The sequence below is a fragment of the Bacillus cereus group sp. Bc031 genome (assembly GCF_027716265.1).
GTDB classification, from domain to species: domain Bacteria; phylum Bacillota; class Bacilli; order Bacillales; family Bacillaceae_G; genus Bacillus_A; species Bacillus_A paranthracis.
Genome location: NZ_JAQFUL010000005.1, coordinates 1 through 57,671, shown reverse-complemented (window position 1 = coordinate 57,671; position 57,671 = coordinate 1). Strand labels below are relative to the sequence as shown.

Below are 57,671 nucleotides of genomic sequence, written 5' to 3'. Positions count from 1 at the left end.
AGCTCTTATCAAAGCTGACATTGCTAAAGATTCTTTTACTTTATTTTTTAATAAAGGTATAGCTTTTCTCATATGGTCTATAAAAAAATTATCTGCATCATTAAAGTAGAGCCCTTTAAACTTTTCACTCACAAAATAATCCATTTCCACTTTAGCATTTAATAATTTATCGATATCCTTATCTGAAAGTATTGTCTCATTGTTTTCTACTAACGCTTTTGTAAAAGTTGAAGAGAGCGCCATATAGTCGTTACTAAATACTTGTTTCCCTTGACTTTTAAACATATATGAAACAATTCCACTACCGGAAAACAAATCCGTAACACTTTCAAATTCAAATTGTGAAGCTATAGACCAAATTCTTTCAATTAAGTTTTTTTTACTACCCATGTAACGTGTAGGAGGATATTTTTCAACTTGATTTGGTAGGTCAACAACTTTAGGAGTAAGAGAAAGTTTCTTTGGCTCTACTTTGACTAGTACATCCTCTCCTTGACGTTTAGCCCCATTACTGTTGACGTTTCTTTTCGTCTGATGCACACTGATTTCAAAATCCGAATATAAATCATGAACTAAAGGGTGATTAGAATTAGTTAATAAGACATAACATCCTAACTGGTGTAGACGTTTTACTTCGTTTGCTAACTCTATTTGGTCCTCTTCATAAAATTGCTCTTTGGTGTACCTTTTGAAATCCGAGTATTCACTGATAGGTAGATATGGTGGATCCAAAAAGATAAAATCTCCGGGTTCAGCATATTTTCTTAAAATTTCTTTATAATCACCATGCACAATATGCGCCTTTTTAAGTAATTTACTAGCAGCATTTAAGTTTTTTTCATCACATATATTTGGATTTTTATAGTTAGCGAAAGGTGTATTAAATTTCCCTTGCTTATTTACCCTATATAAGCCATTAAAGCATGTCTTATTAAGATATATTGTTCGTGCTGCTACTTCTACATTTGATAAAGTATTTGTCTCCTGTGCTCTTGTTTTTAAAAAGAAATCTTTATCATTCGGCATATTTTTCAATTTACTTATTAATTCATTAGGTTTATCACTTACAACGTTATATAAGTTAACTAATTCCTCATTTAAATCGGAAATTATGGCATGTTGTGGCTGTAATGAATAAAATAAAGCGCCCCCTCCAAAAAAAGGTTCAATATATTTATTGAATTTTTTTGGAGCATTCTCTAATAGAATATCAAGCATTTGGGTTTTACCCCCTGCCCATTTCAATACGGGGCGCGCTTTTATTTGTATGTCTTCTTCAAATTCAAACTCTAGATTTTCTGTTTTCACGTCAAAACCCCTCTATCTATAACAATTACTCTAATTATAACAAGCAATGAAACAAAACAACATACGTTCGAAAAAAAGAGCATTAGATTTAAATCCAATGCTTCTAAATATGTTTATCTTTTGCTATTTTCTCTAGGAAACGCTGTATAATATTTCTGAGAGAAATCTGATATACTATCTGATAATCTCATGATACCCAAGACAAGTCTTATTTGAGAATCAAGCTCTACTAGTCCAACCTCTTTATTTAAGAAGCGATAATACTTTATTTTATATTGCTTATTATCTTTAGAAGTTACTCGACTTTTTTCCTTCATAAAGGCTTGGACATTTGTTGGAAATTGACCGTAAATAAATTCATTAGTAAATTTCCCTATAATTTGTGGTCGTTTATAATCATTAGGGTCTAATTGAGTCCAATCATATAGACGATATAATTCTCTATAAAACTCAATAGGAAAGCGCTTTTCATAGCTCATTAACCCTTTGGCTATGTAGTTATTTAATATTTTCGCTAAAGCGCCACTCTCTCTGTCTAGTTCAAAACCTGTGGCTTCGTCAATTAAAGCTGTAATGGCTGTCTCAGCAAGTGCATCTAAAAGCAATTCTGCTCTATCTGCAACACTTTCTTGATGCTTAACTAAAACTCCTTTTCTTCTTGCATCTCTGTAAATCATGCAAACTTTGGGTAGTAGTTTAGCATCGTATCCGTTAACTACTCGTTCACTACCAGATTTTTTGTAGCGATAAGGAATACACAATTCTTTAACCTCATCTGTAATAAATTCCGATAAATTTTTTCCACCAATAACAGGAGGCAATCCATCAACTTTTCTTCCATGATAAGTTCTATCAAATGCTGTAAATAATCCTTTTACTTGGAAGACTCGTACACCGTTTTCCAAAACAGCACACTCTACTGCTGCATCAGCAATATTGAATTCTCCATAATGCATGGCTTCTAAAACAACTTCCTTCATGCTTTCCAACTCCTAAATGATGATAATTTATATGATAATGCAACTCACTAGCACAATCATCAGGTAAATCCAGGAAACAAAAAAATCTTCTTGGATTTACCAATTTTAAAATTATGCATCGCCTTGAAGCATAAAGGAATTAAATATATTTGTAATTAAATTATTCTTATATTAACAAGTTTTTACTTCCTCTAACGGCGCTAGAACTAGTTATGCTCCTTCACCTATTATTTCTTGAGATTTAAGCATGGCTTTAGCTTTTTTGGTGTTTTTATAAATAACGAAAATCTTCAGAAGAAACTTCAAATCATATCCTTTTACTGTGTTACCTCTGAAAGTTTAATAATAGTATGGTTTACATAATTCAACAACTTATCCAGTAATCAATGGTAATAAATTTTCCACACTAATAGTTCCTAGAAAGTCATTTTTTGCTCTGCAATGGTTGGTCTCATATCAAATACCTCAACTAAATTTATAGGTGCAATAATTTAGAAATTATTACTTAACATTGTATAATATGTGATTGTAAATTCTTAATTGTCTTACTCCAAGGATTTCAAATATAGAGTCCCTAACAAATAATTCCTTTCCTATCATAGTTTGTTTCTTTCAACAAAAATACAGGTAAATCCAGGAATTCATTTCTCTTACCTGGATTTACCTGTATTTTATAAATTAATTTTCTGTTTAACATTTAATTATTGTATATTAATAAAATAGGAAAAAACGCTATAAAGATTTTATCTAGGGGGGATAACATGATTAAAGTTACTTACCGTTTATTAATTGAAGGTCCTAATGATGAAGATATTACACTAGGGTTAGCAAGGGACGCAAAGCGTAATTTACCTGATGGTAGGTTCTGTATTAAAGATTGTATTTTTTATGGTTACAATTGGGACGACGAAAGAGTTAAATTATATCTAGATGTCTTTTTACCTTCATCTACTAGCGAAGAAAACATATCTGCAGAATCAGGGCAAAAAGCTTGGGATGCTATAACTATATTTAGCTTTTTATATGGTTATAGAGTAATAACAGATTATCCTTTTCCAATAAAAATTGAAAAAGAGGCAACCCCTTTTCATATAGCAGTTAAATCTAAAAATGCTAATATAAATAAGATACATAGATTCTTAGGAGGTATTGAAAAGCAACTAAATTTGGAGACAGGAAAAAAAAGAAACAGTCTCGAGAAAGTTTATTTTACTAGTATGACCTTTTATGTCAGGCACCTAGATGCTTTATACGCAGAATTATACGAAGAAGCCTTGCTTAATATATATAAGATTTTTGAATTATTATGTAGGGACTACTACAATAAGGCTCACCTAGCTCGAAAAGTTAAAGATGCATTCAAAGCTTCTTTCATTACTTTCTTACAAGAAGCTTATAATGAAAAATATGACCAAAATAGACATTCACAATTAATAAAAAAAATAGAAGATGTTACTCTACTTGAAAGCCTAAAGGACTCAAGGAAAATTATAATAGTAGCAACTGAATTAAATTTTAAACAAACTGAATTAGATACTCTAACAAAGCTCTGTAAACTCCGAAACAGCATTGCACATGGGAATACGGAGGATGTGGATGCGATATTTGACTTAGTTTCTGCTGGTTCCATTTTAGCAAGAAAAATGCTAGCTAAATTGGTACTAAATGATACCTATTCAAACACTTATCCATTTGCTAAAATAAATCACTATTCACAAACATAAAAGAAGCTCTTTATTGAGCTTCTATATTTATATATTGACTAATTATTAAGTTATCTAAAGTAAATTCTTTTTTCTGCTTTACCATCACTTGTGATACGGTTCACCGTATAGCACATAAACACATAGTTCAATTTGAGAAAAAAATTTACATTAATATATAAAAATAAAACCACTCCCTTTTACATAGGAAGTGGTTTTGACCTTCAATTCAATGATTAAAGGTATTATCCCTGAAAAGTAAATAAGAAAGAACCTTTCCCTAAAAAATTATACTAACCCATATACTCAGTTAAAAATGCAAGTGCCTTATATTTTTCTCTAAATTGAGCCTCAATTCTGTCACCATTATTATACCTTATTATAATTTCATACTTTACCAATGGTGCCTTTGTGGCTTTCTCATCATAAGAAATAATGTAATCATATGCTTCTTTAACAGAATTAAGCAATTTACTCATACCATGAAGCGAGAAGACACTAACAGATTCAATTTCTCTCAATAAAGATTCATCCAGCTTTTGAATAAATCTTTCCAGCTCCATTTTATTTTGTTCAATTAGGGAATCAATTACTTTCTCTATATCTCTCTTAGAAAGGTTTTCATATTGGGCTACCTTTTCAGAAAGTTCACCTTCGGTAGTATCTTCTCCCCAATAAACATCAATTCCAACCAAATTAAAAGCTTTTATAATGGTGCTATACTCAAAATAAACTATCTTAAATCCCTCTGATTCCATTTGTGCAATTGAAGGTGCAGTAAATTCACCTGCTAAAACAGCACCATAAAAAGGAGCGTATTTATTGTACTTAGCTATTAGGGGGAGAATCGCCCCCTGCATTTCTTGGGCCTTATTTTTCGAGTGTTTTGTATATCTTCTCCATGCCATTTCAACAAAGGCCAAAGGTTGCCCAAGAACTTGTTCACTACCGTTTTTTTCAAAAACAATATCTAGTTTATGTTTGTTTCCGTTTATATCTTTCCAAACAACCTCCTTTTTTCCTCCTCTAGCATCCCTACGATGTTTATAATCAAGATATAAACTATGTTTTCTTGCAATTGGACCGAGGTACTTTAACATGGTTACTTCTAACAAATCCCCTATTATTTGTCCAAACTTATGTGAAGCTGACTTTGCCATATGAACACTATCCTCTCACCCATAGAAAACCTTCTTTTAAAGGTACATCATGCTTTCTATTTTTCCACTTGGTATTTCTGTCTCTTTCCTTTTCAAAATAAAACTCTTTAAACCCTGCTGAAATTGCTAGTTTCCCTAGCCATTCATCAACTGGTACATATACACCATAAGGAGCAGAATCTCCAATTACAAAGCAAACCGTAGACCCTTCTTTACAAATTCTTCTCAGTTCAAGCCAAACCTTGGCCATGTCTAGAAAATAAGTTGCTATCATAGTATGATAATTCTTCTTTCCCCCATGATTCTCCCTTTCTAATTCAAGTTCTTTACATGTACCATATATTTCATTATAAATAGGTTCTAGTAAGCTGTCCTGCAAAATATCAAAAGTTTCATTTTTTAATTTTGAAACATGTTGAGTACATGCTCTTATAAGATTGGGTCTTACTTTTTCTTGTAAATCTCCCCATCCACTTATTTCATTAAAAAATGACATCTCTAACCTAGTTGCATCTGCGTAGTCATAGTTATTTGCGTAAGGGGGAGAAGTTATTATAAGGTCTGCCCAATTTTCCTCAATAGATGGACAATTTCTAGCATCTTCTTTATAGAAAAGAGCACGGGATTCTCCAACCTCATTTTGATATAACAACATATCATCAATCATTATGCTAATTTGATTTTTATATGTCTCAAAAGGTATTTTAGCTTTTGTCTTCTTGCTTGGTTGAATATACTGCCACTGTGCAGTACCAGCTGTTGAACATGCACGTAGAATAGGTACCAAGGCTAACCATGACAATTGATATAAATTACTTTCCTTATCCTCTTCTAGCATTAATGCCTTTTTAATGGCTTGTAATTGTAATAATATTTCTTCTGGATAGCATTTATATATTAAATCTGGATAAGAATCGAGTTTATCATTTTTGAGAAATTCTGCCTTTGCGAGTATTTTAGCTGTATAATTTCTCAAATCTAGTGTATCGGTTTCCCATAACAACTTCGCTTTTGTCATACGAGAGACAAATGGATGAGAATCGACCCCTGCACCAATAACATTAGACTTATCGCTTGCAATAAGAACTGTACCTGACCCAGCAAATGGGTCAAACACCTGAAAATCTTCTCTATTAGTATGATTATATTTTTGAATAATGGACTCAGCCCACTCAGCTGAAAATCCAGCTGAATACCTAAACCAGCGGTGAATTGGGAGAGACATATTATTTGTAAAAGTTGTTTTATTACTTTTCTTTCCTTTCCTTTTTTGTTCTTGTTTTTGTTCTTGTTTATTTTCAAATAATGTCATTTGTTCTAATTTCATCTATTCCACTCTTTCCACTAATAAGTATCATTTAAGTTTAAAATTTTCATTATCTTATTATAGCTTAAAAGAAATACTACAAATAGCTTGTAGCAAATTATCCTATTTTTGTTAGTTTCTTTGATAATTTATTCACTTTTCAATCTGAGCTCTTAACTTTTTGCTTCCTTTTCTTAATTTCTCGATATAATGTAGCTTTTGATACACTGGTCATATCTTCTATTTCTCTTACAGTGTACTGTTCTGTTTCATATAATTTCAAAGCCCTCTCTACTTGCTTATTATCCTTCTTAGGTCTACCACCATTTCTTCCCCTAGCTCTTGCTGATTCTAGTCCCGCCTTTGTTCTTTCAGATATTAAATCTCTTTCCATTTCAGCTAGAACTGCTAACATTTTAAACATCGCCTTCCCTACTGCTGTCGTTGTATCAATGCTATCCCTTATGCTAACTAGTTCAATTCCCTTTTTCTCGAGTTCTTCCGACAATTCAATTAATCTCTTTGTGGAACGTCCAAGCCTATCAAGTTTGTACACTACTAATACATCACCTTCTCTAGCGTACTCGATTAATTGATTAAGCTGGGGCCTATCATTTTTCATTCCGCTCATTTTCTCTTGGTAAACTTTTTCACACTGAGCCTTCTCTAAAGCATCTAATTGCATATCTAAGGATTGTTCATATGTACTAACCCTTGCATATCCTATCTTCATACGTATCACCTACAAAATATAATCTGTTACTCACATTGTATCAAAAACGTTTTTGTTAGTAAATAAAGATACTTTGATTTTGATACGAGTTTAAACACTCTATTTTGGATGTGGATTTATTTTTTTTTATGTTTCTAAGCCTGTATCATAAACATTCGTTTTTGATACAAAAAAGAACCTTCATTAAAAAGGCTCTTACACTTTTGTATTCTTATGATTTTTTATAAAGAAACTAAGTAATTTAACACATATTTTTTATTTAGAGTGGAGGGATAGATGTGCTTACACATTATTCCTTATAAGAAAACCTTTAAAAGGTGATAAGTCCCCCCACATTCGTTTTTTATTTTAATTTGAGGAAGATAGGAATTTATTAAATCAATATCTTCAACTGAAAACTAATGATACTTCTTTTCCAAGTATCTACTCATAAAAAAACAGGGTATGTTATCCTGTCCTACACCAAAACTTATGTTCATTCACATTCTAACCATAATTAATATCCCTATTGTTTCTGCTCTTCTTGATATATAGTAACAGTTTTATCTACTTTTTCTAACGTCTTATTAAAATGAGCTAAATCTCCTATTCTTAAAATGTTATATAAATTTAAAAATCGCACGGTAATTCACTGAAAAAACCGTCAATTGAGGGGTTTTTCAGTGAAATCACACGCAACACATTTTTATAATGAGTAAGAGTGCTGTACATAAAAACTTTCTTTTATCTTAATAATTTTTTCAGATTAAATAATATATAATATTATTCACTAAAATTCCGCTTAATTTTTTAGGACTTTTTTGCTTGAATAATAACTGATATTCATACGTGGAATTATGTTATTAGAGGAATTAATCTTGATGTTCACATGTGGCATATTTTTAACAAATGTACGTTGTTATTTAACTATGTTGTTAGGCTTTAATCTATTGCTTTAATAAAATCATGCTTTTATGTATTTCCTATTAATCAAGCGTGATATATAGCTGTGGCTGTTTGATACCTTTTTGATTTATATTTTTATCATACTCTTCTTTTAAAATTTTTCTATTCCTAAGAGTTCCTTCTTTATAATAACCTTTTTCTAAAAGCATTTTTTCCCCAATACACTCTACTAACACTTTATAACCCATTATCTTTTCTATATCTGCTATCTTCATTACGTCTAAGACCTGAAAAAGCTCTATATCCGCTTTTTCATCTTGATATATGAGTAAATCATTGATTCTAAACTTCTCAATTATGTATGTGAAAAATTCCTTACTGATGAGTTCTAAAGCACTCCTATTAGAAGAATACTCTTTTAAGTGATACGAAGCTGGTCTTATCTCAAGTCTTAATATCCCTTTTGCCTGTTCAATTACTTCTTTTGATTCTTTCTTATAAATACATTCCTTTTCCTTATCATAAAAACAGATTGAGCTACTTTTATTCTTAAATATAACTGTCTCATTTCTGTTGTACGTTATTTTTGTTCTTCTTGAAATATCCTTCTTACTTATTTCAGCAATCCACATTCTCACATTATCTACCTTGAAGTTATATGAAATATCTACACGCTTAACTTTCCATTGTTCCGTGTCTATGGAAATGCCCAAGTCCTGACGTAATATATTGTGCAGTTGAATCCAAAAGCCCTGAATATCAGATTCCTTAATCATTTTAATATTTGTTCCATACATTAGTTTTGGTATAGATAGTTCAATCTCAAGTATTTGTTTCTGCAAATAATACTTATAGCTAATTCTTCCCTTTTTTAATGATATTTTAGTTATGTATTCCCCCTCATCATTAATATAAGTAAATGATTTAGCTTCTTCTAATTGTTCAGGATGTAATTCAATTCCAAATGCTATGAGTGTAACTGTATCAAACATTTCTTTTCCTCCCCATATTTTAATATTTTGAGGTCTTTTTGCACGTGTTACTAGAGATAGTAGCTTTTTTCATAAATACTACTCTATGCTACTTTTCAAAAGACCATGCCATACATACTATCAAGCCATATTAGTACAATTATTGATAGCAACATTTTCAAGCTCTTCTATAACAGTATCAAGAATAATAGATGCAACTTTTTCTATAAATAAATCAATTAATTCATTTTCAGTATTAATGACAGTCATTTTTCATCACCCCCTTCCTCGAAATAAATAGTAGCATATTTATGCTACCTTTGTCAAATTTATATGCTACTATATATTGACTTCTATGCTACTAAATGCTACGATGATGTTACTTTAAATTCAAAGGAGCAATTAAAATGAGTGGAATTAGCTTTGGTAATGAACTGAAAAAAATAAGAAAATCAGCAGGTATGTCCTCTAAGATACTTTCACAAAAGGTGAATAAAGCCGTTACTTATGTATCTCAGCTAGAAAGAGGATTGATTAAAAAACCTGATTTTGACACTTGTAAAAAAATTCTTCTAGAACTTGGTTTTGATGAAATAGAAGCAATTAAAACCCTTAATTACTTTGATATTAAATCCCCCGAACAAGAAAAAGCCGAATTAGATTGGACAATAAAACAAGCAGAAAAAGCGTATGAAGAGGAGGAATCCAGATACAAGACAGGCTTTTATACAAAAAAGATTGAAAAAATATCTAGTGGAAATGAGTTAGTTCTTACACAACTTAGAAAGAATCTAGATGCATTTGTGACACATGACCTTTCAAGAGCGGAAAAAGTTGTTTCCAATCTTAATTCCATTTTTAAAGATGAAGAGAAATTTGATTTCTTTTGTTCTGTATTTGAAAATGACTTTTCTAATTTATCTTCTTTAGAAAGGAATAGAGTGCTTTCAATGATAACGAACTACGTTAGAAAGACAAATACGGATAGAATTATAAATTCTGAAGAATATACTGAGGAGGAATAAATATGAAGGTTGCATTATATGTACGAGTTTCAACGGAAGAACAGGCAGAAGAAGGTTTTTCTATCAACGGTCAAATTAAGTTACTAGAAGAATTTTGTGAAAAAAACAGCTATCAAATTGTAAAAATATACAAAGATGAGGGGATTAGTGGAAAATCCCTTGATAGACCCTCTCTTCAAAAACTACTTAAAGGATGTGAAAGTAAGCAATTTGATATGATTATGGTATGGAAAATAAGCAGGTTATCCCGAAAACAACTAGATTTTCTTACTATTGTCGAACACTTAGAGAGACATGATGTTAGTATTTTTAGTTATAGTGAAAATATAGATGCTTCAACTCCTGCTGGCAAAGCTATGCTTCAAATGATGGGAAGCTTTGCTGAGTTAGAAAGAAACATGATTGTAGAAAATGTAAAAATGGGAATGAATCAAAGGGCAAAAGAAGGGGAATGGAATGGCGGAAGCGTATTAGGGTACTCTTCTAAGGATAAGAAATTAGTTATCAAAGAAAGTGAAGCCAGGCTTGTGAGATATATTTTTGATTTATATATTAGTGGAAAAGGTTATAAAGCAATAGCTAATCAATTAAATCATGAAGGATATAAAACAAAACGTAATGCTAATTTTTCCATTACTTCTATAAGAACGATTCTTAAAAATCCTATATATGCTGGTTTTATCCGCTTTAACCAATTTGAAAATTGGAGCGAAAAAAGAAGAACAGGCAAGAAGAGTAACATCATTTGTGAAAAAGGTAAACATGAACCAATAATCAGTATGGAAATATGGAATAAATCTCAAAAAATTTTGGAACAAAAGTCACACAAACCTATCAAAACATTTACTGGGCATTTCCCTCTTACAACTCTTTTACGCTGTCCAAGATGTGGACATGGTATGATTGGCCATAAAATTAAAAAGAGCAGAAACAGCAAAGAATACTTACGATATTACCAATGTGGAAATTATCGTAACAAAGGAAGTGCAGTTTGCAATTCTAATTTAATAAAAGCTGATGCAGTTGAGCAATTTGTTTTCCAAAGACTTGTAGAAATAACCTCTAAACCAACTGTGCTGAAATCTATAGTTGAAAAAATAAACGAGAAAATCGGAGTTTTAAAAGAGCCAATAAGCAACAGACTTAAGTACATATTAGAACAATATAACCATGCAGAAAAAAATATTAACAAGTACCTTTCGATTATTGAAAAATCACCAAATCCCCCTGAATCAATAATAAATAGGATTACAGACCTTGATGAAGAAAAGAAAGCACTACTTGAGCAAAAAGAACAATTAGAACATGAGCTAAGTAAACCTACTATAAAAGAAGTTTCATTAGAGCAATTGCAAAATGTATTAAGCACTTTTGCAAAAATACTCCCTCAAGTTGCTCCTGAAAAACAAAAGGATTTACTTCATACAATAATTAATAAAATAACCGTTAATGAAGGAAATTCACCAACTGAAAGAAGCGTCAAAGACATTGAATTGTACTTTGACGCTTCAAAAAATAATAACTATGTGCTTACTTATGATACGGTTCTCCCCTCTTTACTAACTAGTAAAGCGTCATCTTGCCCATTATCACAATCAAACCAATAAGTTATTCCTTTTATTTCTTTACGATTAGGTTGAACCTCTATTTTCTTGATTATTGCTCGCAATAGGGACTTTTTTTGTTCATAAGTAGCATTTTCATATAGATTAGTGAAATTTTCAAGTGCCTTTATAACCATTTCTTTCGTAATAGGTATTTCCGAACTCTCAATTTTCCTATCTAATTTACTTTTTTCCCTTTCTAGTTCAACTATCTCTTCTCTTAAGGGCTCAGATAATTCCGTATATGTTTCTACTCGAATTTTCTCATCAAAATAATCCTTATTAAGTTTTTGTATAAATTGCTTCTTTCTTTTTAATTCTTCATTTATATATGATAAATCATTTTTTATTCTTTCTATTCCTCTTTCTTTTTTCTCTTGGATACGTTCAAACGTTTTATCAACAATTGAAGGTATTAAAATAATTTTATTAATACATTGCAATACTTTTTCCTCGATATCTTCCTTACGGATAAGATTAGATTTACAAGCCAACTTCCCCTTACTATGAAACGCTTGGCACATATAGTATAAATGATACCCTGATTTATCTCGTTTTTTAATTTTAGACATTACCATCCCTGCTCCACAAGATGGGCAACGTAAAATACCAGATAGTACAAATTCCCCATTAAAATTACGATTTTTAGAAATACTTTTCTTGTGGGCATAATTCACACCTTGGACTCTTTTCCATAACTCTTCAGATACAATAGGTTCATGTCTACCTTTAACAAATTTATATTCGTCCGTTTTTCCTTTTCTTCTTTCTACGTTCCAATTCTTATATCGCCCCCATCTACAGTATCCGATATATAGTGGATTCTCTAAAATTGTTTTAATTGTACCTATACTAAACAATCGCCCTCTCTTCGTTTTAAAACCTTGTTGATTTAAAATAATAGCAATGGATTTATACCCTTTTCCTTCAGCCCTTAAATCAAATACCTTCCGTATAATCTCAGCTTCTTCTTTATTAATTTTTAGCTCCTTATTCTTAACGTCATATCCAAGTACATGCCCTCCATTCCAGTAACCTAACTCTGCCCGCTTAGACATACCAGATTTTACCCTTTGTACAATCATTGAACGCTCATATTCAGCAAATGTAGCCAATAGTTGGATAAATGCAGTCCCTCCAGTCGTAGAACTATCTAAGTTATTATCACTTACTAACACACAACATTTTCTTGGAGCAAGGACATCATCTATTAACTTAGTAACATCACTTACTCTTCTTGATATTCGGTCAACAGATTTAACTAATATCCCCGTAAATTTCTCTTGATAAAGGTCTTTAAATAAACGCTGTATTTCAGGTCGATTATAATCCTTTCCCGAATAGCCATCATCAACATATATATCGTATACCTCATAACCTTTAGTGTTAGCATATTGTTTTAAATAATCTTCTTGTGCTCCTAGAGAGAATCCCTCATTCGCTTGCTCTTCGGTCGATACCCTAATATAAATAGCTACTTTACGCTTACTATGATTCATGTTCCTTCCCCCGATTAATTAGTAATGTCTTTTAGTTCTATATTTTCAATTACAATCCACCCTAATATTTCTATTAATTGATTCCATTTTGTCTCTTCCACACTTGGAATAATCATATTTTCTAACTCCTGCTGACTACGAATAAAGTTCATTTCTTCCTTTTCCAATTTCCTCACCCTTTTAATTTCTAAATAATAGGCTTATGCTTACCCTCTACATGTATATTTCCATAGCTATACATTCCTTGATAAAAAGATTTTCTATCCAGAATCCTTTTAACTTGTACTTTCGTAAATTTTTTCCCTTTTGCAGTAGTAAACCCTTCGATATTCAATTGCTCAGCTAAATTCGATAGTGACCACTTAGGATAGAGTGCCCTTAAGGTAAATACACGCTTTACAGCTTCTGCTTCTTTAACATTGACCTCAATATGCTTTTGACCTTTTCTAGCTTTATAACCATAAGCCACTCTTCCGCCTGCATATCCACCTTCCTGGGCTTTTTTATTACGTCCACGTCCTAACTTAAGAGCGATTTCTAAACGTTGATATTGATCCAATAACTCCATCAATCCATTAATTAAAAAGTCATTTGGATCTTTCTTATAAATACTGTAGTTCGGCTGTTCAATACTTTTCACATCAACTTGATACTTATTAAATTCTCGATGTATCAACACTTTTACAATATCCGAGCGCCATAAACGGTTTGTATTTAAAACAACTACATAATCTATATCTTTCATCCGAAGTCTGGATAGCATATTTTGAAATCCCTCTCGTTCTACTTCAAGTGCTTCTTCATCTACTTTCGCTCCACTAATACCAAGGTCACTGTATATATCAATCAACCTCCAATTGTTATCCTTACAGAGTTTTCTAATCTCATCTTGTTGATATAAAGCACTATAACCTTCCTTAGCTTGTCCTTGAGTTGATACCCTAACATAGCCAATCACGTTCACAAAAAATCCCCCTAGCGTAACGATATTTAAAATTAACGTAACGTTCCGAATAAAAATGTAAAATATTAACATTTTAAATCATATTAATTTTGCACTCCAATTCCAACCCTTTATTTAAAATTAATTTTTATCTCTTACTTTTAAAGGCGTACCCTGTTCAAAAGATACCTTTAAATATCTTGTAGCTAGTGGGAATCAAACAATTATTTAAAATTAATCTGTTTTAAAACTATTTTCTTAAGAACCTTTTTTCTTATAAATAGTTACCTTTACATCGCCCCGATACTCATTTTTATACCCTTTCTCATCTATAGCTTCCAAATTTATCAATTCAAGGCATTTCATAAATTCATCATAGTTACCAGTTCTAACCTGAGGTTTTTTTAAATTTTTACTAAATGTGTAAGCTTGTTTTCCATATCCTCTTTCATCTTTCTTAAACTTCTGCATATTATCTACTAAATATTGAGATAGTTTGGATTGAGAATAAACAACATTTACATCGTATATCTTCGTTATATTTACTCCTCCATGTCCCCATATATTTTCAAATTCCTTATTGCGTAACATTTCAAGTGGAATCCTTGGAATATTAACCAATACATGATAATGAATTGTTCCACGCTTTTGAAAAGAACGGACAGCTAAATATTTAAAATCTCCAAATTTGGAGCGCATACGTTTTATCCATCTCTCAAAATCTTTACATGCTTTCTCTACAGCTGTATTTTCCTTATAAGTTAAAGTAATTAATTGATCTCTATAATTCTTAAAATTAAGGTATAAAAGGTAGTGAAAATCATCAATTTCCTTATTTTTTAATCCCCTTATTTTTGTTTCTTTTTTCATTCCTTCACTCACGAAATTTAATTTATTTCGTTTCTTTAATGGCCTATTATAACGTTTATTTATCCCTGTTTTAACTTCCCTTTCATATTCAACTACCTTTAAAAACCTCCCCAAATCTACAAATTTGTAATTATAACCAGGCATATCCTGTTCCTCCTTTTTATTTCTCGTCTAAAGAAACAGAACAGATGCAAAACATTCTCCCGGTTTCACATGTTTTTTCTAAACTTTTTTAAAAAATGTGTCTAAAATGTGAAAAAACCGCCATTTTTATGGACGGTTCCTTCTTTGAGTTATATAATAATATATTTTAAAGTTAATAATCCTCTTCAACCTCTAAAATATTGGCTAGATTTGAACGAGCTTCATTAATTTTCTCCTCTAATATATTTCTATCCCCCGATTGTTTTAACAATCCTACGCTTGTAATTAGCCCCCTAAAATGAATTAATATCACCCTTTCCTTTTCGCTATAATCATTCGGGTAATTTTCCATTGCACGCATATGATCAGCTACCCACTTAGTCACTTTTTTATCAGGAAATTCATTATCCTCAATTGCTACATTTAGTTCGTGAAAACTATAAAGGGAACTTTTATAAAAATCTTCTTCTATTCCGCTTGGCGTATCAACTGAACCACCTAAATTAGAAATAATAAAAAGACTTAAAATAATACCTAAAATCCAAAATCTTTTCTTTTTCCAAATAGGTCTCTTTACTTCTTTATGTACTACTACGTCCTCTTTCAAATTTCTCATCTTCCCTTCCTTAAATTAAATCACTTTGAATAAATTGAATTTTCTCTCTTCAATTTTTATACTTCCTTACCTTCTTCTACTACGTAGAGGGAGACTTCGTCTCTTTAGTTATAAAAGTATAATATTTCTCTTTTGGTAGTAACGAGAGACCTATATATACTTATTAAATAAAAGGAATAGAATGGTACGTAAAAGCGTACCACTTTAAGGAAAATTATATGGTATCTTTCTCCATAAAGTCAACTGATAAAAGTTGGGTAGGGATAAAGATGAGCAAAAAAGTTATAGTAAAAATACATGAACTAACTAAGAAAAAAGGAATATCCTTAAGAGAATTATCAAGATTAACAGATATTCGACACGCAGCTTTAAGTGAATTAGCTAATCAAAAAAGGCAAAATATTAACTTTAAACATATAGAGAAGATTGCGGAAACTTTTAATATTGAGGATATTAGAGAGATTATTGACTTTGATAAAAATAATTAATAAAAAGCACCCACAGTTAAATGGGTGCTTTCCTAATTTTAATACTTAAATTTATTCTTCCATGTCATCTTCTTCGCTAACATCAAATATATCTAAATATTCTTCTTCCTGTAATTCATCATTATCCTCTATAATTTCAATTTGCAATCTATTTAACTCTGCATCTACTTGGTCCTTTATTTCGTTCCCCAAACTCTGTAAGAATTCCACCTTTAACTGCGGTGACCATACCCCTCGAGCAATATTTTCCCGATAACTATCAATCAAGTTAGGTATTATTACCACAAAGCAATACATTGCTAAAATGTTAGTTAGCCTATTACCCCCATGCATTAACCATCTACCCTGGTATTCTTCCTCCCAAATTCTGCATGTACCTGTCAAACTAACCTCAATTAACATTACTTCTCCGTCATATTGAAGTTGTGGTCGAACAGCCTTTAAATTCTCATTATTAAATAAAAATGCAAGAGTCCCTAGAATAGTAGAAATACGATTTCCCATTCCCCTCATAGCATTAACATTATCTCTTGTTTTTCCTGCATAACTTTTTAAAGCTGTAACATACATATTATGTTGGGGTGAAAGCGGACTTTGTCTTAAATCAATATACCTTTTAAAAATCCAATATAATAAATCTTCTGTTACAGGTAATTGGGCTACGTCTCTTTCTCCCCATCTATCTATTGGCAAGCAATCTGTTAGAATGGTTTTTGCTAGAGTAACGCCCTTAAATACAATACACTTCACTTCATTATTATATTCAAATAATAACACCTCAGCTTGATATGAATTAACCCTCTCTTCCCTAGGTTTGAGTAATCCTTCAAATCCATACCAATACTCTTCTTTTCTAGCTCGTTCTGTCGAACAGTTAAAAAAGAGATATTTTACTTCCCTACCACTAAATTCAATTACTTCAGGATTAGCTAAATTAAAATTGGGTATTTCAGTGATAGACGAACTAAGTGGCCTATCATTCCAATTAATATTATTCTCCATATAGCGATTATTTCCAATAAGTCCTTGAGCAGCTTCTATATTTTGCACCCCTGGAAATTCAAACATAGAAAAAGTTTTCATTAGGTGTATTCCCCTCTCTCTTATCCCCTTGAAGAAATTAATTTATGTTTATTTGATCCTAATTCGAAAAAGAATAATATCAAGAAATAACAACATACTTTAGGTATTAACTTAGTAGTAGCAGGTCTAATTTGTGAAGTTATATTCCCTTCTATTAAAGAAGTTGCATTTGATAAAATTAGAGCGTTTAAATGTATATCTCCTTCAATTTCCTTATGTCCAATTGCCTTTTCTAAAGATACGGATATATATTTGATATTAGTAGTATCAATAGTTTCTTTTTCAAAATTCTCTTGATTGCTTATTGCCATAGACACCCAGTGAGGTATCCAGATATAAAGATTTAATCCACCTAATTTTTCAAAAAAGAATTTGAACACTTCATTCCTATAATTCACTTTAACTTCCATAAAGAGTTTTTTCTGTTTTTGTGCCGTTCCTAAAGGTAAATAAGTGGTATCTTTTCTATCATTATTTACAATTTTCACACCAAAGTTACCCAGATGTCTAAAAAATTCCATAAATGCATTTATCAAAAATGTGATAAATGCTTGATTAACCACAAACTCAGTCTTGCTTTGTTTTATATTATCGAAAAACTCAGGGTTTAATACCCCTTTAAAATAGTTTAAAGGCTGAAATCCAAAAATATAAATCATTACTATAGCTAAAAGTGGACTACCAAGAGTAACCCACTTTACAAAACCTTTTCTAATTTTAAATATAACATCCATATATTATACACCATCACTAATTAATATAAGTTATCAGCTTTTGCACTTGATCGAGTATAGAAATATCATCAGCCAATAATACCCCATTATTATAAAGTTCTAAATCATATTTTATTGGTGAATCACTTCCTTGACAGCTTATACTAACAGACTTTATGTCTATACTCTCATCAAAAGCAAGCCATTCAAGTTCCTTAAATAATTTATCTAAAGTGTGATATTTTTCTTTACTATCTATAGGTCTATTCAACCTTTGGGTATAATCTTTTATAAATTCTTGCTCTTCTCCAGGAATTGAATCTATAAATGTTATATTATTGATATGACAACTATTGATTATAGCAAATTCTAACATTTTAAGGAAGTTTATGGGTGTTATTATTGATTGCTTAACTGGTAACTCCCTTACACCTTCCAAAACATATTTATAACCTCTTTTTCCATAATCATAGGGAATGGCCACCAGGTTGTCATTGAAAATAAGAATTTCTTTACCAAACTTCTGTATCAAACAATTTACTGTTTGTTGCTTATCAAAGATATGAAAAATCTTATATTGTAGCATAGCCATCCCTCCCTATCAAAATCAATAATAATTCTAATCCTATTCTACACATTATGTACCTAAATGTCATCTTCCAATACGGAATATCTTTACAATCATTCATTTTTATAGCAATATGCTGATTATCAATGTCGTCTTAAACTATTGTTCCTAATATTATCTATACTAATCCTATGTTAAGATTATTTCTATTATTTTAATCTCAATATCGCTTTTCCTTCAAATAATTTTTATCAATCTTTTATTTCAATGATAAGTATCCGTTTAGGAAGTATATCTATTTCCTTATTATAAAATTCAGGATTAATTACATAATTGCTTTTTATGTCACTTAAGTTTATCTCATATGGTTTTACACTTTTATATCCAGCACTCGCTAAAAAGTTTGGTTCACCATTACGATACAATTCGTTAAATCTAGGACATTTAACTAAACATCTCCAAGGGAGACATCTTCTATCCTTATGCAAAGCAAAAAAACTCTTATTTGCTCCTTTTTGAAAAGCTTCCCTTACAATATCTAAAGGGACAACCGTACACCCCAGTTGTTTTTTCTCATATTCATCTACACAATGCCAATACTTATCTAAGTTCTCTTCTTCAATGTGATTATAAAAACAATACAGAGGAATACAATTATTGGCTTTTGAATATCTCTCTAATATATTAATTTGATATTCATCTTTTACTTTATGCCTTAGCTTGGCATACTTCCCCTCTGGTGATATCTTTTTTGCTTGAATAGCATATCTCCACCACCCTTTTGAATTGGAACCTATCCACCATTCCCAATCTAAACCTGTAAATTTTTCATTACCTTTATTGGCTTTTGATACAACTACATTTTTTAATTCGGCACGCATTATATCCAATAAATTAATATCTGTTATAGTTTCTTCAGACTGCCTACAATTTAAATTTTCTCCATATTTAATTCTTTCCCATGTATCCTCCGCCAATTTTTCGAAAAGTTGAATAGTATTATTACTCATTTTTCTCCCCGCTCCCCCATAAAACCTCTTATAAAAATTGAATAATATAATAAAAATATACACCTAAAAAAAAGAACAATCTATAATAAAATTGTTCCCTTTTTAAAAATTATATTTACAAATGTCCATGATTCATTTCAAGAGTACTCTCCCAAAACACAAGTTCAATTTTCCGCTTTACTATCACTTGTGATACGGTTCCCCTCGATTAATCCGAAACGCCCTATACACTTGCTCAAGCAATACTAATCGCATTAATTGGTGTGGTAACGTCATCTTTGAAAAAGAAAGAGATTCATTTGAACGCTTCATTACTTCTGAACTTAGTCCAAGTGATCCGCCAATTACAAAGGCAACTTTACTCTTCCCATATGTAGCAAGACGATCTAAGCTTACTGCAAATTCTTCTGATGATTTTTGCTTTCCTTCTATCGCTAACGCAATGACATGCGTATCATCAGAAATTTTATCTAGTATACGTATACCTTCTTTTTCTTTTACAATTAACATTTCTGCTTCACTTAAATTTTCTGGTGCCTTTTCATCTGGCAATTCAATTACTTCTACTTTTGCGTATGCAGATAATCGTTTTAAGTATTCTGCTATACCTTGTTTTAAATATTTTTCTTTTAATTTCCCAATTGAAATAATCGAGATATTCACACGTATTCCCCACCTTACAAACATGTTATCCACATAACTTATCCACATATCCACAATTGTTACCCACATATTGTGGGAGAATCTGCGTTCGATACAACATATGTCGCCTCATTTTGACAAAATTCACATGTTTTTTTCTCTTTTTCTGAGTTATCCACATTGTTAATAACTGGCGCGACTTCGCACTCATCCACAATAATATCTAAAGCTAATTCAACATGTTCTAAACAACAAGGTAAGTTCATATTCTTCACCTCACTTTTCTACAATAGAAAACAGGAGGTAGGCCCTCCTGTTTTTAATACTTTTGAATGCCTAGTTTAACCGTTGTTGTTGCTCGTTTTGTACCACGATAAAACGTAAGAGTCATTTTATCATTAATTTTTTTATCATATAAGGCCGTACGGAATCCGATAATATCGCGAACTGGTTTCCCATCTACTGCTACAATCACATCGTATTCTCGCAAACCAGCATCTGTACCTGGCGAAGGGCTTTTCACATCTAAAATGCAAACTCCCTCTGTTACATTGCCTGGTAAATGCAATGTTTTTGACCAATGGTAGTTTGGAATTTCATTTAATGATCTCAGTTCAATTCCAACATACGGTCTTCTTACTTTTCCGTACTTCTCTAATTCATTCATAATTGGAACAGCTCTAGTAACAGGAATAGCTAGCCCAATTCCTTCTACTTCTTTTGCCGCAATTTTCATTGAGTTAATACCAATTAATTGACCTGCTGCGTTTACAAGCGCACCACCACTATTACCCGGATTAATTGCTGCGTCTGTTTGCAATACTTCTACTTGCCAATCATAATGTCCATCTTGATCTAAATCTACAGGGACAATACGCTCATTAGCCGAGATAATACCTTGTGTGACAGTTCCAGAAAATTGTAGCCCGAGCGGGTTTCCAATCGCAATGACTGGTTCTCCTCTACGAACAGTATTAGAATCGCCAATCTCAATTACTTTTTTCACATACTTTGCATCTATTTCTAGTACAGCCAAATCTGTGACTACATCAGTTCCTAATACTTTTCCTGGAACTTTCTTACCGTCACTTAAACTTACTTCAATACGATTTGCCCCAGCAACAACATGATTATTCGTTACAATGTAAGCTTGGCCATCTGTCTTTTTATAAATTACACCCGATCCTGTACCAGCTTCTGAATCTACCTCTGAAAAATTATCTCGCTGAATATTAATAACGCCAACAACAGCTTCAGATGCACGATCAACAGCATCGACAAAGCTAATCTGTTTAATTCCTTGCGCTTGGGCCATATTACTTCCACTTGCTTCTGCTTGTGGAAACGCGCCTGCATCATTTGAAAACAAAGGAGCTCCAAATGCAAATAACGAAGCTCCTACAATTGTTCCAGCTATACTAGAAATAACAATACCTTTATGCTTCTTTTTTCTTGCACGTTTCATACGATAATTTTCTTCATCAATAAAGGACATATTTGTTCACCTATCTTCCTGAAAACAACTATATTCACCTTTATTGTTTACTAAAATGAAGAATTATACGTATTGAATTTTTGTCGGCATTTTTGGATCTGTATCGTGAATTTCAAAGGCTTCTCCCACTCCAAATCCCTTTTCCTCTAATACTTGTGATACTGACATACGTGCTAGTTCTTTCATGTTATTATCTAAGCTTAAATGGGCTAAATAAATATGCTTTGTCTCATCTGTAATTACATCCGCCATCGCTAATGCAGCATCTTCATTACAAACGTGCCCCACATCGCTTAAAATACGTCGCTTAATACTCCATGGATAGCGTCCCATACGAAGCATTTCCACGTCATGATTGCTTTCAAACACGAAAGCATTAGCCCCCTTAATAACACCTTTCATACGGTCACTCACGTATCCTGTATCTGTAATAAGAGCCAACTTTCTATTATTGTTATGAAAAGCATAGAACATTGGCTCTGCCGCATCATGTGAAACTCCAAATGACTCGACCTCAATATCACCGAATGTTTTTACATCCCCAACTGAGAAAATAAACTTTTGCTCAGTTGGGATATTCCCTATTAAGTGTTCCATTGCATTCCATGTTTTCTCATTTGCATAAACAGGTAAATCATATTTACGTGCCAATACACCTAAGCCTTTAATATGGTCACTATGTTCATGTGTTACAAGAATACCCGATACATCATTTATATTTAATTCTGCCTGTTTAAATAAAGCCTCTGTTGCTTTACCACTTAAACCTGCATCGACAAGTAACTTCTTTTCATCTGTTCCTACATATAGCATATTCCCTGTACTTCCACTTGCAAGTACGCTAAAATGCAAACCCATTCTTTCTCACTCCAGTATGTTCATCAACCACTTGATTTTCCTTTTCCCCTAATTCCATAACTTGTCCTTCAATTGCATTTACAAAGAAGTCCTGCTTCTGCTCCGTCTTTAAGTTCCACGTTGGAGCAAGTACTTGGTTATTAGAAGTAGATGCGGTAAGGTTGGCATAACCAATTTGCGCTTCTTTTACATGTGTATTCCCATGAATTTTATTTTTTAAATACAGATTTTCTAAAGCCGTTTGGGCAGTAATAATTTCTTGCTGTTTCGTTTTTTCACTTTCGCCCATTTCTTTTAAATCTGTTAACATCGTCTGCGTGTACGACACAAGTTCATTTTTTTCATTTAATTCCACAACAATCATTGCCTGATCGTTATAGAAAATAGGCTTATCTTTATATTTTTGGAAAAAGTAAATTTTAGAGTCTTTCATCGCTCCAAACTCATACTTTTGTCCATCTAATACATAGTTCTTCAAAAAATCATTATACTTATCTTTGGATAAAGATTTTGTATTTAAAAAGGGCTCTTTTAGCTTACTTTCTATCTTGTACATATTTTGTATATGCGCCGTTTGATTTTTTAAAGACTGTATGTCTTCTTCTTTAAATGCCTTGTTTTCAGCCCTAATAAATGACTCTTTTTTCGGTTCTTTAGGGAAATTACCCATAGTAATTTTGTTTGCTTTTAATTCTTGATCTATCTTCGTTTCTGCAATAAGCTCCAATTGATTACTATCTTGCTTTTGAATGAATTGAAAAATGAGAAAGAGGTCCAAAACAAAAAAGGTCACAATAAATATGGTTTTAATCCGATCCCAATCCATTTAGTCCCCCCTCATTCCACTCATATATTTTTTGTTTGCCAGCTTCATCTTCAACAAACTTTACATACCAAATTGGCTGTAGTCGCGCTACTTGCCCATCTAGTGATAATTTGTATCCAATCCCAATGTCTTTAATAGATCTTTTATCTACCGCGGCATTATTTTCTAAGGATGCTATTACAACATGACCTGACGGAAGAGTAACCTTCTGCTCTATACCTTTCGTATTTAAAGAAAGCAACGGTCTTTCATATTCCATTACTTCTTCTGATCCCCATACTTGTCTCAATTCAGCTAATCCATCAGTATTGAATACGGGATATCCATCTTCCTGTAAGCGGAATACTGTCTGTCCTTTATTCATATAGTCCAAACGATATGAATCCAAACTCCCACTGTGACCATTTACAAAATCAAAACTTTTTTGTAAAAGCATTAAATTATCTGGCTTTTTCTCACTTAAAACAGAAGAATTTTTATACTTTAGCATATGCTGATCATTTTCAATCTCCATAGACCTAATACCATCTGTAAATATTTCTTTCGATCCCTCGATAATAGGGCTTAAATAACGTGGGTCACTAAAAAGAGCATTCTTAAATGTATCAACCGCCAAATTAGATGAAATATATGTTATATTACTTAATTCTGTCGTTCCATCTGGTAAAAATAGCTTTTTCATATCATTAATTTGATAGTCAAAATAAGGTTTCGCTGATACTATAAATTGATTTTGTGCATTTACAACATCTTTTAAATACACACCACTTAATTTTGCTTCATATATTCTATAGTTATCACCATCGGAAACAAAATTAATTTTAATTTCTTGATCCCTACTTCTAGAAGGGTCAAGAATAATTCGATTAAAGTGTTTAGGCTTATCTATACTTTTTTCTTTCATACTAAACATAGATTTAACTGCATCAAATGGGATGTTGGTAGGGAAAATAAGTTCAATTTTCCCTTCACCATGCACATAAGAAAGAAAGTCAGCCTTAGCAATCGATATCTCTTTGAACTCATTTAATTCCCCTGCTTCCAAAGTTCTATAGATTGATTCTATATCTCCCTCTCTTTTGCTCCCGTAATGATTTTTATCTTTATGCACAATGATAGAAGTAGGGCGGACAACATCAGCGATTTTCGTTTGAGTATTTCCCTCATTCCCCTGTACAAATTTTGCGTTTTGCATAGATGTGGAATCTGGCACATACGTCCATAAGTTAAAAGTAAGAAATAGACTAATTACAACTAAATTAATTAAAACTATCGTTTTAACATTCTCCATACTCATTCCCATTCGTCCTCTTCATCTGCTGCCATAGGCAATGTGAAATAAATCGTTGTCCCTTTTCCTTCCTCACTCTTTGCCCAAATCGAGCCACCATGTGCCTCAATCATTTCTTTCGCAATTGCTAATCCAAGTCCTGTACCGCCCATTTGTCTTGAACGTGCTTTATCTACGCGATAAAAACGTTCAAAGATTTTATCGACGTTTTCTTTCGGAATACCCATTCCTTGATCACTTACACTAATCTCCAATAATTCTCCGCGATCACGTAAACGATATGTTACTGTTCCACCTTCTGGCGAATACTTTAATGCATTCGAAATAATGTTATACAATACTTGCGTAATTTTGTCCGTATCCATATCAATAAATCGAGATTTTTTAGAGAAGGATCGTTTGAAGCTTACGTTTTGCTCTTTAGACATTTCAAAACGATCAATAATGTTATTAAAGAAGTCAGTAAAGTCGACCCATTCTTTCATTAAACGATGTTCTGTACTATTGAGTTTAGATAGTTGCAATAACGCATTTACAAGTCTAATCATTCTTTCTGTTTCTTCTTGTGTAACTGTTAAAAATTGTGGTGCAATATTTGGATCTTGCCACGCACCGTCTGTAAGTGCCTCTAAGTAACTGCGCATTGTCGTTAATGGCGTTCTTAATTCATGAGAGACGTTTGCTACAAACTCGCGGCGTTCTCTTTCTATACGCTCCTGCTCAGTCACATCATATAATACGGCAATTAAACCATTTGCTTTCCCTGTCTCTTTTTGAATAACAGAGAAACTAGCGCGTAAAATATATGGCTCATTTCTCGTACTAAAATCTAATAAAACAGAATCCGGCTCTTCGTATAAATGATCGAGCGTAAATTCTTCTTGTATTCCCAATACTTCTAAAACAGATTGATCAAGCGCCGTTTCACGCGAAACATTTAGCATCTTTTCCGCAGGATCATTTAATAAAATAATGTCCCCTTTTCGGTCAGTAGCAATTACTCCATCTGTCATATGTGATAATACGGATGACAATTTACGTCTTTCACTTTCTGTTGAAGAACGAGCTTGTTGTAATTTTTTTGATAAATTATTGAAAGATAATGCTAATTGTCCAATTTCATCATGGCTATGCACTTTTACTTTTCTTGAATAGTTTCCTTTTGCCATTTCAATCGCTTGTCTTCGCATATCAGAAATTGGCCTCGTAATCGTTTGAGCTAACAAAATTCCAAGTACAGCTGTTACGAGTAATGCAATAACTGTTCCGGTCGCAAAGATTTGATTAATATCCTTCATCTGCTTATAAACATCTTCCATAGATGCAACAACGTAAATGACACCAAGGGCATCTTTGTTGTTATCATCCATAATAGGAGTAATCATAACTTGTACACGGTGACCTGTACGACTATCCTTCTCAATTTTCACTTCTGATTTTTTTTGTACCAATACCCGCTGAACAGCTATATTAGTTGATGTTCTATTTACCTTGTTTTGCTTTGACTCATCTGAAATAGCGAGCAGCTTTCTATTCGCATCAAATACACTTACCTCTTGAATATCTTTCTTTCGATCAGAGGCAAATTTTCGAATGGAAGTTTTAATCGTTTCATCTGTTGACTCTGTCTCTGCTTTTGTATAACTTTTTTTAAACTCTTGTTTCAAGTTATACGATAATAAGTTCGTTTGTTGCGTTAAAGAATCTCTAAAGCCTTGTACAAGACTCTTTTCTAACTCTCTTACGAAATATACTCCAATAACTTGCATAGCTATCAATATTAATAGCATATATATGAGTACAAATTTTAAATGAATAGATTGAAAAAAACCGACTTTCTTCATATACTATTCCTGCTCTGGGTCACGCAAGTAATACCCTACTCCACGTCTAGTGACAATTAATGTAGGATGACTTGGATTATCTTCAATTTTTTCACGTAGACGACGTACTGTTACATCCACTGTACGTACATCTCCAAAATAGTCATAACCCCAAACTGTTTGCAATAAATGTTCACGTGTCATAACTTGACCTAAATGTTTTGCTAAATAATGTAATAGCTCAAATTCACGGTGTGTAAGCTCAATATTTTCCTCACGTTTCGTTACACTATACGCATTTGGATTGATAACAATTGGTCCAATAACCATTTCCGTATTTTCTTCTTTTTCTGCAGCACCACCTTGTTGATGGCGACGTAAATTCGCCTTCACGCGAGCAAGTAATTCTCTCGTACTAAATGGCTTCGTTACATAATCATCTGCCCCAAGCTCCAGACCTAATACTTTATCGATTTCAGAGTCTTTCGCTGTAAGCATAATAATTGGCATTTCTGAGCCTTTACGTATTTCACGGCAAACCTCTAAGCCATCCTTACCTGGTAGCATAATATCTAATAAAACCATATCTGGCTGTTCTTCAGTCGCTTTTTCAATCGCTTCATCACCATCATGCGCCATTACAATTTCAAAACCCTCTTTTTCTAGGTTGAACTTCAAAATATCTGCAATCGGCTTTTCATCATCAACTACTAAAATTTTCTTGCCCATCATCGTTTATTTCCTCCTTATAAAGTGAAGCTTTAATCAGCCCTCACCAATTGGGCTTTCACGGGCAGCCCTCCCTCCACCTAACTTCTTTGCTTTCGCTGAATTTTAAAGTGGAGGCCTTACTGCCCATTAAATAGCGGGGTACAAATATGGTCAATATCCCTAAACACATTGATGTCTACATAGTATGTCCCTATATGACCGCATCTTTTGCTTAAGTACTTTCTCCTCTATTCTCACAGACTCATGTATGATCCACTTTTACACGGAATCCTATACAATCTATAGAAAAACCTCTAGCTTCAACTGCTAGAGGCTCCTTATTCTATTTTAAAATAACTACTCAATTTTGTAAAATTACACAAATAAAAAGGATATTAAGTGGGCCCACTTAATATCCTGAGAGTGGCTCGGGACGGAATCGAACCGCCGACACGAGGATTTTCAGTCCTCTGCTCTACCGACTGAGCTACCGAGCCAAAACTATATATAAAACCACTAATGGTGGTATAAACAAAAGTGGCGGTCCCGACCGGGGTCGAACCGGCGATCTCCTGCGTGACAGGCAGGCATGTTAACCACTACACCACGGGACCAAAAATGAACATAAAAAAACATGACCCGTACGGGATTCGAACCCGTGTTACCGCCGTGAAAGGGCGGTGTCTTAACCACTTGACCAACGGGCCACGAAAAATAAAATGGTGAGCCATGAAGGACTCGAACCTTCGACCCTCTGATTAAAAGTCAGATGCTCTACCAACTGAGCTAATGGCTCATACTCACCAACGTCATATTTTCGTGACGACAAGATGTATCATAACATGTTTTATTTATTTTTTGCAATACCTTTTTTATTTTTTATAAAAAACAAGAAAAAACTCATGCGGACATGAGTTTTTTCTTAAAAATATCAATTAAGCTTCGTATACGTTACGAACGATATTCGTTTGATTACGATCTGGTCCAACTGAGAACATAGATAATTGAATTCCTGTTAACTCAGAAACACGTTCTACGTATTTTCTTGCATTCTCAGGAAGTTCGTCTAATGATCTTACACCAGTAATATCTTCTGTCCAACCTGGAAGCTCTTCGTATACAGGCTCACATTTCGCTAAAATGTTTAAGTTTGCTGGAACTTCATCGATAACTTCGCCATTGTATTTGTAAGCAACACAAATTTTAAGAGTTGGAATACCAGTTAGAACGTCGATAGAGTTTAATGATAAATCTGTTAAACCACTAACACGACGCGCATGTCTTACAACAACGCTATCAAACCAACCTACGCGGCGTGGACGACCAGTTGTCGTTCCATACTCACGACCAACTTCACGAATTTGATGACCAATTTCGTCATGAAGCTCAGTAGGGAACGGACCATCACCTACGCGGCTTGTATATGCTTTACATACACCTACGACGCGAGTAACTTTTGCAGGGCCAACTCCAGTTCCAACTGTTACACCACCAGCAATTGGGTTAGAAGATGTAACGAACGGATACGTACCGTGGTCGATATCAAGCATAACACCTTGTGCACCTTCAAATAATACACGGTGATTATTATCTAATGCATCATTTAATACAACAGACGTATCACACACATATTGCGCGATTTGTTGTCCGTACTCGAAGTACTCTTCGAAGATTTCTTCTACACTGAAACCTTCTGTATCGTACATTTTTTCAAACAAACGATTTTTTTGTGCTAAATTGCGCTCAAGCTTCTCTTTAAATGCTTCACGGTCTAAAAGATCAGCCATACGAATACCGATACGAGCAGCTTTGTCCATGTATGCAGGACCGATACCTTTTTTCGTTGTACCGATTTTGTTATCACCTTTACTTGCTTCTTCTAACTCATCTTGTTTTAAGTGATAAGGCAAAATAACGTGCGCACGGTTACTTACGCGTAAATTATCAGTACTTACACCACGATCGTGTAAGTATTTTAACTCTTCAAGTAATGCTTTCGGATCTACTACTAAGCCGTTTCCGATTACACAAATTTTCTCTTTATAGAAAATACCAGATGGAATTAAGTGTAATTTATATTTAACTCCGCCAAAAACAATTGTATGTCCTGCGTTATTTCCACCTTGATATCTTGCAACTACTTCCGCATGCTCAGAAAGAAAATCAGTGATTTTACCTTTTCCTTCGTCGCCCCATTGTGTTCCTACAACTACTACTGAAGACATTATTAAAGCACCTCCGCAATTTTCAAACGATCTATTCAAACAATATAATTGTACCAAAACCGAAAAAGAAGTCAACCAAAAAGCGAACATTTTTTTATCAAAAAACTTTTTCGTTCGTAAGAATTATATTTTCACACTATGAAAGCCTTATCTTTTCTATAAAAAAAAAGAAACACATCTTATTATAAGAAATGCGTTTCTTTTTTATACTATCGTTATGCCGGCGGCGCATGTCCATCTTCGAAACGACGTTCTAAGTTAACGAACTTATTGAACTCTTTAACGAATGCGAGCTCGACTGAGCCTACTGGACCATTACGCTGCTTTGCAATAATAATTTCAATCGTATTTTTATTTTCCGTTTCTCGGTCATAGTAATCTTCACGATATAGGAAAGCTACGATATCGGCATCCTGCTCGATACTTCCCGATTCACGAATATCAGACATCATCGGACGTTTATCTTGACGAGATTCTACACCACGAGATAACTGTGACAAGGCAATAACAGGAACTTGTAATTCACGCGCAATCCCTTTTAGTGTACGAGAAATCTCAGATACTTCCTGCTGACGGTTCTCTCCTGGTTTCCCACTTCCCTGAATAAGCTGTAAGTAGTCAATCAAGATCATACCAAGACCCTGTTCTTGTTTTAATCTACGACATTTTGCTCGAATCTCATTTACTTTAATCCCCGGCGTATCATCAATATAAATACCAGCATTAGAAAGGCTACCCATTGCCATCGTTAATTTCGCCCAATCATCAGAAGTTAACGATCCGGTACGAAGTCTTTGTGCATCAATATTCCCTTCTGCACAAAGCATACGCATAACAAGCTGATCAGCACCCATCTCTAGACTAAAAATCGCTACATTTTCATCCGTTTTCGTCGCTACGTTTTGTGCGATATTTAATGAAAATGCCGTTTTACCTACCGAAGGACGTGCCGCCACGATGATTAAATCATTTCGCTGGAACCCTGCCGTCATCTTATCTAATTCAGTAAATCCAGTTGGTATCCCGGTCACTTCACCTTTTTGATTATGCAAAAGTTCGATTTTATCGTAAGCTTCTACAAGAACGTCTTTAATATTTTGGAATGCTTTCGCATTCGTCTGATGAGATACTTCTAATATTTTTTTCTCAGCCTCATTTAAAAGACCATCCACATCATCTTCTCTCTCATATCCATCAGACACAATATGAGTCGCCGTTCGAATTAAACGACGTAACAGTGCTTTTTCAGCGATGATTCTTGCATAATACTCTACGTTAGCAGCAGTCGGAACAACTTCTGCTAATTCTGCTAAGTAAGAAACCCCACCAACTTCTTCTAGTAATCCTTGATCAGCCATTGCTGACGTCATCATTACTAAGTCAATTGGCTCCCCCTTATCAGATAAACCAAGCATGACTTCAAAAATCTTTTGATGTTTCGTTCGATAAAATGAGTCAGGTACTAATAGTTCCGATGCTGATGTTAACGCATCCTGATCAATCAATATAGCACCTAAGACTGCCTGCTCAGCTTCTATATTATGCGGAGGGGTACGATCAGCCATTACATCACTCATACGCAATCCTCCTTGCTTAACTTAGTTTTATTGTTCACTAACATGAACTTTTACTGTTGCTGTTACTTGCGGATGCAATTTCACAGTAACGTTTGTATAGCCTAATGCACGAATTGCATCATCCATTTCAAATTTACGCTTATCAAGTTTAATATTGTGAGATTTTTGCATTGCATCTACGATTTGTTTACTTGTGATTGAACCGAATAGACGGCCGCCTTCTCCAGATTTAGCCTTTAATTCTACAGTTAATTTCTCTAACGTTTCTTTTAATTGTTTTGCATTTTCAAGCTCTGCTGCTGCATCTTTTTCTTCTTTGCGCTTTTGAGCTTCTAAAGTTTTCATACTGCTATTCGTCGCTTCAGCAGCTAATCCTTGTTTTAGTAAGAAGTTATTTGCATAACCATCTGGTACGTTTTTTACTTCTCCTTTTTTCCCTTTACCTTTTACGTCTTTTAGAAAAATTACTTTCATGATTGTGTGCCTCCCTGTAAATAGTCATCAATAACAAATCGAAGCTTCTCCTCAGCTTCATCTACTGTAACATTTTTCATTTGTGTGGCTGCATTCGTTAAATGCCCGCCACCACCTAAGTTTTCCATAATTAGCTGCACATTCACTTCACCTAAAGACCTGCCGCTAATTCCAATGAAATTCTCGCCACGTTTTGCAATAACAAATGATGCAATAATTCCTGTCATTGTTAATAATGTGTCCGCTGATTGCGCAATAAGCACTTGATCGTAGTAATCATCGCTATCAACTTTTGCAATCGCAATTCCATTTTTATAAATGTACGCATTTTTAATAGCTTTTGCAACCCGTAAATACTGATCCATATCTTCTTTTAAAAGCTCTTGTACAAGTACAGTATCTGCACCATGTGAGCGTAAATAAGAAGCAGCATCAAACGTACGAGCACCTGTCCGGAATGTAAAGCTTTTCGTATCAACAATAATACCTGCTAATAATGCTGTTGCTTCTAAAATTGTCATTTTTAAATTTTTCGGTTGGTATTCAAGTAATTCCGTAACAAGTTCCGCCGTGGAAGAAGCGTATGGCTCCATGTAAACAAGCAATGGATCTTCAATAAAATCTTCTCCTCGGCGATGATGGTCAATAACAACTACATTTTCAATTTTGCGTAACAGCTTTTCTTCCATCACCATTGAAGGCTTATGCGTATCAACAACAACAAGTAATGAATCATCATTTGCAAATTCCATCGCTTGTTCTGGTGTAATAAAGTGAGACCATAACTCTTCATTTTGTTTCACTTTATCCATTAAACGCTTAATTCCCTTATCAGAATCATTTTCATCGAGCACAATATATCCTTTGCGCTCATTTAATTGCGCTACCTTTAAAATACCAATCGCAGCACCAATTGCGTCCATATCAGGAGCCCTATGCCCCATTATAATGACATTGCTACTTTCTAATACTAAATCCTTTAATGCATGCGAAATCACTCTGGCACGTACACGAGTACGTTTTTCCACCGGATTTGTCTTACCACCATAAAACTTAACTTTACCTGTCGCTTGTTTAATAGCTACTTGATCTCCACCACGCCCAAGCGCAAGGTCTAGACCTGATTGAGCCATCGCCCCAAGCTCGGATAAAGGTAAATCACCTGATCCAACACCTACACTTAATGTAAGTGGTATATTTCTTTTGGATGTTTCTTCACGTACTTGGTCTAAAATACTAAATTTCCCTTTCTCCATCTGCGCTAAAATACTTTCATTTAGTACAACGAAGAATCTTTCCGAAGATGCACGTTTTAAATATGCCCCATACTTAACGGCCCATTCATTTAGACGGGATGTCACAAGACTTGTTATATTCGTACGTAATTGATCATCTAATCCTTGTGTAACTTCATCATAATTATCTAAATAAATGACAGCTAAAACAGTACGTTGATCCTCGTACATCTTTTCAATCTCTGTTTGTTCTGTTACATCAAAGAAATAAATTAACTTTTCTTCTTTCCTTACAAAGACACGAAACTTTCGATTATTTAAAGAGACTATATCATCGGATGTTTCTCCCTTAATAAAAAGAAGTAACGTTTCTGATACATCATAAAGGTGCCATCCAGCTAATGCATGCTGCCCCAGACATGAAGATAAATAAGGATTTGCCCAATCAATCCCATAATCCTTATTGTATAACAAAATACCAATCGGCATCTGGTTAAATGCCTCATTACTCACTTTCTTTACCCTTGTAATCATATCTGTCGTATGTTTTTCAAAATTCTTTTGGAAAGTAAGTTCAAATCGTACAACAACAAAAAGAACGATACAAAAAATAAAGAAGGAGACTATCCCCATTAGTAAATGAAAATAACAGAGGATCGAAATGAGCACAAACACAAAAAATGCCAATACGTAAACAGGATATAAAAACCACTGTTTCTTATAAAATTCAGGCATGTATACAACTCCTATAAAGTAAAACTAACTTATCTTCCAGTTAGTAATACAGATTAAAATAGTATAAGGAATATTATTTTATCCTCCTATTTTAGAACGCAATGAAATCCCTAAATCAATTATACCTAAGATTGTCACAAGAGGAAACAGCATCGGGATAAACATGCAGGCGATAAAACTAATAATAGGAACCCCTTTCGTAAAACCTTTGCTATGCGCTAAAAAAGTGATAAACGTCAGGCCTTGCAGCACTAGTAATAAAGCAAATATGACATATAGGTTAGAAAATACCATATGTAAATATGATGTCGGTTCTACTTTTATAAAAGTTGATAGCAAAATAAATATAACGTAATACCAAACAATACTCTTTGGTAATTGTATATCTTTGAACTTAGGCCAAGGTATAACATCATGCTTTAGCTTTCTTAAAGTACTACCTGATATTATTATGGTAATCCAAGAAAGACATACAGAAACCATCACAAGTATACTCGGGAATACCGCTTGTAATATATCATTCATTTGTACAAATAACTCTTTTTGCTCTTTACTAATCGGCATACCAGCAACACTTGCTATCTTTTCACTTTGCACTATGCTTTTATTAAACATATTTTGTATTTGCTTTATAAAATCTATGTTAAAAAACTTTATACTGGCAACATAAATGAGCATAATACTGATTAAGTATGCAAGTGAACCGGTTATTAAAATCTCCAATGGCTTTCTTTGTTTTTTATACATGCACCCTAAAACAATACCCATCAACCCAAATACGACCGTCTTTACTAGACCTATCGGCTGACTTACAAAAACAGCAATTAAAAATGCAGCCGTAAAAATTACAAATACATTCGATAATTTATATCTTATCGTTAACAATATAAATGGCAACGGCAACGCAAACGTTACAACTGTACCTAAAATCGGAACATACATAGATATAAACAATAACATTACATATATAGCCAACAACGCGGCTCCTTCAGTAATAAATCTCACTTGCTTCACATTTTAACCTCTCTTTCAAAAAAGAAAAGCATAGCAAAATGCACAGTAGAGTCCGACTCTACTGTGCATTTCATACGCTATTATTCACCAACATATGGTAAAAGTGCCATTTGACGAGCACGTTTAATTGCAACTGTAAGTTTGCGTTGGTATTTTGCGCTTGTTCCTGTTACACGACGAGGTAAAATTTTACCACGCTCAGAAACGAAACGTTTTAATAAATCAACATCTTTATAATCGATGCGAGTGATGCCGTTAGCTGTGAAGAAACACACCTTACGACGTTTCGCACGTCCACCTTTGCGTCCTGCCATGTCTATTTCCCTCCATTCTTTGTTAAAACTAACAAATTTACTGTATTAGAACGGTAAATCGTCGTCGGAAATGTCGATCGGTTGACCTACATTTGAAAATGGATCGTCATTCTTCGTAAATCCAGAGTTACCTTGGTTACCTTGGTTGCCTGAATTCCTAGATTGACCAAATGGGTTAGAGCTTTGGTTACCGAAACCAGCTCCTGATGGTTGCTGATTAAATGAACCACGTTGCTCCCCACCGCCATTACGCGGCTCTAAAAATTGTACGCTTTCCGCAAGAACTTCTGTTACGTATACACGTTTACCATCTTGTCCCTCGTAATTACGAGTTTGAAGACGTCCATCTACGCCTGCTAAGCTACCTTTTTTCAAATAATTTGCTACGTTTTCTGCTTGTTTACGCCATATTACACAATTAATAAAGTCAGCTTCACGCTCACCTTGTTGATTCGCAAATGCGCGATTCACAGCTAACGTAAAAGTAGCTACTGCAACACCATTGGGCGTGTAACGTAAGTCAGGGTCCTTAGTTAAACGACCAACGAGGATAACACGATTCATCAATCGAACCACTCTCCCTTATATATCAATTATTTTTCTTCTTCTTTAACAACGATATGACGAAGGATATCTTCGTTGATCTTAGCTAAACGATCGAATTCGTTAATCGCTTCTGCGTTAGCATTCACGTTTAAGATCATGTAGAAACCTTCACGTAAGTCGTTGATTTCGTAAGCTAAACGACGCTTACCCCACTCTTTCGTGTTAATGATTTCTGCACCATTGTTTGTTAAAACACCTGCAAAACGTTCAACTAAAGCTTTTTGAGCTTCTTCTTCAACGCCAGGACGAATGATGTACATAATTTCGTACTTTCTCATTACACTTTCACCTCCTTTTGGTCTAAACGGCCCGTAATGGGCAAGGAGCAATTAATTTATAGTAATTACTCACGAGTTTAGATTATATCATAGTAAGTTAGATGAATCAACTCACCCATACATAAAAAACTTGGCAAACACATAATATATTTGCCAAGTTCATATCTTTATTTTTTCCTAGGAAATATTAAATTAAACGTTGAAACGGAAATGCATAACGTCTCCGTCTTTTACGATATACTCTTTTCCTTCTAAACGAACTTTACCAGCTTCTTTTGCAGCTGTCATAGAACCGTTTGTCATTAAGTCTTCGTAAGAAACTGTTTCTGCACGAATAAATCCACGCTCAAAGTCTGTATGAATTACGCCGGCACATTGTGGTGCTTTCATACCTTGTTTGAACGTCCATGCACGTACTTCTTGCACACCTGCTGTGAAGTAAGTAGCAAGTCCTAATAAATCATATGCAGCACGAATTAATTGATCTAAACCAGATTCCTCAATGCCCAGTTCTTCAAGGAAGACTTTTTTCTCTTCCTCGTCTAGCTCAGCAATTTCTGATTCGATTTTTGCACATACAACGATTACTTGAGAATTTTCATTTGCAGCAAATTCTTTTACCATTTGTACGTATTTGTTTTCAGAAGGATCGATAACATCGTCCTCGCTTACGTTTGCTACGTATAACATTTCTTTCGTTGTCAGTAAATGAAGACCTTTAACAATCTTCATTTGCTCTTCTGTAAATTCAACAGTACGAGCTGGTTTACCCTCTTCAAAAGCTTCTTTTAAACGTACTAAAATTTCATGCTCATATACTGCTTCTTTATCCTTTTGTCTTGCTAATTTCGCAACACGTTCGATACGTTTATCAACAGATTCTAAGTCTGCTAAGATTAGCTCTAAGTTGATTGTTTCAATATCATCAATTGGGTCTACTTTACCTGAAACATGCGTAATATTTTCGTCTTCAAAACAACGAACAACTTGGCAAATTGCATCTACTTGGCGAATGTGAGATAAGAATTTATTTCCTAAACCTTCACCTTTACTCGCACCTTTTACGATACCTGCAATATCAGTAAACTCAAATACAGTCGGAACAGTTTTTTTCGGTTCTACTAATTCCGTTAATTTATTTAAACGCTCATCTGGTACTTCTACAATTCCTACGTTTGGATCAATTGTACAGAATGGATAGTTTGCAGATTCTGCTCCTGCTTGTGTAATTGCATTAAATAAAGTGGACTTTCCTACGTTAGGTAATCCAACAATCCCAGCCGTTAATCCCATATTTTTCACTCCTATGTCTCAATCTTTCATCATTATAGATAGTAACGAAAAAAATGACAAGTTTCCTCCAAACGAAAAAAAGTAACAGCTACCCACTGTAACTGTTACTTTCTCTCTATTCTTCGTGCTTCACAAGTATTTTTTTCACCTTACGATCAAACTCTCTTCGAGGAATCATTACTGAATGGTCACATCCCTCGCACTTAATGCGGATATCCATTCCCATACGAATAATCTTCCAACGATTCTCCCCACATGGGTGGGCTTTCTTCATTTCCACAACATCGTACAAGTTATACTGCTTTTGCTCCATTCTCCAAACCCCTCTCCATATTAAATTGCTTTTCCACTCACTAACTCTTCACGATTATATAAAACCATACGTGGATATGGAATTTCAATACCATGTAAATCTAGACGATTTTTAATTTCTTTACGAAGTGCCCTTGCAATAACTGCATGTTGCATCGGCTCTACTTCTGCAATAACACGTAATATAACTTCTGATGCAGCTAATGTTTGCACGCCTAATAACTGAGGCGTTGTTACCATTTGCTCATATTGTGCAGGTAATTCTTCTAATAATTCTTCAATGACTTGCTCTGCTTTTGCTATATCAGCCTCATACGAAATAGATACGTCAACAAATGCTACACTATTACTAACTGAATAGTTGGTAACCTGAACAATACTTCCGTTTGGTAAAGTATGAATTTCACCTGTCCAACTTTTCACTTTCGTTGTACGAAGTCCAATTTCTAAAACGACACCTTCAAACTGACCAATTTTCACATAGTCACCAACTGAAAATTGATCTTCTAACAAGATAAATAACCCTGTAATAACATCTTTCACTAAACTTTGAGCACCAAATCCGACTGCTAAACCAATTACCCCAGCACCGGCTAATAAACCTGATGCATTAATATTAAACACACCTAAAATCGCAATTAACATAATGAACATAACAACGTATGCCACAATATTTTCAAGTAACTTCGCTACTGTAACTGTACGACGTTCTGAAATTTGAATTGGAGAACGACTTCCCATACGAAACGCATTTCGTACAACCGCTCTTGCAATTCGCACTACAATTGCACCAATTGTTAAAATGATACATATTTTTAATGTCGCAATTCCAATATGAGCCCAACGATCAGCATCTAGTAAATACTGTTTCGTAGCATTAAACCACTTCGTTAATACATCCATGTACCTCTACCTCTCCAGCCAAAATTTCTTTTTAGTTATCCTTCTTATTGTATCAGAAGTCTCCTAATTGCTGAAAAAATTTTATGACTTTAATTCCATTTGTTAACCTCCATGCAGGTATAAAATGGAACGAATATATATATACTAGTACTATTATTTCCGTTCTCACTTAAATTTTACAGCAAGTACGCACTTATAGTTTTCCATTTTACTCACCATATAACATATTTTGAAAATTTATTAAAAGGATGGGTGCTTCATGAATATTGGAAGTTTTCGCTTACCTTTTTTCGAAAAAGAAACTCAAAATGTTATGCACCAAGATTTAGAAGCCTCCGAGACAATTAGTAACTTCTTACTTTCCCATATCCCTATTAAAACTCATATACCAATCATTCTCGTTTGTATCGGAACAGATCGTTCCACAGGAGATGCACTCGGTCCGTTAGTCGGTACGAAACTAGAACAAGTAGGAATTACAAACTTCCAAGTTTTCGGCACACTAGATGAACCAGTACATGCGCTAAATTTAGAAGAAAAAATTCAGAATATACAGAAAGATAATCCTACTTCATTTATCATTGCGGTTGATGCTTGTTTAGGAAAATCTCAAAGTATCGGTTCCATCACTACCGGAATGGGGCCTAGTAAACCCGGAGCTGCGATGAACAAGAAATTACCAGCAGTTGGTGATTTACATATTCATGGCATCGTAAATCTAAATGGTTTTATGGAGTTTTTCGTTCTGCAAAATACAAGATTAAGTTTAGTTATGAAAATGGCTGATGTAATTGCACAAAGCATAAAAGAAACAGACCAAAAATTATCTGTATTAAAAAAAGCAAACCATCTATAAATAATAAGATGGTTTGCTTTTTAGTTTTGCTGCGCTAATAATTCTAAAATGCGATTTAAATCTTCTTTATTGAAAAATTCAATTTCGATTTTACCTTTTTCCTTTTTTGTTTCTTTAATTTTTACCTCTGTGCCAAACTTTTCTCTTAAGAACGTTTCGCGTTCTACGAAAAATATGTTTCTCTCTTTTTTTACTTGTTTTGTTTCACGTGAAACGCGTTGATTAATCTCCTGAACAATTTTCTCTAATTGACGAACATTTAATCCTTCTTTTTCAATTCGTTTCAGTAAAGATTTCAACTGCTCTTCATCTTTTATCGTAAGTAAAGTTCTCCCATGAGCCATTGAAAGTTGACCGTTTGCAATCATATCTTGCACAAAAGAAGGGAGGCTTAATAATCGCGTATAGTTTGCAATGTAAGGTCTACTCTTACCAAGACGTTTTGCTAATTGTTCTTGCGTCACATTTAGCTCATTCATTAACATTTGATATGCCATTGCTTCTTCCATTGGATTTAAATCTTCTCGTTGTAAGTTTTCAAGCAATGCAAACTCCATCATTTGCTGCTCATTTAATTGTCTTACAACGGCAGGTACTTTTTCGAGTCCCGCTTCTTTAGCAGCACGATATCTTCTTTCACCTGCAACAATTTCATATCCTTTAATACTCTTTCTAGCAATTAATGGTTGTAATATGCCGTGCTCTTTAATAGAGGCCGATAATTCCTGAATCGCCTCTTTATTAAAGTGTTTACGTGGTTGATATGGATTCGGTCTTAATTCAGTTATCGTAATCTCCTGAATTGTCTCTTCTTCTTTCACATCTAAATCAGGAAAAAACACATTGATTCCTCTTCCTAATCCTTTAGCCACCTGCAATCACTTCCTCTGCTAAATCTATATATACTTCTGCCCCTCTTGATTTAGCGTCATACTGCATAATTGGTTTCCCATGACTTGGTGCTTCACTCAAACGAACATTACGAGGGATAATCGAACGGTATACTTTATCTCTAAAGTATTTTTTCACTTCATCTATAACCTGAATCCCTAAATTTGTACGGGCATCTAACATTGTTAGCAATACGCCTTGAATTGCTAGATTTTTATTTAAGTGCTTTTGCACAAGTCGAACTGTATTTAATAGCTGACTTAACCCTTCTAGTGCGTAATATTCGCATTGAACAGGAATAATAACAGAATCTGCTGCAGTTAATGCATTAATCGTTAATAACCCTAAGGACGGGGGACAGTCGATAATAATATAATCATATTCATCACGAACTGGCTGTAATGCCCTTTGCAAACGTACTTCCCGGGAAATAGTCGGTACCAATTCAATTTCAGCACCTGCTAATTGAATTGTAGCGGGTAGAACATCTAAGTTTTCAGTTGCGGTTTTCTGTATAACCCCTTGAACATCTGCATCTTCCACAAGAACATTGTAAATACATTGATCTAATTCGGATTTTTCAATTCCCACACCCGTCGTTGCATTTCCTTGAGCATCAATATCTACAAGAAGGACCTTTTTACCTACTTGTGCCAATCCAGCCCCTAAATTAACAGATGTTGTTGTTTTTCCAACGCCACCCTTTTGATTGGCTATAGCAATGATTTTTCCCATGATGTCACCTACTTTCAACCTTTCTATCTTATTCTAGTAACAATTACGTTTATTGTAACATGAAATAAAAGTTTTTCTTTTACGTCCTTATTAAACTTCAAAATTTATTTGTAAACTCCTTCTTCATCTAACAAGAAAATATAGTAAAAGAGACCTATCCAATAGGATCAGGTCTCTAAAACACCATTATTATTTTTTCTTCGGAATTTGAATTGTAATTTGATAGTACTCGTCAAACTCTTCTTCCTCAGAATTAACATTTAAACCACTGTCAGCAACCATTTGTAATGACTGCCTAATTGTATTCATGGCAATTCTCGTATCTCGACTTACTGCTTTTTGCTTTGCCTTACGCTTCGGTTTTGCTTCCTCTAGTAATTTCGCAATTCGTTCCTCTGTTTGCTTTACATTCAGTTGTTTCTCCACAATTTCCTGTAAAACCTTCAGTTGTAATTCCTCATTCTTTAAAGGGATGAGCGCACGGGCATGGCGTTCTGTAATACTTTTTTCTAATAACGCATTTTTTATTTCTTCAGGCAACTTTAACAATCGCAACTTATTTGCGATTGTGGATTGTCCTTTTCCGAGTCTTTGTGCCAATGCTTCTTGCGTTAAATTATGTAACTCAATTAGCTTTTGATATGCCACAGCTTCCTCGATTGCTGTTAGTTCCTCACGTTGCAAGTTTTCAATTAAAGCCACAGAAGCTGTTTCTGTATCATTTAAGTTTTTTATAATTGCAGGAACCTTTTCCCACCCTAACTTTGTTGCTGCACGGAAACGCCTTTCTCCAGCAATAATCTCGTACTTCTCATCCTCATATTGCCTCACAACAATTGGCTGAATAAGTCCGTGTGTACGAATCGTTAATGCTAGTTCCTCAATACGCGCGTCATCAAAAACTGTTCGTGGTTGATAACGGTTAGGGGTAATATTTACTATCGGAATTTCTTGTATTTCTTCATATACCTTTTTATCTATTTCTTCATGGCTTTCGTCTTGTAATTCGAATTCGCTCTCTTTATCTCCAAAGCCAAATAAACGAGAAAACGTATTTTTCATACATATTCCACCACCTTTAGGCCTATTGACTATTCTCCATAAAATGTTTCCTATGAAACATTTACGTTTTCATTTATATAATTTAATCTTACGTCTAATAAGATTTATTTTTCAATAGGTAATTTATTGGGTGTTCCCGGTTTGCGTGGATATTTCTTTGGTGTCTTGCGCTTTTTCTCGATTAATAAAATATTACGTTCACTTTCTTCAAATGGTAATTGGAACGTAGACATTTCTTTTAAATCCCCGCCTAGCACCTCTAAAGCATACTTGCCATTTTCAATTTCTTCATTTGCTGCAGCACCTTTCATTGCAATGAATGTTCCCCCAACTTTTACAAGTGGTAAACACAGCTCACTTAATACTGAAAGACGTGCGACTGCACGTGCCATTACAATGTCGTACGCTTCACGTACACCTTCTTTTTTTCCAAATGTTTCAGCACGATCATGACAAAACGCGACGTCACTCAATTCCAACTTTTGTGCTAAATGATTTAAGAAATTAATACGTTTTTGCAATGAGTCTACAATCGTCACTTTTAAATGCGGGAAACAGATTTTTAAAGGAATACTTGGGAATCCAGCTCCTGCGCCAACATCACAAATTGAGAATGGTTTTGAAAAATCGTAATAAAAAGCAGCTGTAATGGAATCAAAAAAGTGTTTTAAATATACTTCCTCTTTTTCCGTAATAGCCGTTAAATTCATTTTTTCATTCCATTCTACTAATGTTTCGAAGTAGATTTCGAACTGCTCTAACTGTCTAGAAGAGAGGGTGATACCCTTCTCTTCTAGCATAGATTGAAATTGTTCTATGTTCATCTAACAATATCTCCTTACTATTTATTGGTTCGATACTCGCGCAATTTTTCCTTGTTCAATATACACAAGTAAAATGGAAATGTCTGCTGGATTTACGCCCGATATACGTGAAGCCTGCCCCACTGAAAGTGGACGAACATCTTTCAATTTCTGTCTAGCTTCTGATGCAAGGCTAGAAATCGCATCATAATCAATATCGACAGGAATTTTTTTACTTTCCATCTTCTTCATACGCTCTACTTGCTGTAAAGATTTTTCGATATATCCTTCGTACTTAATCTGAATTTCAACTTGTTCTGTAACTTCATCACTTAATTCTACTTCACTTGGTACTAAAAGATGGATATGCTCATATGTCATCTCTGGACGACGTAATAAGTCACTTGCACGTATTCCATCTTTCAATTCACTTCCACCAATATTGCGAATTAATTCTTGAACTTCAGGACGTGGTTTAATAATAATGCTACTTAAACGTTCCTTTTCCTGTTCAATTTGTAATTTTTTATTTGTAAATCGCTCATAGCGTTCTTCTTTAATTAATCCAATTTCATGACCAATTTCAGTTAAACGAAGATCTGCATTATCATGGCGTAATAATAGACGATACTCTGCACGAGACGTTAATAAACGATATGGTTCATTCGTCCCTTTCGTTACAAGATCATCAATTAAGACACCAATATAAGCATCCTCACGACCTAAAATAACTTCTTTTTTACCTAAAGAACGACATGCTGCATTAATTCCGGCCATAAGCCCTTGTCCTGCCGCCTCTTCGTAACCAGAAGTTCCGTTAATTTGTCCTGCTGTATATAAATTTTTAATTTTTTTTGTTTCAAGTGTTGGCCATAGTTGCGTTGGCACAATTGCATCATATTCAATTGCATAACCTGTACGCATCATTTCAACATTTTCTAGACCAGGGATTGTTCTAAGCATATCACGCTGTACGTCTTCTGGTAAGCTTGTGGATAAACCTTGTACGTACACTTCTTGTGTGTTACGTCCCTCTGGCTCTAAGAAAATTTGATGACGTGGTTTATCATTAAACCTTACTACTTTGTCTTCAATTGAAGGACAATATCTAGGACCTGTTCCCTTAATCATACCAGAATACATAGCTGAGCGATGTAGGTTTTCATCTATTAAACGATGTGTTTCCGTACTTGTATACGTTAACCAACATGGAATTTGATCCATAATAAACTTTGTCGTTTCAAAAGAGAAAGCGCGTGGCTTATCGTCACCTGGCTGAATTTCTGTTTTACTGTAATCAATCGTATTACTATTTACGCGCGGAGGTGTACCTGTTTTAAATCTAACAAGATCAAATCCAAGCTCCTCTAAATGTTCTGATAACGTAATAGATGGTTGTTGATTATTTGGACCACTCGAATATTTTAAATCTCCCATAATAATCTCACCACGTAAAAACGTACCAGTCGTAATTACGACTGTTTTTGCTGTATATTCAGCACCAGCTTGCGTAATTACCCCTTTACATTCGCCATCTTCAACGATTAAACGCTCTACCATTCCTTGGAACAACGTTAAGTTTGGTGTTTCTTCAATTGTTTTCTTTAATTCATGCTGGTAAGAGAACTTATCTGCTTGTGCTCGAAGTGCACGTACAGCTGGCCCTTTACCTGTATTTAACATACGCATTTGAATATGCGTTTTATCAATGTTGCGTCCCATTTCTCCGCCTAATGCATCAATTTCACGAACAACAATCCCTTTTGCTGGTCCACCAACAGAAGGGTTACATGGCATAAACGCTACCATATCTAAGTTAATTGTTAACATTAATGTTTTGGAGCCCATTCGTGCTGCCGCAAGACCAGCTTCACATCCTGCATGACCTGCACCGATTACTATGACATCGTATGAACCGGCATTGTATCCCATTGTTTATTCCTCCTAATAATCTCTATCTTTCTGAAACATCACTATATTATTTTCCTAAACAAAATTGAGCGAACAACTGGTCAATTAAGCTCTCATGAACGGTGTCACCAGTAATTTCACCAAGTATTTCCCACGTTCTTGTTAAATCAATCTGCACCATATCAATTGGAACACCATTTTCTATCGCCTCAATTGCATCTCCAATTGTTTTTCCTGCTTGTGTTAATAATCCAATATGTCTCGCATTAGAAACATATGTTACATCTGCAGAATCAATTGTTCCTTCAAAGAATAAATCAGCGATTGCCGTTTCAAGCTCATCTATTCCCTGTTCCTCAATTAACGACGTTGTAATAACACGATTCCCCGCTGCTAATTCTATAACACGTTCCATATCAATTGCTTGCGGTAAATCTGTCTTATTTACAATAACAATGAAATCTTTTCCTTGTACGGCACGGAATAGATCTTTATCCTCATTCGTTAAAGCTTCGCTATAATTAACTACAACTAACACTAAATCAGCTTGACTCATCATTTCTTTTGAACGCTCTACACCAATTCGTTCAACAACATCTTCTGTTTCACGAATTCCGGCCGTATCTATAAGTTTAAGTGGTACACCACGCACATTAACGTACTCTTCAATAACATCACGAGTTGTTCCTGCAATATCAGTTACAATTGCCTTTTTCTCCTGAACGAGACTATTTAATAGCGATGATTTCCCAACATTAGGTCTACCGATGATTGCAGTAGCAATACCTTCACGTAAAATCTTTCCTTGCTTTGATGTTTCTAATATTTTTGCAATTTCAGCACGAACATGTGTAGCTTTCTCAATTAAAATATTATGTGTCATTTCTTCCACATCATCATATTCCGGGTAATCTATGTTTACCTCAACATGAGCTAACGTTTCTAATATATCCTGACGCAGACGGCCGATTAATTTAGATAATCGTCCCTCCATTTGATTAATCGCTACGTTCATTGCACGATCTGTTTTTGCACGGATTAAGTCCATAACAGCTTCTGCTTGTGATAAATCAATACGGCCATTTAAAAAAGCACGTTTTGTAAATTCACCAGGCTCCGCTAATCTTACCCCTTGCGCTAAAATAAGCTGTAATACTTTGTTTACCGAAACAAGTCCACCATGACAGTTAATTTCTACTATATTTTCACGTGTAAAAGTCCTTGGTGCACGCATAATGGACACCATTACTTCTTCAATAACCTGATTTGTATCTAAATCAACAATATGACCATAATGAATTGTATGAGAAGGAACCTCTGTTAAATCCTTCCCTTTAAAAATACGATTAACTTTTTCAACCGCATCATCCCCACTTACTCGAACAATGGCAATTGCACCCTCTCCAAGCGCTGTGGAAATCGCGGCAATTGTATCAAATTCCATGTCCTTTCACCTCACTTGCTTATTTATCTCTATTTCAACATGATTATTTTCTTCACTAAATTATTAGAATACCATAACGAACCTATCTACAAAAGAATAATAACTCATTTTATTATGTCCTCATGTAAAAAACACTAAACTTATTCACAGTGGATAAGTTTAGTGTTTTTAGTTATCCACACCTATTTTTCCCTCAAAAAAACCGGCACTCAATTGAGTAACCGGTCACTTGGAAGATATTACAACATGTCGATGTGGTTCTTTTCCTTCAGAAGTTGTAATGATATTTTGATGATTAGATAATGCTTGGTGGATAATCTTTCGTTCAAAAGATGGCATAGGCTCCAATACAACTCTTTTTTTCGTATTCGTACTTACCACTTGTTTTGCTAATCGATAAGAAAGTGCTTCTAACGTAGCTTTTCTTTTACTACGATAATTTTCAGCATCTAATGTGATACCAATGTACTGCTTCGTATTACGATTCGCCACAAGTTTTGTTAAATACTGTAAAGAATTCAAGGTGTTTCCTCTTTTCCCAATTAAAACACCTACATTTTCGCCGTAAATTGTAAATTCAACTTCTCTTCCTTTTACAATTTTACTAATCTCAGCTTCCACACCCATATCGTGAATAACATTTTTTAAATATTCTTCACATTCTTGAATTGGATCTTTCTTCAATACAACTTCTACTACTGCAGGTCGGTTCCCAAATAAACCTAAGAACCCTCTCTTACCCTCATCGATAATATTTATATCTACTCGGTCTTTTGAAACATTTAATTGCCTTAAAGCATCCTGTACTGCCAGCTCGACTGTTTGTCCTTTAGCAGTAATTATACTCACTTGCTTGATCCTCCTGCCTTACTAGCCTTAATTTCCGGCCCTTTGATCAAGTACATTTGAGCGATACCAAAGATATTACCAACAACCCAGTAAAGTGATAATGCAGCTGGGAAGTTAATTGCAAAGATTAAAATCATGATTGGCATTAACCAAATCATCATTGCCATTTGCGGATTTTGACCAGCAGTTCCTGCCATAGCAAGTTTTTGCTGAATAAATGTCGTAATTGCTGCAACAACCGGTAAAATATATAACGGATCTGCTTGTCCTAAGTCGAACCATAAGAATGTATGCTTACTAATTTCTGATGTTCTCATAATCGCATGGTAAAACGCGAATAAAATAGGCATCTGAACAAAGATTGGTAAACATCCTGCTAATGGATTTACACCATTTTTTTGATACAACTGCATCATTTCTTGTTGTAGTTTTTGCTGCGTTGCTTGATCTTTAGAACTATATTTCTCTTTTAACTTCACCATTTCTGGTTGTAACGCTTGCATTGCTTTCGTACTCTTCGTTTGTTTAATCATTAATGGTAATAATGCAAAACGAATAATAAGAGTTGTAACAACAATCGCTAAACCGTAATTACTACCAAATAAGTTGGCAAAATACGTAATTAACTGAGAAAGCGGGTATACGAAGTATTCATTCCAAATTCCAGTGCTTTTTGGTGTAATTGGCTGATTTACTTCACTACAGCCAGCAGTAATCGCCATTAATGCAACAACCATGGCTAGTAAACCTAATTTCTTTTTCAAAGCCTACTCCTCCTTGTATCGGTATGTATATAGTGTAATTCATTTCCTTACGCTACTTTTTTATTCTTTTCATACCAGAGCGTTTAAAGACATGAATTAAGCTTTTCTTCAATTCTTCATATGTCATCTCTGCACAAGGCTTCCTTGCTATTATAACAAAATCTTTTCCAGAATCTATCTCATCTTTTAATTCTGTGATCGACTGGCGAATCATACGTTTAATTCGGTTACGCACTACTGCATTTCCTATTTTCTTGCTGACAGAAAGGCCAATACGAAAGTTTGGCTGCTCTTCTTTATCTAGTTGATACACAACAAATTGACGATTCGCAGTCGATTTTCCTTTTTGAAAAACCGTCTGGAATTCATCATTCTTTTTTATACGATGTTTTTTCTTCATATCAATTGACACTCCTGTAGTTCATCAGCGGAAATTCACTATTATTAGAAAAAAAGACCACTGAACGATCAGTGGTCTACGCAGATAATACTTTTCTTCCTTTACGACGACGAGCTGCTAGCACTTTACGTCCGTTCGCTGTGCTCATACGGCTGCGGAAACCATGTACTTTGCTGCGCTTACGTTTATTTGGTTGGTAAGTTCTTTTCATTATATGACACCTCCCTGAGGAATATCTGTTAAAGACAGTCTTATAAATTATAGTTAATCAACTAGGAAAATGTCAATGGTTCTAGAAATTTTCATCAAATATTCATTTTGAACCTATTCACATACTTTTTCACAGACGCTATATTTCCTTGTGGATAAATGTTTTTTCTGTTTTTTATATCCACAAACTCTTTTCGTACTTTTACACAGTATATCGTGTTGTGGACAAGTTTATTCCACAAGGTATTGATTTTGTGGATAACTTTCTTAATTTCATTGCTATAGCTACTTTTTTTTGATATTATAGTTGTGTTTTCACTTTGAATAAGTTTTCCACATCATTATCTTATCCACAATTTGTGTATAACATGTGGACAGTTTTAATCACATGTGGGTAAATAATTATCCACATTTGCTTTTTTTGTCGAAAACCCTATCTCATATACAAACGACGTTTTTAGGTTTTAAAAATACGTTTCGTATAAATATACATTTTATATTTATTTAGGTTGTACATTTGTTGCGCAACCTTATTCTTTTACCATCTTAGTAAAGGAGGGACACCTTTGGAAAACATCTCTGATTTATGGAACAGCGCCTTAAAAGAACTAGAAAAAAAGGTCAGTAAACCAAGTTATGAAACATGGTTAAAATCAACGACCGCACATAATTTAAAGAAAGATGTATTAACAATTACGGCTCCAAATGAATTCGCCCGCGATTGGCTAGAATCTCATTATTCAGAGCTAATTTCAGAAACACTTTATGATTTAACAGGGGCAAAATTAGCTATTCGCTTTATTATTCCCCAAAGTCAAGCTGAAGAGGAGATTGATCTTCCTCCTTCTAAACCGAATTCAGCACAAGATGATTCTAATCATTTACCACAGAGTATGCTAAATCCAAAATATACGTTTGATACGTTTGTTATTGGCTCTGGTAACCGTTTTGCTCACGCTGCTTCATTGGCCGTAGCCGAAGCGCCAGCTAAAGCATATAATCCCCTCTTTATTTATGGGGGAGTTGGACTTGGAAAGACCCATTTAATGCATGCAATTGGTCATTATGTAATTGAACATAACCCAAATGCCAAAGTTGTATATTTATCATCAGAAAAATTTACAAATGAATTCATTAATTCTATTCGTGATAATAAAGCTGTCGATTTTCGTAATAAATACCGCAATGTGGATGTTTTATTGATAGATGATATTCAATTTTTAGCGGGAAAAGAACAAACTCAAGAAGAGTTTTTCCATACATTCAATGCATTACACGAAGAAAGTAAACAAATTGTAATTTCCAGTGATCGGCCACCAAAAGAAATTCCAACTTTAGAAGATCGTCTTCGTTCTCGCTTTGAATGGGGACTCATTACGGATATTACGCCACCAGATTTAGAAACGCGGATTGCAATTTTGCGCAAAAAGGCAAAGGCTGAAGGACTTGATATACCAAATGAGGTCATGCTTTATATTGCAAATCAAATCGATTCAAATATTCGTGAACTAGAAGGTGCACTCATCCGAGTTGTAGCTTATTCATCTTTAATTAACAAAGATATTAATGCTGATTTAGCAGCCGAAGCACTTAAAGATATTATTCCAAATTCTAAACCAAAAATTATCTCCATTTATGATATTCAAAAAGCTGTCGGAGATGTTTATCAAGTAAAATTGGAAGATTTCAAGGCGAAAAAGCGAACGAAATCAGTTGCCTTCCCTCGCCAAATTGCAATGTACTTATCACGTGAACTGACAGACTCCTCCTTACCTAAAATAGGTGAAGAATTCGGTGGACGTGATCATACAACAGTTATCCATGCTCATGAAAAAATTTCTAAGCTACTTAAGACGGATACGCAATTACAAAAGCAAGTTGAAGAAATTAACGATATTTTAAAGTAGTAGCTGAATAGTGTGAATAACTTTCCTTGTTTTACGCACAGTCTATCCACATGTAGATAGACTGTTTTTACATCCTTTAGCAGGGTTATCCACATATCCACAAGCCCTATTACTATTACTACTATTTTTTATCTTTATTAATTAAATAAAATCTTATACTTACCGGAGGTTTTTCTTTATGCGTTTTACAATACAAAAAGACTATCTTGTAAGAAGTGTACAAGATGTAATGAAGGCTGTTTCTTCTCGTACAACAATTCCGATCCTTACGGGGATTAAAGTTGTCGCTACGGAAGAAGGAGTTACATTAACAGGAAGCGATGCTGATATTTCAATTGAATCTTTCATTCCAGTTGAAGAGAATGGAAAAGAAATCGTAGAAGTGAATCAATCAGGAAGTATTGTTTTACAGGCTAAATATTTTAGTGAAATTGTAAAGAAATTGCCTAAAGAAACTGTAGAAATTTCTGTGGAAAATCATTTGATGACAAAAATAACTTCTGGAAAATCAGAGTTTAATTTAAATGGTTTAGATTCTGCAGAATATCCATTGTTACCACAAATTGAAGAACATCATGTTTTTAAGATTCCAACGGATTTACTTAAACATATGATTAGACAAACTGTATTTGCAGTTTCCACTTCTGAAACAAGACCAATCTTGACAGGTGTAAACTGGAAGGTATATAACAGCGAACTAACTGGCATTGCTACAGATAGTCACAGACTAGCTCTTCGAAAAGCAAAAATCGAAGGCATTGCAGATGAGTTCCAAGCAAATGTTGTTATTCCAGGAAAAAGTTTAAATGAATTAAGCAAAATTCTAGATGAGTCTGAAGAAATGGTAGATATCGTTATTACGGAGTATCAAGTATTATTCCGTACAAAACATTTATTATTCTTCTCAAGATTGTTAGAAGGAAATTACCCTGATACAACTCGCTTAATTCCAGCGGAGAGTAAAACAGATATTTTTGTAAATACAAAAGAATTTTTACAAGCAATTGATCGTGCATCTCTTTTAGCAAGAGATGGTCGTAATAATGTTGTAAAATTATCAACTTTAGAGCAGGCAATGCTAGAAATTTCCTCGAATTCACCAGAAATCGGAAAAGTAGTAGAAGAAGTTCAATGTGAAAAAGTAGATGGAGAAGAGTTAAAAATATCTTTTAGTGCAAAATATATGATGGATGCACTAAAAGCATTAGATAGTACTGAAATTAAGATTAGCTTTACTGGAGCAATGAGACCATTCTTAATTCGTACAGTAAATGATGAATCCATTATTCAATTAATTTTACCGGTTCGTACTTACTAAGTAAGAAATAAGGGTTGCTAGTTTTCAGATGCTAGTAGCCCTTATTTGATTTTTGGGTATTACTTTCCTAATGCTAGTTTATTTAGTACAATGAAAGAATGAACACTTTCAGAAAGTGAGCGATTTTATGAAACGTATTAAAATTTCAACAGAGTATATTACACTAGGGCAATTTTTAAAGTTAGCCGATGTAATTGATACAGGTGGCGCTGTAAAATGGTTTTTACAAGAATATGAAGTGTACGTGAATCAAGAACTTGAAAATAGAAGAGGTCGCAAACTATATGCGAACGATATTATTGAAATTCCAGGAAGCGGAAGTTTCCAAGTTCAGTCATAAAGGGGGAGCCCTTTGTTTATTTCAGAAATACAATTAAAAAACTATCGCAATTATGAAAAGTTAGAGCTTTTCTTTGAAGATAAGGTAAATGTAATTATCGGCGAGAATGCGCAAGGGAAAACGAATTTGATGGAAGCTATTTATGTTTTAGCGATGGCGAAATCTCATAGAACCTCTAATGATCGCGAGCTTATCCGTTGGGATGAAGATTTCGGTCAAATTAAAGGAAAGTTACAAAAGAGAAATAGTTCTTTGTCTTTGGAATTAAATATCTCGAAAAAAGGTAAAAAGGCAAAATTAAATCAACTTGAACAACAAAAATTGAGTCAATATATTGGCGTGATGAATGTTGTCATGTTTGCCCCAGAAGATTTAAATCTTGTAAAAGGAAGCCCTCAAGTAAGAAGACGCTTTTTAGATATGGAATTAGGCCAAATAGCTCCGGTCTATTTGTATGAATTGAGTCAATATCAAAAGGTGCTCACACAACGAAATCACTTGCTAAAAAAGATGCAAGGGAATAGTAAGAATGAGGAAACGATGTTGGATGTATTTACACTTCAACTTATTGAGCATGGTACAAAAATTTTGCAAAAACGCTTTGAATTTTTGCATTTACTACAAGAATGGGCAGCTCCAATTCATCGTGGTATAAGCCGTGGGTTAGAAGAATTAGAAATTGTCTATAAACCGAGTGTAGATGTATCAGAATCAATGGATTTGTCGAAAATAAAAGAAGTATACTATGAAAGTTTTCAATCCGTGAAACAACGTGAAATTTTCCGTGGTACGACTTTAATTGGTCCTCATCGTGATGATTTACAATTCTTCGTTAATAGTAAAAATGTTCAAGTCTTTGGTTCGCAAGGACAACAACGAACGACCGCACTGTCCCTAAAATTAGCTGAAATTGAATTGATTTACTCAGAAGTTAAAGAATATCCGATTCTTCTATTGGATGATGTATTATCAGAATTAGATGATTATCGTCAATCGCATCTGTTAAATACAATTCAAGGAAAAGTGCAAACATTTGTGACAACGACGAGTGTCGACGGAATTGAACACGAAACATTAAAAGAAGCGAAAACAATTCATGTAACGAACGGCACGGTAGATTGTGAAATAGATAGGGCGTAATCCCTGTTTAAATGGAAAAGTAGGTGATCTTTGTGTCAATGGAACAAAAGCAAATGCAAGAAAATTCATATGATGAAAGTCAAATACAGGTACTTGAAGGGCTAGAAGCAGTTCGAAAACGCCCTGGTATGTATATTGGATCTACAAGCGGAAAAGGACTTCACCATCTTGTATGGGAAATCGTCGATAATAGTATTGATGAAGCACTTGCAGGGTACTGTGATGAAATTAACGTTAGTATCGAAGAAGATAATAGTATTCGTGTAACGGATAATGGACGTGGTATTCCAGTTGGTATACAAGAAAAAATGGGACGTCCTGCTGTAGAGGTTATTATGACCGTTCTTCATGCTGGTGGTAAGTTTGGCGGCGGCGGTTATAAAGTTTCTGGTGGTTTGCATGGTGTTGGGGCATCTGTAGTAAATGCCCTATCAACAGAACTAGAGGTATTTGTACATCGTGAAGGTAAAATCCATTATCAAAAATACGAAAGAGGTATTCCGGTTGCGGATTTAAAAGTCATTGGTGACACAGATCAAACAGGAACGATAACTCGATTTAAACCAGATCCAGAAATTTTTCAGGAAACAACAGTATACGAATTTGATACGCTCGCAACTCGTATGCGTGAATTAGCATTTTTAAATCGTAATATTAAATTAACAATTGAAGATAAACGTGAACATAAGCAAAAGAAAGAATTCCATTATGAAGGTGGAATTAAATCATACGTCGAGCATTTAAATCGCTCAAAACAACCAATCCATGAAGAACCTGTATATGTAGAAGGATCAAAAGATGGTATTCAAGTTGAGGTTTCCTTACAGTATAACGAAGGATATACAAATAATATTTACTCATTTACGAATAACATTCATACGTATGAAGGTGGAACACATGAAGTAGGGTTTAAAACAGCTTTAACTCGTGTGATTAACGATTATGGACGTAAAAATAGTATTTTAAAAGATGCAGACAGTAACTTAACGGGTGAGGATGTTCGTGAAGGTTTAACTGCAATTGTATCAATTAAACATCCAAACCCACAATTTGAAGGACAAACGAAGACGAAACTTGGGAATAGTGAAGCAAGAACGATTACAGAGTCTGTGTTTTCAGAGGCATTTGAAAAGTTTTTACTAGAAAACCCGAATGTTGCACGAAAAATCGTAGAAAAAGGTACGATGGCAGCACGTGCACGTGTTGCAGCGAAAAAAGCACGTGAATTGACACGCCGCAAGAGCGCATTAGAAGTTTCAAGTTTACCTGGTAAATTAGCAGATTGCTCTTCGAAAGATCCAGCAATTAGTGAAATTTACATTGTAGAGGGTGACTCTGCCGGTGGATCAGCAAAACAAGGGCGTGATCGTCACTTCCAAGCGATTTTACCGCTAAAAGGTAAAATTATTAACGTTGAAAAAGCAAGATTGGATAAAATTTTATCTAACGATGAAGTGCGTACAATTATTACTGCAATTGGTACGAACATTGGCGGCGATTTTGATATCGAGAAAGCTCGTTATCATAAAGTTATTATTATGACGGATGCCGACGTAGATGGTGCGCATATTCGTACCCTATTATTAACGTTCTTCTATCGTTATATGCGTCAAATTATTGAACATGGTTATATCTATATTGCACAGCCACCGTTGTTTAAAGTACAACAAGGTAAAAAAATTCAATATGCTTATAATGAGAAAGAGCTTGAAAAGATTTTAGCTGAATTACCAGCTCAACCTAAACCTGGTATCCAACGTTACAAAGGTTTAGGAGAAATGAACCCAACCCAGCTTTGGGAAACGACAATGGACCCAGAAGTGCGTTCATTACTTCAAGTTTCCCTTCAAGATGCAATTGAGGCAGATGAAACATTTGAAATTTTAATGGGGGATAAAGTAGAGCCACGTCGTAACTTTATCCAAGAAAATGCAAAATACGTGAAAAACCTTGATATTTAAATGAGTAATGACAGGAATCTGAGTATTCCTGTCTTCTACATATAAATCAATGTATGTGTAACGGAAATGTAAGAGGAGGTGCTCGTTGATGTCAGACAATCAACAACAAGCACGAATTCGAGAAATTAATATTAGTCATGAAATGCGTACCTCATTTTTAGATTACGCAATGAGTGTTATCGTATCTCGTGCATTACCAGATGTTCGTGATGGATTAAAACCTGTGCATCGTAGGGTTTTATATGCGATGAATGATTTAGGAATTACGGCTGATAAAGCGTATAAGAAATCAGCACGTATTGTTGGTGAAGTAATCGGTAAGTATCACCCTCATGGTGATTCAGCTGTTTATGAAACGATGGTACGTATGGCGCAAGATTTCAGTCAACGTTATATGCTTGTTGATGGGCATGGTAACTTTGGATCTGTCGATGGAGATTCAGCGGCAGCAATGCGTTATACAGAAGCAAGAATGTCTAAGATTTCTATGGAATTAATACGTGATATTTCAAAAAATACGATTGATTATCAAGATAACTATGATGGTTCTGAAAGAGAGCCCATTGTATTACCAGCGCGTTTTCCTAACTTACTAGTAAATGGTACGACAGGTATTGCAGTTGGTATGGCAACGAATATTCCGCCGCATCAACTTGGCGAAGTAATTGATGGGGTATTGGCATTAAGTCATAATCCTGATATTACTATTGCAGAATTAATGGAGTGCATTCCAGGACCAGATTTCCCGACGGCAGGTTTAATTTTAGGAAGAAGTGGTATTCGTAGAGCGTATGAAACAGGACGCGGTTCTATTATACTTCGTGCTAAAGTTGAAATTGAGGAGAAGTCAAATGGCAAACAATCTATTATCGTAACGGAACTACCTTATCAAGTAAATAAGGCGCGATTAATTGAAAAAATTGCAGAATTAGTTCGCGATAAGAAAATTGAAGGTATTACAGATTTACGTGATGAATCAGATCGAAATGGTATGCGTATTGTTATGGAAGTACGTCGTGATGCCAATGCTAATGTATTATTAAATAACTTATATAAACATACAGCACTTCAAACAAGTTTCGGTATTAACATGCTGTCTCTTGTAAATGGAGAGCCACAAGTGCTGAACTTAAAACAAAATTTATATCATTACTTGGAACATCAAAAGGTAGTAATTCGTAGACGTACAGCTTATGAACTAGAAAAAGCAGAAGCGCGTGCTCATATTTTAGAAGGATTACGAATTGCCTTAGACCATCTGGATGAAGTTATTACATTAATTCGTAGTTCGAAAACAGCGGAAATTGCAAAGCAAGGTTTAATGGAACGTTTCGGCTTAAGTGAAAAACAAGCGCAAGCTATTTTAGATATGCGTTTGCAACGTTTAACAGGTTTAGAACGCGAAAAGATTGAACAAGAATATCAGGACTTAATGAAGTTAATCGCTGAATTAAAAGCAATCTTAGCAGATGAAGAAAAGGTTCTTGAGATTATTCGTGAAGAATTAACGGAAGTAAAAGAGCGCTTCAATGATAAGAGACGCACAGAAATTACAATTGGTGGTATGGAGTCTATTGAAGATGAAGACTTGATTCCAGAACAAAATATCGCCATTACGTTAACTCATAATGGTTATATTAAGAGGTTACCAGCTTCCACGTATAAAACACAGAACCGTGGTGGACGTGGTGTGCAAGGAATGGGGACAAATGATGATGATTTCGTAGAGCATTTATTAACTACTTCTACGCATGATCATATTCTATTCTTCACTAATAAGGGGAAAGTATACCGTACGAAAGGATATGAAATCCCAGAGTATAGTCGTACAGCGAAAGGTATACCTATTATTAACCTATTAGGTGTAGATAAGGGTGAATGGATTAACGCCATTATTCCAATTCGTGAATTTGGTGACGATGAATTCTTATTCTTCACAACAAAACAAGGTATCTCTAAGAGAACACCACTTTCATCATTTGCAAATATCCGTACGAATGGTTTAATTGCAATCTCTCTTCGTGAAGAGGATGAAGTAATATCTGTACGTTTAACATCTGGTGATAAGGATATTATTGTAGGAACAAGCAATGGTATGTTAATTCGTTTTAACGAGCAAGATGTGCGTTCTATGGGACGTAACGCGGCTGGTGTAAAAGCAATTACATTAGGTGAAGAAGATCAAGTTGTAGGTATGGAAATTGTCGAAGAGGATGTAAATGTTTTAATTGTAACGAAAAATGGTTATGGAAAACGTACGCCGATTGATGAATATCGCTTGCAAAGCCGTGGTGGTAAAGGTCTGAAGACTTGTAATATTACAGATAAAAACGGGAAATTAGTAGCTGTTAAATCTGTAACAGGTGAAGAAGATATTATGTTAATTACAGCAGCGGGTGTTATTATTCGTATGCCAGTTGATCAAATCTCTCAAATGGGACGTAATACACAAGGTGTTCGTCTAATTCGATTAGAGGATGAGCAAGAGGTAGCGACAGTAGCAAAAGCACAAAAAGATGATGAGGAAGAAACGAGCGAAGAGGTTTCTTCAGAAGAATAAGAGGGGAGATATCTCCCCTCTTTATTTTTTTATAATAATACTTGCATAGGGAAGGGAAAGCCTATATAATAGGCAGAGTCAGCAAATGAGAGATATAAGTTATCGAAAAAACTTGTTGACGAAAATAATATACTATGATATATTATAAAAGTCGCTGAAACGCGATGTTGAACTTTGAAAACTAAACGAAACAAACAACGTGAAACGTCAATTTTTATTTTAGATGCTAGACAAACTAACTTTATTGGAGAGTTTGATCCTGGCTCAGGATGAACGCTGGCGGCGTGCCTAATACATGC

The 57,671-nt window shown here is 34.4% G+C and carries 56 protein-coding genes and 4 tRNA genes (1 of these 60 running past the window's edge); 11 read left to right on the top strand and 49 right to left on the bottom strand.

Translation table 11 applies throughout. The features are described from left to right. Positions 1–1,308: the 5' portion of a Dam family site-specific DNA-(adenine-N6)-methyltransferase gene (locus PDQ33_RS03495; RefSeq protein WP_270754752.1), read on the bottom strand. Its footprint begins 600 nt before the window's first position; 1,308 of the gene's 1,908 nt are visible here — the first part of the coding sequence; its start codon is at positions 1,306–1,308; its stop codon lies off the left edge, out of view. Positions 1,309–1,421: 113 nt separating this feature from the next. Then, positions 1,422–2,288 (bottom strand): P63C domain-containing protein, encoded by an 867-nt coding sequence (locus PDQ33_RS03490; protein WP_270738899.1) that lies wholly within the window; start codon positions 2,286–2,288, stop codon positions 1,422–1,424. A 761-nt stretch (positions 2,289–3,049) separates the two neighbouring features. Here PDQ33_RS03490 and PDQ33_RS03485 point away from each other — a divergent pair. Then, positions 3,050–4,012, top strand: coding sequence for a hypothetical protein (locus tag PDQ33_RS03485; protein ID WP_270754755.1), 963 nt, complete (start codon positions 3,050–3,052; stop codon positions 4,010–4,012). A gap of 272 nt (positions 4,013–4,284) precedes the next feature. Here the strand turns inward: PDQ33_RS03485 and PDQ33_RS03480 are convergent, their stop codons facing one another. The 5 genes from PDQ33_RS03480 to PDQ33_RS03460 form a co-directional block, all read right to left on the bottom strand. Next, the gene (locus PDQ33_RS03480) at positions 4,285–5,151 is read right to left on the bottom strand and encodes a hypothetical protein (protein ID WP_076875740.1); all 867 of its coding nucleotides are present in this window, start codon (positions 5,149–5,151) and stop codon (positions 4,285–4,287) included. A 7-nt stretch (positions 5,152–5,158) separates the two neighbouring features. Then, the gene (locus PDQ33_RS03475) at positions 5,159–6,478 is read right to left on the bottom strand and encodes a site-specific DNA-methyltransferase (RefSeq protein WP_218651349.1); all 1,320 of its coding nucleotides are present in this window, start codon (positions 6,476–6,478) and stop codon (positions 5,159–5,161) included. A 139-nt stretch (positions 6,479–6,617) separates the two neighbouring features. Next, positions 6,618–7,190: a recombinase family protein gene (locus tag PDQ33_RS03470; RefSeq protein WP_076875739.1), complete on the bottom strand. Its 573-nt coding sequence runs from the start codon at positions 7,188–7,190 to the stop codon at positions 6,618–6,620. Positions 7,191–8,155: 965 nt separating this feature from the next. Beyond that, positions 8,156–9,067, bottom strand: coding sequence for a phage/plasmid replication domain-containing protein (locus PDQ33_RS03465; RefSeq protein WP_076875738.1), 912 nt, complete (start codon positions 9,065–9,067; stop codon positions 8,156–8,158). A gap of 120 nt (positions 9,068–9,187) precedes the next feature. Continuing rightward, positions 9,188–9,316 carry a hypothetical protein gene (locus tag PDQ33_RS03460; RefSeq protein WP_256732711.1) on the bottom strand — a complete coding sequence of 43 codons (129 nt, stop codon included), beginning with the start codon at positions 9,314–9,316 and terminating at the stop codon, positions 9,188–9,190. Positions 9,317–9,453: 137 nt separating this feature from the next. Here PDQ33_RS03460 and PDQ33_RS03455 point away from each other — a divergent pair, with 137 nt between their 5' ends. Further along, positions 9,454–10,071: a helix-turn-helix domain-containing protein gene (locus PDQ33_RS03455; protein WP_076875737.1), complete on the top strand. Its 618-nt coding sequence runs from the start codon at positions 9,454–9,456 to the stop codon at positions 10,069–10,071. A gap of 2 nt (positions 10,072–10,073) precedes the next feature. After that, positions 10,074–11,678, top strand: coding sequence for a recombinase family protein (locus tag PDQ33_RS03450; protein ID WP_270754764.1), 1,605 nt, complete (start codon positions 10,074–10,076; stop codon positions 11,676–11,678). On the opposite strand, the gene PDQ33_RS03445 is transcribed toward PDQ33_RS03450, so the two are convergent. The 5 genes from PDQ33_RS03445 to PDQ33_RS03425 all read right to left on the bottom strand — a co-directional run bounded on the left by PDQ33_RS03445 (position 11,606) and on the right by PDQ33_RS03425 (position 15,747). Beyond that, complete coding sequence (locus PDQ33_RS03445) at positions 11,606–13,174, bottom strand: recombinase family protein (protein WP_061129741.1); 1,569 nt, start codon at positions 13,172–13,174, stop codon at positions 11,606–11,608. The genes PDQ33_RS03450 and PDQ33_RS03445 overlap by 73 nt on opposite strands. 14 nt (positions 13,175–13,188) lie before the next feature. Then, positions 13,189–13,341, bottom strand: coding sequence for a hypothetical protein (locus tag PDQ33_RS03440; RefSeq protein WP_172450312.1), 153 nt, complete (start codon positions 13,339–13,341; stop codon positions 13,189–13,191). 20 nt (positions 13,342–13,361) lie between these two features. Further along, entirely contained in the window at positions 13,362–14,138 is a 777-nt protein-coding gene (locus tag PDQ33_RS03435; RefSeq protein ID WP_012096422.1) for a recombinase family protein, read from the bottom strand. A 237-nt stretch (positions 14,139–14,375) separates the two neighbouring features. After that, positions 14,376–15,131, bottom strand: a complete 756-nt coding sequence (locus tag PDQ33_RS03430) for a rolling circle replication-associated protein (protein WP_061129739.1) — start codon at positions 15,129–15,131, stop codon at positions 14,376–14,378. 172 nt (positions 15,132–15,303) lie between these two features. Further along, positions 15,304–15,747, bottom strand: coding sequence for a hypothetical protein (locus PDQ33_RS03425; RefSeq protein ID WP_061129738.1), 444 nt, complete (start codon positions 15,745–15,747; stop codon positions 15,304–15,306). Between the two features lie 269 nt (positions 15,748–16,016). Between PDQ33_RS03425 and PDQ33_RS03420 the strand changes: the two genes are divergently transcribed. Continuing rightward, positions 16,017–16,235, top strand: a complete 219-nt coding sequence (locus PDQ33_RS03420; RefSeq protein WP_061129742.1) for a helix-turn-helix domain-containing protein — start codon at positions 16,017–16,019, stop codon at positions 16,233–16,235. 51 nt (positions 16,236–16,286) lie between these two features. On the opposite strand, the gene PDQ33_RS03415 is transcribed toward PDQ33_RS03420, so the two are convergent. From PDQ33_RS03415 to PDQ33_RS03285, 27 genes are all read right to left on the bottom strand, one after another. Further along, the gene (locus PDQ33_RS03415) at positions 16,287–17,318 is read right to left on the bottom strand and encodes a hypothetical protein (RefSeq protein ID WP_061130040.1); all 1,032 of its coding nucleotides are present in this window, start codon (positions 17,316–17,318) and stop codon (positions 16,287–16,289) included. A 20-nt stretch (positions 17,319–17,338) separates the two neighbouring features. Continuing rightward, positions 17,339–18,052: a hypothetical protein gene (locus PDQ33_RS03410; protein WP_061129736.1), complete on the bottom strand. Its 714-nt coding sequence runs from the start codon at positions 18,050–18,052 to the stop codon at positions 17,339–17,341. A gap of 16 nt (positions 18,053–18,068) precedes the next feature. Then, positions 18,069–18,617, bottom strand: coding sequence for a hypothetical protein (locus PDQ33_RS03405; protein ID WP_061130041.1), 549 nt, complete (start codon positions 18,615–18,617; stop codon positions 18,069–18,071). 233 nt (positions 18,618–18,850) lie between these two features. After that, positions 18,851–19,609 (bottom strand): DUF6615 family protein, encoded by a 759-nt coding sequence (locus tag PDQ33_RS03400; protein WP_061130042.1) that lies wholly within the window; start codon positions 19,607–19,609, stop codon positions 18,851–18,853. A 183-nt stretch (positions 19,610–19,792) separates the two neighbouring features. Further along, positions 19,793–20,272, bottom strand: a complete 480-nt coding sequence (rlmH, locus tag PDQ33_RS03395; RefSeq protein WP_001027003.1) for a 23S rRNA (pseudouridine(1915)-N(3))-methyltransferase RlmH — start codon at positions 20,270–20,272, stop codon at positions 19,793–19,795. Between the two features lie 59 nt (positions 20,273–20,331). After that, positions 20,332–20,517, bottom strand: coding sequence for a CxxH/CxxC protein (locus PDQ33_RS03390; RefSeq protein WP_270754769.1), 186 nt, complete (start codon positions 20,515–20,517; stop codon positions 20,332–20,334). A 53-nt stretch (positions 20,518–20,570) separates the two neighbouring features. Beyond that, the gene (locus PDQ33_RS03385; RefSeq protein WP_270754771.1) at positions 20,571–21,746 is read right to left on the bottom strand and encodes a S1C family serine protease; all 1,176 of its coding nucleotides are present in this window, start codon (positions 21,744–21,746) and stop codon (positions 20,571–20,573) included. 63 nt (positions 21,747–21,809) lie between these two features. After that, complete coding sequence (locus tag PDQ33_RS03380) at positions 21,810–22,604, bottom strand: MBL fold metallo-hydrolase (RefSeq protein WP_000522836.1); 795 nt, start codon at positions 22,602–22,604, stop codon at positions 21,810–21,812. After that, positions 22,588–23,430 (bottom strand): two-component system regulatory protein YycI, encoded by an 843-nt coding sequence (locus PDQ33_RS03375; protein WP_000383723.1) that lies wholly within the window; start codon positions 23,428–23,430, stop codon positions 22,588–22,590. The genes PDQ33_RS03380 and PDQ33_RS03375 overlap by 17 nt, the downstream gene beginning before the upstream one ends. After that, entirely contained in the window at positions 23,411–24,727 is a 1,317-nt protein-coding gene (locus PDQ33_RS03370; RefSeq protein WP_270392460.1) for a YycH family regulatory protein, read from the bottom strand. The genes PDQ33_RS03375 and PDQ33_RS03370 overlap by 20 nt, the downstream gene beginning before the upstream one ends. Then, positions 24,724–26,565, bottom strand: a complete 1,842-nt coding sequence (gene walK, locus PDQ33_RS03365; RefSeq protein ID WP_270754775.1) for a cell wall metabolism sensor histidine kinase WalK — start codon at positions 26,563–26,565, stop codon at positions 24,724–24,726. Before walK ends, PDQ33_RS03370 begins: the two co-directional genes overlap by 4 nt. 3 nt (positions 26,566–26,568) lie before the next feature. After that, positions 26,569–27,276: a cell wall metabolism DNA-binding response regulator WalR gene (gene walR, locus PDQ33_RS03360; protein ID WP_270754778.1), complete on the bottom strand. Its 708-nt coding sequence runs from the start codon at positions 27,274–27,276 to the stop codon at positions 26,569–26,571. A 403-nt stretch (positions 27,277–27,679) separates the two neighbouring features. Continuing rightward, positions 27,680–27,752: transfer RNA gene (locus tag PDQ33_RS03355), tRNA-Phe, on the bottom strand. A 41-nt stretch (positions 27,753–27,793) separates the two neighbouring features. Next, a tRNA-Asp gene (locus PDQ33_RS03350) sits at positions 27,794–27,869 on the bottom strand. Between the two features lie 21 nt (positions 27,870–27,890). Beyond that, positions 27,891–27,962 (bottom strand) — tRNA-Glu (locus tag PDQ33_RS03345). 13 nt (positions 27,963–27,975) lie between these two features. After that, positions 27,976–28,051, bottom strand: a tRNA-Lys gene (locus PDQ33_RS03340). A gap of 139 nt (positions 28,052–28,190) precedes the next feature. Further along, positions 28,191–29,480, bottom strand: a complete 1,290-nt coding sequence (locus tag PDQ33_RS03335; protein WP_000100224.1) for an adenylosuccinate synthase — start codon at positions 29,478–29,480, stop codon at positions 28,191–28,193. 215 nt (positions 29,481–29,695) lie between these two features. Beyond that, the gene (dnaB, locus tag PDQ33_RS03330) at positions 29,696–31,057 is read right to left on the bottom strand and encodes a replicative DNA helicase (protein ID WP_270392450.1); all 1,362 of its coding nucleotides are present in this window, start codon (positions 31,055–31,057) and stop codon (positions 29,696–29,698) included. A gap of 27 nt (positions 31,058–31,084) precedes the next feature. Then, complete coding sequence (gene rplI, locus PDQ33_RS03325) at positions 31,085–31,531, bottom strand: 50S ribosomal protein L9 (protein ID WP_000864231.1); 447 nt, start codon at positions 31,529–31,531, stop codon at positions 31,085–31,087. Further along, positions 31,528–33,501, bottom strand: a complete 1,974-nt coding sequence (locus PDQ33_RS03320; protein ID WP_270754782.1) for a DHH family phosphoesterase — start codon at positions 33,499–33,501, stop codon at positions 31,528–31,530. The genes rplI and PDQ33_RS03320 overlap by 4 nt, the downstream gene beginning before the upstream one ends. Positions 33,502–33,579: 78 nt before the next feature. After that, positions 33,580–34,515 carry a YybS family protein gene (locus tag PDQ33_RS03315; RefSeq protein WP_270754785.1) on the bottom strand — a complete coding sequence of 312 codons (936 nt, stop codon included), beginning with the start codon at positions 34,513–34,515 and terminating at the stop codon, positions 33,580–33,582. 80 nt (positions 34,516–34,595) lie between these two features. Continuing rightward, on the bottom strand, positions 34,596–34,829 hold the full coding sequence (rpsR, locus tag PDQ33_RS03310) for a 30S ribosomal protein S18 (RefSeq protein ID WP_000918873.1): 234 nt from the start codon (positions 34,827–34,829) through the stop codon (positions 34,596–34,598). Between the two features lie 45 nt (positions 34,830–34,874). Beyond that, complete coding sequence (gene ssb, locus PDQ33_RS03305; protein WP_270754789.1) at positions 34,875–35,396, bottom strand: single-stranded DNA-binding protein; 522 nt, start codon at positions 35,394–35,396, stop codon at positions 34,875–34,877. Between the two features lie 26 nt (positions 35,397–35,422). Next, entirely contained in the window at positions 35,423–35,713 is a 291-nt protein-coding gene (gene rpsF / locus PDQ33_RS03300) for a 30S ribosomal protein S6 (protein ID WP_001233779.1), read from the bottom strand. Between the two features lie 192 nt (positions 35,714–35,905). Further along, entirely contained in the window at positions 35,906–37,006 is a 1,101-nt protein-coding gene (gene ychF / locus PDQ33_RS03295; RefSeq protein ID WP_000524669.1) for a redox-regulated ATPase YchF, read from the bottom strand. Between the two features lie 115 nt (positions 37,007–37,121). Then, positions 37,122–37,319: a DUF951 domain-containing protein gene (locus tag PDQ33_RS03290; RefSeq protein WP_000436051.1), complete on the bottom strand. Its 198-nt coding sequence runs from the start codon at positions 37,317–37,319 to the stop codon at positions 37,122–37,124. Between the two features lie 20 nt (positions 37,320–37,339). Continuing rightward, positions 37,340–38,221 carry a mechanosensitive ion channel family protein gene (locus PDQ33_RS03285; RefSeq protein ID WP_000382911.1) on the bottom strand — a complete coding sequence of 294 codons (882 nt, stop codon included), beginning with the start codon at positions 38,219–38,221 and terminating at the stop codon, positions 37,340–37,342. Positions 38,222–38,480: 259 nt separating this feature from the next. Between PDQ33_RS03285 and yyaC the strand changes: the two genes are divergently transcribed. Beyond that, a complete protein-coding gene (gene yyaC, locus PDQ33_RS03280) occupies positions 38,481–39,077 on the top strand; it encodes a spore protease YyaC (protein WP_001020729.1) in 597 nt (198 codons plus the stop codon). Between the two features lie 20 nt (positions 39,078–39,097). On the opposite strand, the gene spo0J is transcribed toward yyaC, so the two are convergent. From spo0J to rpmH, 10 genes are all read right to left on the bottom strand, one after another. Next, complete coding sequence (gene spo0J, locus PDQ33_RS03275) at positions 39,098–39,949, bottom strand: stage 0 sporulation protein Spo0J (RefSeq protein ID WP_001051838.1); 852 nt, start codon at positions 39,947–39,949, stop codon at positions 39,098–39,100. Then, positions 39,942–40,703 (bottom strand): sporulation initiation inhibitor protein Soj, encoded by a 762-nt coding sequence (gene soj / locus PDQ33_RS03270; protein ID WP_000516114.1) that lies wholly within the window; start codon positions 40,701–40,703, stop codon positions 39,942–39,944. The genes spo0J and soj overlap by 8 nt, the downstream gene beginning before the upstream one ends. Before the next feature lie 189 nt (positions 40,704–40,892). Beyond that, positions 40,893–41,765, bottom strand: a complete 873-nt coding sequence (noc, locus tag PDQ33_RS03265; RefSeq protein WP_000799029.1) for a nucleoid occlusion protein — start codon at positions 41,763–41,765, stop codon at positions 40,893–40,895. A 104-nt stretch (positions 41,766–41,869) separates the two neighbouring features. Then, a complete protein-coding gene (gene rsmG, locus PDQ33_RS03260) occupies positions 41,870–42,589 on the bottom strand; it encodes a 16S rRNA (guanine(527)-N(7))-methyltransferase RsmG (protein ID WP_001019621.1) in 720 nt (239 codons plus the stop codon). A gap of 21 nt (positions 42,590–42,610) precedes the next feature. Next, complete coding sequence (gene mnmG / locus PDQ33_RS03255; RefSeq protein ID WP_000541033.1) at positions 42,611–44,500, bottom strand: tRNA uridine-5-carboxymethylaminomethyl(34) synthesis enzyme MnmG; 1,890 nt, start codon at positions 44,498–44,500, stop codon at positions 42,611–42,613. 46 nt (positions 44,501–44,546) lie between these two features. Then, the gene (gene mnmE, locus PDQ33_RS03250; RefSeq protein WP_230673484.1) at positions 44,547–45,923 is read right to left on the bottom strand and encodes a tRNA uridine-5-carboxymethylaminomethyl(34) synthesis GTPase MnmE; all 1,377 of its coding nucleotides are present in this window, start codon (positions 45,921–45,923) and stop codon (positions 44,547–44,549) included. A 225-nt stretch (positions 45,924–46,148) separates the two neighbouring features. Next, on the bottom strand, positions 46,149–46,772 hold the full coding sequence (jag, locus tag PDQ33_RS03245; protein WP_270754795.1) for an RNA-binding cell elongation regulator Jag/EloR: 624 nt from the start codon (positions 46,770–46,772) through the stop codon (positions 46,149–46,151). Continuing rightward, positions 46,769–47,536 carry a YidC family membrane integrase SpoIIIJ gene (gene spoIIIJ / locus PDQ33_RS03240; RefSeq protein ID WP_000727745.1) on the bottom strand — a complete coding sequence of 256 codons (768 nt, stop codon included), beginning with the start codon at positions 47,534–47,536 and terminating at the stop codon, positions 46,769–46,771. The genes jag and spoIIIJ overlap by 4 nt, the downstream gene beginning before the upstream one ends. Before the next feature lie 52 nt (positions 47,537–47,588). Further along, entirely contained in the window at positions 47,589–47,936 is a 348-nt protein-coding gene (gene rnpA / locus PDQ33_RS03235; protein WP_000726629.1) for a ribonuclease P protein component, read from the bottom strand. A 76-nt stretch (positions 47,937–48,012) separates the two neighbouring features. Further along, positions 48,013–48,147: a 50S ribosomal protein L34 gene (gene rpmH / locus PDQ33_RS03230; RefSeq protein ID WP_000831901.1), complete on the bottom strand. Its 135-nt coding sequence runs from the start codon at positions 48,145–48,147 to the stop codon at positions 48,013–48,015. A gap of 565 nt (positions 48,148–48,712) precedes the next feature. On the opposite strand from rpmH, the gene dnaA reads away from it, so the two are divergent. The 6 genes from dnaA to gyrA all read left to right on the top strand — a co-directional run bounded on the left by dnaA (position 48,713) and on the right by gyrA (position 57,372). Further along, a complete protein-coding gene (gene dnaA, locus PDQ33_RS03225) occupies positions 48,713–50,053 on the top strand; it encodes a chromosomal replication initiator protein DnaA (RefSeq protein ID WP_000428025.1) in 1,341 nt (446 codons plus the stop codon). Between the two features lie 178 nt (positions 50,054–50,231). Next, complete coding sequence (gene dnaN, locus PDQ33_RS03220; protein WP_001212896.1) at positions 50,232–51,371, top strand: DNA polymerase III subunit beta; 1,140 nt, start codon at positions 50,232–50,234, stop codon at positions 51,369–51,371. A 127-nt stretch (positions 51,372–51,498) separates the two neighbouring features. After that, on the top strand, positions 51,499–51,711 hold the full coding sequence (yaaA, locus tag PDQ33_RS03215) for a S4 domain-containing protein YaaA (RefSeq protein ID WP_000821367.1): 213 nt from the start codon (positions 51,499–51,501) through the stop codon (positions 51,709–51,711). A 12-nt stretch (positions 51,712–51,723) separates the two neighbouring features. Beyond that, positions 51,724–52,851, top strand: a complete 1,128-nt coding sequence (gene recF, locus PDQ33_RS03210; RefSeq protein WP_270754801.1) for a DNA replication/repair protein RecF — start codon at positions 51,724–51,726, stop codon at positions 52,849–52,851. A 38-nt stretch (positions 52,852–52,889) separates the two neighbouring features. Then, positions 52,890–54,812: a DNA topoisomerase (ATP-hydrolyzing) subunit B gene (gyrB, locus tag PDQ33_RS03205; RefSeq protein WP_000435993.1), complete on the top strand. Its 1,923-nt coding sequence runs from the start codon at positions 52,890–52,892 to the stop codon at positions 54,810–54,812. A gap of 88 nt (positions 54,813–54,900) precedes the next feature. Continuing rightward, positions 54,901–57,372 (top strand): DNA gyrase subunit A, encoded by a 2,472-nt coding sequence (gene gyrA, locus PDQ33_RS03200; RefSeq protein ID WP_001282851.1) that lies wholly within the window; start codon positions 54,901–54,903, stop codon positions 57,370–57,372. The last annotated feature ends 299 nt before the right edge of the window (positions 57,373–57,671 follow it).

Coding starts and splice junctions, on each gene's coding strand:
- PDQ33_RS03400 (WP_061130042.1), bottom strand. CDS start 19,609: ATGAGTAATAATACTATTCAACTTTTCGAAAAATTGGCGGAGGATACA.
- PDQ33_RS03425 (WP_061129738.1), bottom strand. CDS start 15,747: ATGAGAAATTTGAAAGAGGACGTAGTAGTACATAAAGAAGTAAAGAGA.
- PDQ33_RS03290 (WP_000436051.1), bottom strand. CDS start 37,319: ATGGAGCAAAAGCAGTATAACTTGTACGATGTTGTGGAAATGAAGAAA.
- gyrA (WP_001282851.1), top strand. CDS start 54,901: ATGTCAGACAATCAACAACAAGCACGAATTCGAGAAATTAATATTAGT.
- PDQ33_RS03380 (WP_000522836.1), bottom strand. CDS start 22,604: ATGGGTTTGCATTTTAGCGTACTTGCAAGTGGAAGTACAGGGAATATG.
- walK (WP_270754775.1), bottom strand. CDS start 26,565: ATGAAGAAAGTCGGTTTTTTTCAATCTATTCATTTAAAATTTGTACTC.
- soj (WP_000516114.1), bottom strand. CDS start 40,703: ATGGGAAAAATCATTGCTATAGCCAATCAAAAGGGTGGCGTTGGAAAA.
- PDQ33_RS03390 (WP_270754769.1), bottom strand. CDS start 20,517: ATGAACTTACCTTGTTGTTTAGAACATGTTGAATTAGCTTTAGATATT.
- PDQ33_RS03430 (WP_061129739.1), bottom strand. CDS start 15,131: ATGCCTGGTTATAATTACAAATTTGTAGATTTGGGGAGGTTTTTAAAG.
- PDQ33_RS03415 (WP_061130040.1), bottom strand. CDS start 17,318: ATGAAAACTTTTTCTATGTTTGAATTTCCAGGGGTGCAAAATATAGAA.
- mnmE (WP_230673484.1), bottom strand. CDS start 45,923: ATGGAATTTGATACAATTGCCGCGATTTCCACAGCGCTTGGAGAGGGT.
- PDQ33_RS03375 (WP_000383723.1), bottom strand. CDS start 23,430: ATGGATTGGGATCGGATTAAAACCATATTTATTGTGACCTTTTTTGTT.
- rnpA (WP_000726629.1), bottom strand. CDS start 47,936: ATGAAGAAAAAACATCGTATAAAAAAGAATGATGAATTCCAGACGGTT.
- PDQ33_RS03420 (WP_061129742.1), top strand. CDS start 16,017: ATGAGCAAAAAAGTTATAGTAAAAATACATGAACTAACTAAGAAAAAA.
- PDQ33_RS03335 (WP_000100224.1), bottom strand. CDS start 29,480: ATGTCTTCAGTAGTAGTTGTAGGAACACAATGGGGCGACGAAGGAAAA.
- PDQ33_RS03370 (WP_270392460.1), bottom strand. CDS start 24,727: ATGAGTATGGAGAATGTTAAAACGATAGTTTTAATTAATTTAGTTGTA.
- PDQ33_RS03490 (WP_270738899.1), bottom strand. CDS start 2,288: ATGAAGGAAGTTGTTTTAGAAGCCATGCATTATGGAGAATTCAATATT.
- dnaN (WP_001212896.1), top strand. CDS start 50,232: ATGCGTTTTACAATACAAAAAGACTATCTTGTAAGAAGTGTACAAGAT.
- gyrB (WP_000435993.1), top strand. CDS start 52,890: ATGGAACAAAAGCAAATGCAAGAAAATTCATATGATGAAAGTCAAATA.
- yyaC (WP_001020729.1), top strand. CDS start 38,481: ATGAATATTGGAAGTTTTCGCTTACCTTTTTTCGAAAAAGAAACTCAA.
- rpsF (WP_001233779.1), bottom strand. CDS start 35,713: ATGAGAAAGTACGAAATTATGTACATCATTCGTCCTGGCGTTGAAGAA.
- PDQ33_RS03320 (WP_270754782.1), bottom strand. CDS start 33,501: ATGCCTGAATTTTATAAGAAACAGTGGTTTTTATATCCTGTTTACGTA.
- dnaB (WP_270392450.1), bottom strand. CDS start 31,057: ATGAGTGATGTAATGGCTGATCGTACCCCTCCGCATAATATAGAAGCT.
- ychF (WP_000524669.1), bottom strand. CDS start 37,006: ATGGGATTAACGGCTGGGATTGTTGGATTACCTAACGTAGGAAAGTCC.
- PDQ33_RS03445 (WP_061129741.1), bottom strand. CDS start 13,174: ATGAATCATAGTAAGCGTAAAGTAGCTATTTATATTAGGGTATCGACC.
- yaaA (WP_000821367.1), top strand. CDS start 51,499: ATGAAACGTATTAAAATTTCAACAGAGTATATTACACTAGGGCAATTT.
- PDQ33_RS03405 (WP_061130041.1), bottom strand. CDS start 18,617: ATGCTACAATATAAGATTTTTCATATCTTTGATAAGCAACAAACAGTA.
- rpsR (WP_000918873.1), bottom strand. CDS start 34,829: ATGGCAGGACGCAAAGGTGGACGTGCGAAACGTCGTAAGGTGTGTTTC.
- walR (WP_270754778.1), bottom strand. CDS start 27,276: ATGATGGGCAAGAAAATTTTAGTAGTTGATGATGAAAAGCCGATTGCA.
- PDQ33_RS03410 (WP_061129736.1), bottom strand. CDS start 18,052: ATGGATGTTATATTTAAAATTAGAAAAGGTTTTGTAAAGTGGGTTACT.
- PDQ33_RS03450 (WP_270754764.1), top strand. CDS start 10,074: ATGAAGGTTGCATTATATGTACGAGTTTCAACGGAAGAACAGGCAGAA.
- PDQ33_RS03285 (WP_000382911.1), bottom strand. CDS start 38,221: ATGGATGTATTAACGAAGTGGTTTAATGCTACGAAACAGTATTTACTA.
- PDQ33_RS03485 (WP_270754755.1), top strand. CDS start 3,050: ATGATTAAAGTTACTTACCGTTTATTAATTGAAGGTCCTAATGATGAA.
- PDQ33_RS03480 (WP_076875740.1), bottom strand. CDS start 5,151: ATGGCAAAGTCAGCTTCACATAAGTTTGGACAAATAATAGGGGATTTG.
- rpmH (WP_000831901.1), bottom strand. CDS start 48,147: ATGAAAAGAACTTACCAACCAAATAAACGTAAGCGCAGCAAAGTACAT.
- rsmG (WP_001019621.1), bottom strand. CDS start 42,589: ATGAACATAGAACAATTTCAATCTATGCTAGAAGAGAAGGGTATCACC.
- PDQ33_RS03465 (WP_076875738.1), bottom strand. CDS start 9,067: ATGTTTGATACAGTTACACTCATAGCATTTGGAATTGAATTACATCCT.
- PDQ33_RS03460 (WP_256732711.1), bottom strand. CDS start 9,316: ATGACTGTCATTAATACTGAAAATGAATTAATTGATTTATTTATAGAA.
- PDQ33_RS03385 (WP_270754771.1), bottom strand. CDS start 21,746: ATGTCCTTTATTGATGAAGAAAATTATCGTATGAAACGTGCAAGAAAA.
- mnmG (WP_000541033.1), bottom strand. CDS start 44,500: ATGGGATACAATGCCGGTTCATACGATGTCATAGTAATCGGTGCAGGT.
- PDQ33_RS03475 (WP_218651349.1), bottom strand. CDS start 6,478: ATGAAATTAGAACAAATGACATTATTTGAAAATAAACAAGAACAAAAA.
- rplI (WP_000864231.1), bottom strand. CDS start 31,531: ATGAAAGTAATTTTTCTAAAAGACGTAAAAGGTAAAGGGAAAAAAGGA.
- PDQ33_RS03470 (WP_076875739.1), bottom strand. CDS start 7,190: ATGAAGATAGGATATGCAAGGGTTAGTACATATGAACAATCCTTAGAT.
- noc (WP_000799029.1), bottom strand. CDS start 41,765: ATGAAAAATACGTTTTCTCGTTTATTTGGCTTTGGAGATAAAGAGAGC.
- PDQ33_RS03455 (WP_076875737.1), top strand. CDS start 9,454: ATGAGTGGAATTAGCTTTGGTAATGAACTGAAAAAAATAAGAAAATCA.